The sequence below is a fragment of the Cobetia sp. 1CM21F genome, from assembly GCF_023161745.1.
Lineage (GTDB): Bacteria > Pseudomonadota > Gammaproteobacteria > Pseudomonadales > Halomonadaceae > Cobetia > Cobetia amphilecti.
The window spans coordinates 1-57,671 of sequence record NZ_JALNTQ010000008.1 but is presented as its reverse complement, the minus strand read 5'-3'; the positions used below and the strand labels follow the sequence as shown (position 1 = coordinate 57,671).

Genomic DNA, 57,671 nt, shown 5'->3' with positions numbered 1-57,671 from the left:
GTGCCTGCGGCGCATGACACGCCATCACCACCTGGTCGAAGCGTTCTCGGCGGCCATCGGCATGCTCAAGCGTCACGCCGTCGGCGTCACGCAGGACCCGGGTGATCTTGTTGTTGAGGCGAATGCGCTCGGCGTAGCCCTCGGTCAGCGGTGCGATATAGGCGTGCGAGCCACCGACCAGCGTGAACCACTGTGGGCGATCATTGACCGACAGCAGGCCGTGATGGCGGAAGAAGCGCACGAAGAACAGCAGCGGGAATTGCGCGATGTCCGCGATGCTGGCGGACCAGATCGCCGCGCCCATCGGCAGCAGGTAATGCTCACGGAATACCTGCGAGTAGCCATTGGCATCCAGGTAGCTGCCCAGGGTCGCGCCCTCGGCGAGCTTGCCGTTGTCCAGATCGGCGGCAGCCTGCTTGTTGAAGCGCAGGATGTCGCGCAGCAGGCGATAGAAGCGCGGGCGCAGCAGATTGCGCTTCTGGGCGAACAGCGACAGCAGGGTATGGCCGTTGTACTCGAAGTCCTCGGCGGTGGTGTGCACCGAGAAGCTCATCTCGGTGGGCTGATAGGCCACGTCGAGACGTTCCAGCAGGCGCTGGAAATGCGGGTAGGTGCGGTCATTGAAGACGATGAAGCCGGTGTCGATGGCCCAGTCGCTGCCGTCGGCGCACTGCACATCCATGGTGGCGGTGTGGCCGCCCAGGCGCTCGGCTGACTCGAAGACATGCACTTCATGCTTGCGACTCAGGTAGTAGGCCGCTGACATGCCGCTGATGCCGCTGCCGATGACGGCAATCCGCTGGCGGGGTAGAGGCGCTGTCGCGTAGGTCGTTGTCGTGTTCATGCCACTCCAGAAGAAGAACGCACCATGTCGTCATGAGCAGAAGCGTTGCCGGGTATTCGGCGCGGGCAGGTATTGTCGGGTTTGCCTGCCGCGCACTCAGTCGCGGGTCATGCGTAGACCGATGCTGCGTCGCAAGGGGGCGGGCAGGATGCCCAGCAACTTGACCAGCAGCGTGAAGCGTCGCGGGAAATGGATGTCGAGCCGATGACGCGCGAGCCCCGCCACGATCGCCTCGACCGCCTGATCGACAGTGACCTGCATCGGCATCGGGAAGTCATTGCGCTCGGTCAGCGGTGTCTTGACGAAGCCGGGGTGAATCACGCTGACATCGATGCCCTGATTGTCGAGGTCCAGCCGCAGCGACTCCAGGAAGTAGCTCACCGCGGCCTTGGAGGCGCCATACGCCTCCGCGCGTGGCAACGGCAGGTAGGCCGAGGCACTGGAGACCGCTGCCAGCTGCGGTCGCTCACCGCCGTTTGCCGCTGCCATGCGCAGCAGCGGCAAGGCGCTTTCGATCACATCCACTGCGGCCTGGAAGTTGGTCGCGAACACGCGATGAACCAGATCTGCCTCGAATTCCCGTGCATCCAGATATTCGCAGGTGCCAGCGTTGAGCAGTGCAAGGTCGAGTCCACCAAAGCTGGCCTCTATCTGGCTGGCCGCCGCGCGGATGGCCTCACGGTCGGTGAGGTCGAGCGTCACGACCAGCGCTTCCCCGGGGCCTTGCTCGGCATCGACTGCGATGGCCTCAAGCTTGTCGGCGGAGCGCGCGCTCAGGGCGACCCGGTGGCCATCCGCCAGCAGCCGGCGCGCCAGCCCTTCGCCGATGCCGGAGCTGGCGCCGGTCAGCCAGATGCGTTTGCGAGCCTTTGCGGTCGTCGATGTGGTCGTCGATGTGGTGCTCGAACCATGACTGGCCATTTCCCCTCCTTGGCATGTATGTGTCTGGCGTGCCTGTCTGTCTCTGCGTGCCTGACTGTGTCTGCGTGTCTGCGCCTTGCCAGCCTGGCCTGGCGAATCTGGTTGGCACTGACTCAAGAGAACGCCGGGCGTGTCCGTATGGATGTCGCCAGGGCAAAACCCTCTTGCTGCTCAGCCCATGCGACGTTTCAGCAGGCCGATCACGTTGCGCAGTACGGGCACCTGCTCGTAGAGCAGCTCACCGGCATCGAAGAAGTCACGGTGCTGGATGACCTTCCCGTCTCGGAACTCGAGGCGTGAGGCACCCTGCACGCTGATGTCCTTGCCCCCGTTCAGACGGGGATGGCGATAGGTCATCGTCCAGCTGAGCCAGGCAAGTCCCTGTTCATTGCCTTCATCCGCAGGGCCGGCGGCTTGCGCTTGCATCGGCCCCAGCGGGTGATGAAAGACGAAGTCGATGGCGGCGACATTCATGTACAACCCTGAGAAATAGGCGTTGAGTACCGTCAGGCCGCGGATTTCATGCAGGGGGTCGCGAAAGACGATATCGTCACTGTAGACTGATTTGAGCAGTTCTGTAGAGGTTCTGTCCAGCTTTTCGTAAAGACGACATACCCGAGTCAGGGCCGGGCTCATCTCGTCGGGTAGCGATTGCATGGCAATGCTCCTGAAGGGGGGATACAAGAGCGGCCTGCTGAAGATCAGCAGGCCGCTTGAGGGGTCATTCGCTTTTTGACAGCGCCTTGAAGGTATCCAGCGCCCGCTGGCGGGCGGCCTTGTGGTCGACGATCGGTCGTGGATAGTCCGTCTGTTGGCAGTCATCCGCACTGGGCTGGTGGCGCCGCTTGGCCGGTAGCTCGGCCAGTTCCGGCACCATGCTCGCGATGAACTCGCCGTCCTTGTCGAAACGTTGACCTTGGGTGGTCGGATTGAAGATGCGGAAATAGGGCGCGGCGTCGGTGCCGGTGGAGGCTGCCCATTGCCAGCCACCATTGTTGGCGCCCAGCTCACCATCGACGAGATGGGTCATGAAGAAGGCCTCGCCACGTCGCCAGTCGATCAGCAGATGCTTGGTGAGGAACATCGCCGTCACCATGCGCAGGCGATTGTGCATCCAGCCGGTCTGCACTAGCTGACGCATGGCGGCATCGACGATGGGGTAGCCGGTACGGCCCTCGCACCAGGCGGCAAAGCCTGCGTCGTCATCGCGCCACTGCAGGGCTTCGGTATGACGCTGGAAGGGACGGTGGCGATTGACGCGCGGGAAGCCGACCAGGATGTGCTGGTAGAACTCACGCCAGATCAGCTCGTTGACCCAGCTGGTCAGGCCGACATCGCCATCGGCGAGGCTGCCGTTCTCTGCCAGTACGGCGGCGTAGCATTGGCGGGCCGAGATCATGCCCAGCGCCAGATAGGGCGAGAGCTCGCTGGTGCCTCGGGTGGCGGGGATATCGCGCTGCTCGTGATAGCGGCGCGCGCGGAAGGTCAGGAAGCGCTCCAGACGCTCCTGCGCGGCCTCTTCGCCGGCCGGCCACAGCTCGGCGTCCAGCGCTGTCGCCGGCTCGCCCTTGAGTGTCTCGGGCAGTGGCGGGATGGCGTCGCCGTGGATCTCGCGCCCCTGGGCGTCGCGGGGCGTGGCTTGCACTTCAGGTGCCTCATTCAGCGCCAGACGACGGGAATCGACTTCCTTGTGCCAGCGCTTGGAGAAGGGCGTGAAGACGCCGTAGTAATCGCCCTTGCCGGTCAGCAGCTCGCCGGGCGTGAAGGCCAGCATGTCGGTGTAGCGATGCAGGCGGACGTCGCTCTCGGCAAGGCGCTCGCGCACGCGCCGGTCGCGTTCACGCTCATTGACGGCATATTCGTCGTTGAAGTGCAGGGCCTGGGCACCCAGCTCGTCGCACAGCGCGGCCAGCGCCTTGGGCACCTCAGCGAAGGCGTCGCAGTCGAGCACCTTGAGCGGGATGTGATAGCCGGCGAGTGCCTGTTGCAGGACATGCAGGCCGCGGCGCAGGAAGTCGAGCTTGTTGGCGCCGTGGCCGTGCTCGACCCACTGCGCCAGGCAGGGGGCGACGACGGCCACGACCGGGCCGCGTGCGGCGGCCTGCGAGAGAGCGGTGTTGTCGTGTACGCGCAGGTCACTGCGCAGCCAGACCAGCTGCAGGGGAGCCCCCGCTGGCGCGGAGGCGGGGGAAGAGGCGGATGGTGAGTCAGATGACATCGGGGCTCCTTGGCGATCGGTGAAACCAATGCCGAGCAGGAGCCTGCGATCAACGTGCCATCAAGGACCTCAGGCGAGCGACCGCCTGAATCGGGTCTGCCCCCAGGCCTTCAATGGGCCCGTCTACCAGCTCCTGCTGGCGAATCTGGGCGGCCGGGCCAGCGATGGCCAGCGGCACGCTCAATTGTTCTGCGACCCGTGGCAGCTGACGGCGCATGACATCCGAGCGCTCGGCCTGGGTGCCGACAAGTACCACGGCCTGTGCCTGCAGGCGCTCTGCGGCCAGCGGCAGCTCCGCCAGCGGCAGTGGGCCATCCAGCAGGCTGACGTGATAGCCGGCGTCGCTGGCGACCAGCGCGAACAGCAGCAGCCAGCTCAGGCCCGGCTCTTCCGGCAGGCGCGTCAGCGTGATGTGCGGGGCGTGACGCTCCTGATTGGCAAACACCAGCCGGGCACCGATGCGCGAGCGCAGGAAGCTCTCGAAGAAGCACTGGGCCAGGCGGGTGCCGAAGGTGGCGGTGCCGCGCTCCTCGAGCTGCTCGAGCAGCGGACGCCACAGGCGCTCGACCACGCTGCTGACCGGGTACAGCGCCAGGCTCTGGTTGTACAGCTCGGCCAGGCGCGCCTCGTCCTGGGCGTCGATGGCGGCCAGCGCCAGCTGCTGCTGGCCACTCCAGCTGCCTTCGTCCGGCATCGGCGTGCTTTCCGGCTGCGGCTGGTCGAGCAGCTCGCGTACCTGGCTGACAGGTACTCCGCGGTTGAGCCACTGCAGGATGTGTTCGATCCGCTCGATGTCCTCGCGGGCATACAGGCGATGCCCCTTGGGCGTACGGCGGGGCTCGATCAGTCCGTAGCGGCGTTCCCAGGCTCTCAGCGTGACCGAATTGACGCCGGTCAGGCGAGAGACTTCGCGGATCGGAAACAGCGGCGAACTGGCAGTTTCCGTGGCCTTGTCAGTCATGAATGGTGTTACCTCTGGCGGTGACGAGGCATCCCGGGTGAAGCACAGGTGAGGACGACACACAGGGTAAAGTTGAAGTGTCGTCACTTGGGGCGCTGTGGGATACCGGCAATGCATCTTGTGCACTAGCTGTACATGTGGGCATCAGGATGGCGCAGCCGCCAGAGCCTGACAAGAGGCAAGCTGCGTCGCATCCCCGGTGCGCATGTTTTGAAGGTGCATCACAGCGCCTTTGACGCCGAAGGTCCCGTCATGAAATCGGCCGTCTAGGCGTTGTCCTGTTGCTCCACAATCTGGATCAAGGCCTCGACAAAGGCCGGATGTGCACCCACCGGGTCAAGCAGACTGATGGGGCAGTCGGGGTGCTGGCGCTGCGAGTCTTCCAGCATGGCGGGCACGTCTTCACGCAGATGACGGCCGGCCGCGAAGAACAGCGGCAGGATGTCGATACGTGCGGCACCGTCTGCCGCCAGGGCATCGATGGTGTCGGTCAGCAGCGGATCGCACAGTTCCATATAGGCCAGACGCGTCGGGCGCTTGAGGCGGGAAGCCAGTGTGGCTTCCAGTGCCTCGAAGGGCTCGCGCCAGCGCGGGTCACGTGACCCATGGGCCAATAGAATCAAGGCGTTGTCGTGATCTGTGGACGTAGTCATGCAGCTATCCTGTGGGCGATGAGGGGTCGCGGCAGCGTATCAGCTGTCGGCGAGGGTGTTGAGCAGCTGTTCGGCTACCTCGTGCCCTGACAGCCAGGCGTCCTCGACGCGCGGGCCACGCAGGGCGTCTCCGGCCAGCCATAGCCCGGATCTCCCCTGGCCATAGCCCTTCTGGTCATAGACATTGTGGCCATGGGCATTGTGGCCGGCTGCCGCTGAAGTCTGCGGCAGTGTCTGGGTCGGGTGAGCGTAGCGCCAGCGATGCGCCGTGAGGGTGACCTTGCCCTGGCTCCAGCCCGGCGCCAGCTCGCGGAGCTCCGGCAGTGCCTCGAAGGCCTGCCACAGCAAGGTCGCGACCTCCTGTGGCGACTTCTCCAGATTCGCTCGGCTCCAGCCGGCGGTCGCCAGCAGGCTCAGGGTCTCTTTGCTCAGGGTCTCCATGGCATGTGACGGTGGCTGGCGGCCGGGACGCGAATGCTGGCGCATCACGCAGCGCAGCGGGCCATCATCGCCGCGACTGACCAACAACCCTTGCCAGTCGGCGTCGCCCCCCAGCGCGGGTAGCGGCGTCTCCAGAGTGGCCATCAGTGTCCAGGTCGGTGCCATCTCCACCTGCGCCAGCGCCTCACTCAGGGCCGGGGCCAGCGACTCCTCGCCGAGCGCCACCCCCTGGGCGTCGGTGCCGGCCGTGCTCAGCAGGGCGCGTGCCTGTGGCGCCGGTGCGCTGATCACCACGTGATCGAAGGGGCCGTGCTGATCACCGTCGCCGTCCTCGAGCCGCCAGCGCTTGCCTGGCGCCGTGCCATCGCCCGCGATCAGGCGCGTGATGCGCGTTTCGCTGTGCAGGCTGGCGTGGGCCGGCAGCTGTTCACTGAGGTGGCGGCTCAGGGCGCTCATGCGCGGACTGGCCACGTAGCGGGTGGAATCATCGCGCAGCCGCTGCCATTGGCTCTCGTCAGATGCCGACTTGCCGAGACTCAACAGCCTCTCACCCCAAGTTGCGACGACGCCTGCGGCCCGCCACTGCTCGAGCGCGGACTGGAAGCGTGGATCACGCGCCGTGAAGTATTGCGCGCCGATGTCGATGGGGCCTTCGCTCGTGCGGCGACTGGCCAGGCGTCCGCCGGGGCCGCGTGCCTTCTCGAAAATCGTCACCGCATGGCCCTGTGCGGCCAGTCGGGTGGCGGCGGACAATCCGGCGATACCGGCACCGATGATGGCGATGGACGATACTGGCATCTGGAGGCGACTCCTGCGCGGGCGGTGTTCAGGGGGGACGGGTCGTCATATGACCCGACAGCAGATACGCTAAAGTTAACTTCTTGCGCATTATTGTACAATATAAGTATAGATTTATGGCGGAAGTCGGCACACTCGATGCTTCATCGCCGAGGAGGGCAACATGCGAATATTGATAACAGGTGCAACGGGGTTCGTCGGCCAGGCGCTGTGTCAGTCACTGGCGGCGGCGGGCCACTCGCTGGCGGTCGTATCGCGCCGCCCTGAGCGTGCTGAGCGCCAGTTTGCCGACCTGGGGCTGACGGTGGTCGCGGCGGATTCGTCACTGGCCTTCAAGGATTGGCAGCCTGAGGGCATCGTCAATCTGGCGGGGGAGTCGATAGCCGGACGGCGCTGGAGCGAGGATCACAAGCGTGAGCTGCGCCGTTCGCGGCTGGAGACCACCGAGCATCTGGTGATGCTGTGTCAGCAGCTGGCCGCCGAAGGCCATCCGCCGCAGGTGATGGTGTCCGGCTCGGCGATGGGCTATTACGGCGCACAGCCCAAGGCGGGCGAGCCGGACGATGTCGAGATCGACGAGCAGGCGACGCCCCACGACGATTTCAATCATCGCCTGTGTCGTGACTGGGAGGCGGCCGCCATGCCCGTCACCGAATACGGCGTGCGGCTGGCCATCATCCGCACTGGCCTGGTGATGGAGGCCGATGGCGGCACACTGGCCAAGCTGCTGACGCCCTTCAAGCTCGGGCTCGGGGGGCGGCTGGGTGATGGGCGCCATTACATGCCGTGGATCCACCGCCACGACATGATTCGCATCATCGAGCGTCTGCTGGCGGATGACAGTCTCAGCGGTGCCTTCAATGCCAGCGCGCCGCATCCGGTCACCAACATGGGCTTCACCCACGCTCTGGCGCGCGGTCTGGGGCGTCCGGCGATCCTGCCGCTGCCGGCCAAGGCGCTTGAGCTGGGCCTGGGGGAGATGAGCACCCTGCTGCTGGAAGGCGCCCGCATGGTGCCGGCACGTCTGCTGGCTGCCGGCTTCACCTTCGACTACCCGACCCTCGACGTGGCCTTCGCCGATATCCTGTCACGCAAGTGAGTCTTGGCAGGAAGGCGACGCTAGAAGGGCAGCGGCGCTTCCAGCACCAGTGGCGGTGCATCGCTGTCGTTGGCTGGCGGAATCACCAGGCGCGCCGCATGCAGCAACAGGCGCGGGCTGGCATTGAGTGCCGCTCCGCGCGCATAGAAGCCATCACCGATGATCGGATGGCCGAGCGCCAGCATATGCAGGCGTAGCTGGTGTGAGCGCCCGGTATGCGGCGTCAGCGCTACACGACTGGCGGCGAGGGTCTGAGGCGTACCATCTGGGCGCTGGCCCTCGAGCGTCAGACGCTGCTCGACCCGGTATTGCGTCAGTGACGACTTGCCATGCGTGAAGTCGACGATCTGACGCGGGCGGCGTGGCCAGTCACAGCGCAGCGGCAGGGCGATGCTGCCCTCGGCGGGCGTGAGATGCCCTGCCACCACGGCCAGATAGCGTTTCTCGATGGTGCGCGACTGGAAGAGCCGCGACAGTCGCCGCTGGCCCTCGACATTACGCGCCACCAGCAGCACCCCGGAGGTCGCCACATCCAGACGGTGCACGGCGCGGGTATCGTCGCTCAGCTGGCACAGGCGCGAATGGACACTGTCGAAGCGCGAGGGATCACGCCCCGGCACCGAGGGCAGCTCGGCCGGCTTGTCGATGGCCCACCAGTCATCGCCCGCCGCCAGCAGCGATAGCCCCACCTTCGCGACACGCTCGCCTTCCTCGGCCAGGCGCTCTCCCTGCCAGCTCTGCCCTGACGCTGCCTCGTCGCTCTCTGGATATGATCTCGCCATGAGGGTGCTCTGTAGTAATGAAACGATAGGATGAAACGAAAAGGGTGAAGCGGAAGTGATGAAGCGTAAGTGACGGACCGCGAATCGTGGCACGCAAGCGATGGCATCGTCGCGGCCGCTGGTCGATCTGGCAAGTCCAGCGGGCCATTGTCGCTGGCGCACACGGCAAAACGCCCCACCTGCCGATGGCAGATGGGGCGTTTCAGGTGCATCACTGACGCCTGCGGTCAGCTCAACGCTCGTGGGCATCCACGGTGACGATGACGCGCACGCTGTCCAGACGCAGACGGGTGGTCTCGATGGCGCCATCCAGTGCGGCACGCTCCTGACGCAGCGCTTCGAGCTCTTCCTCGCGCACGGCCGGGTTATGGCTGGCCAATGCTTCCAGGCGCGCCAGTTCGGCACTGAGCTGCTCGCGCATCTGTTGCTGGGCCTGCTCGACGATGGTCGGCAGTTCGCGCTCGGCTTCCTGCTCGGCATCGCTCATCAGCTTGCGCAGCGTGGCGTGGCTCTGCTTGATCAGGTCGCGCGCGACCGCCTTCTTGACCGGCTTGAGGTTCTTGGCCAGTCCGCCGAAGGACACCTTGTCGGACAGGTTGCTGCCGGTTTCATCCAGCAGCACACGGATGGCGGTCGGCGGCAGGAAGCGGCCCAGACGCAGGCCGCGCGGCGCGGTGGACTGGGTGCGGAACACCACTTCCGTCATCAGGCGGCCACCGGGAATCGCCGGGTGCTTGAGCAGCGCCAGCGCGGTGTTGCCCATCGAGCCGTCCAGGATGCGGACCAGCATCTCGCGTACCAGCGGGTGCTCCCACGACAGATGCTGCACGTCTTCGCGTGACAGCGCGGTGGCGCGGTCACTGGTGACGCTGAAGCCTTCCTCGCCCTTCACCAGCCCCGGCAGGCCGTCGAGCATGTGCGGGCCCGGTGCCAGATAGGTGATGCCGTCGCCGAGGTCCCGGCTCTCGATGCCGAAGATGTCGAAGGCGCGCTCCAGATAGCCGGGCAGTGCCTTGTCGTTGTCCAGCGTCTCGATGGCGGCGATGACTTCCTCGGCGCGCTCGTGACGGCAGGCATTGAGTTCCAGCAGGCGGTTGCGGCCGGACTGACGTTCTTCCTGCAGGGCGTCGAAGCGCTCGCGGGTCTGCTCGATGATGCTGTCGATCTCTTCGCTGTCGAGCAGGGCTTCTTCCAGCTCGTCGCCAAACTGGGCGTAGAGCTCGCTGCCGATGCCGTGCGGCGCGCTGAAGGCGTCCATGCCGTCACGGTACCAGCGCAGCAGCTGGGCACCCGGCGAGCCTTCGAAGACCGGCACGTGGATCTCGATCGGGAATTGCTGACCGATGCGATCCAGACGCCCGATGCGCTGTTCGAGCTGGTCCGGGTGTACCGGCAGGTCGAACATCACCAGGTGGTGACAGAACTGGAAGTTGCGACCTTCCGAGCCGATTTCCGAGCACACCAGCAGCTGCACGCCTTCCTCTTCGGAGGCGAAGGCCGCGGCGGCACGGTCGCGTTCGACCAGGCTCATGCCCTCATGGAAGACCGGTGCATGCACGCCGCCCAGCACGCGCAGGCCTTCGGACAGCTCACGCGCGGTATCGGCGGTATGACAGATTACCAGTGCCTTCTCGTTGCCGAGGTCGGTCAGGGTTTCCAGCAGCCACATGACGCGCGGGTCGATCTGCCACCAGGGCTCCGCGTTCATGCGGTCATCGGGCAGGGCGCGATACATCTCGTCGAGGAACAGCACCACCTCGGGGTGATTCATGCCGGTCTCGATCAGCAGATCATCGAGATAGTCCTCGTCACGCTCAAGCTTGCGCACCACGCGACGGTAGGAGGAGGGCAGCTCCAGCTCGTGGACGTGCAGGCGACGCTCGGGGAAGCCGGCGACATGGGTGCGTGAGTTGCGGAACATCACGCGGCCGGTGCCGTGGCGATCGAGCAGCTGGTCGCGCAGCTGGCGACGCGCGCTGTCGCGCTGGGCATCGTCGGCATCGCTGTCCATCAGGGTGTCGAGCAGGGCGCGGCTGTCGCTGTCATCCAGCACGCTGGCGAGGCTGTCGAGACCGGACTGATCGGCGGGCAGCGCTTCCAGGGCGTCGATGGCGCTGGCGACGGCCACATAGCCCTGCTCTTCGGCCTTGAAGCGCTCGATGTCGTGATAGCGCTCCGGGTCGAGCAGGCGCAGGCGCGCGAAGTGGCTCTCTAGCCCCATCTGCTCCGGCGTGGCGGTCAGCAGCAGCACACCGGCGGTCTGGCGAGCGAGGGATTCGACACAGGCGTAGCCCGGGCCGACCTTGTCTTCGCTCCAGTCGAGGTGGTGGGCCTCATCGACGATCAGCATGTCCCAATCGCAGGCGGCAGCCTGGACCTGACGCGACGGGTTGGCGAACAGCCAGTCCTGGCTGGCCAGAATGATCTGGTTGCCTTCGAAGGGGTTGCGCGTGCCGTAGGCCTTGCACTGCTCTTCGTCGAGCAGCGAGACATCCAGCGCAAAGCGGCGCAGCATCTCGACCAGCCACTGGTGAGTCAGGCTCGCCGGTACCAGGATCAGCGCACGGCTGGCGCGGCCGCTGAGCAGCAGGCGATGCAGGATCAGGCCGGCTTCGATGGTCTTGCCGAGGCCGACTTCATCGGCCAGCAGTACGCGCGGCGCGTGACGGCGCGAGACTTCATCGGCGATGTAGAGCTGGTGCGGCACCAGATCGACCTTGGGGCCGGACAGGCCCAGCGCCGGGCTCTGCTCGACACGATGGAAGTGGCGCAGGGTGCGGTAGCGCAGGTCGAACCAGTCATTGCGGTCGACCTGGCCGGTCAGCAGGCGATCACGCGCCTGATTGAACTGCATCTTGTCGTTCAGGCGGGCTTCGGGAAGCTCGATGAGCTCGCCGGCATGCTCGCCGCTGCGTTCACAGATGTAGACGATCTGGCCGCGCACTTCCTTGAAGTCATCGACGATCAGCCATTCGCCATCGTCGGACTGGATGCGGTCGCCATTGCCGAAGGCCACCCGGGTAAGGGGCGCTTCGCGCAGACTGTAGGTGCGGGTTTCTTCGCTGGCGGCAAAGAGCACGGTGACGGTGCGGAAGTCGACATTGAGGATGGTGCCAAGGCCGAGATCAGCCTCGCCGTCACTGATCCAGCGCTGACCGGGAATGAAGTCGCTCATGAAGCCTCGGGGTAGGACAAAGACGGGAATCGGGAATACAGGGGCGCGGTATCTTACCGGATCAGACGCCGTGGCTTAAGCGCCTTTTCTTGGGGCGAGCGTCTTTGTCGCACCGAGCGAGGCCAGCGGCGTGTCGCACTATGGCCGCGACGCCGGTAGCAGGGCGTCCAGCTGAGCGCGGCTCAGCTCGCCGATATGACGCTCGATCAGCTGTCCGTCGCCATCGAAGACGAGAGTCGCGGGCAGTCCCTGCGCCTCGGCCAGCGCCATCAGTTGCATGGCAGGGTCGAGCAGCGCGTACTCGAGCGTCAGCTGTTCGCTTTTCAGAAAGCGGGTAACCGCCATTGCCTGCTCGCCCTGATTGGCGAGTACCACGGTGACGCCGGGGGCCTGATCAGCCTCTGCCAGCAGTGGCATCTCGCGCCGGCAGGGCGGGCACCAGGTGGCCCACAGATTGACGATCACGCGCTCGTCCTGGATGTCATTCAGTGCCACGGGGCGGCGATCCAGATGATTGAGGGTGATGGCAGGCATCGCCTCGATGGCGGAGTCGTTGCCCAGCGGGTCGAGTTGCTTGAGGCCGAGGAAGGCGGTCAGGCCCAGGGTCAGACTGCCCAGCGCGATGACCTGGCGAATCGCGCCATGCCGGCGCAGCAGCCACAGGCTGGCCAGGGTCGCGGCCAGCATGCCGCCGAGCAGGTGGTAGCCCGGTTGCCACAGCTTGAGGATATCCAGCGGTGCCTGCTGATAACTTGCCCAGTGCAGTGCGACATGAGTGAGGCGCGCGCCGATCACCCAGCTGACCAGCATGCGATTGAACCAGCGTGAGGGGCTCAGCGGGGGAGAATCGTCAGCGGGCGTGGTCGTGCCCCTGGCGTGCATGCGCGTAAGCAGACGAATCAGCAGCGAGAACTCGATCAGCATCACCAGGGCTGCCACGAAGGCATAGAGGCGTTCGACGGAAATCAGGGCAGGGCCCAGGGCGATGGCGTCCATGCGGTTATCCTCTGGCGGTGTCCGGGGGAGCGTTCAGGGCAGCAATACCTGTCGGCCTGTATGTGGCAAGCGCTCGGCAGGCGCTGCAGTCGCGAGGCTCGAGTATGCGATAATCGACGGACTTCGACATCCACGCCTCGCGCGCTGAGCATGGCTCTGCCGCCGAGGACGCTGCAAGGATATCCCCATGCTGTCACATCATTATGACCGTAGCCGTGCGATCGCCGTTGCCAGTCAGGCCAGCGGCCTGATCGCCATCGTCGCGCTGGAGACCTGGCTTGGCGATGCCGCCCGCCCTTGGCAGGGGCTGGTATTCGCCCTGATGCTGGCCTTCGGTCTCGGCCTTGCCCTGCGCAGTTACTACCTCAAGCAAAAGGCCCGCCGCGACCGTGAACGTGCTGGTCGCGAGCGGGCCCGCAAGGCGAGTGACAGCTGGATGTCCGACTGACTCGCCGCTCGATATGGTTCAGTGCGCGCTATGAGTCAGTAACTCTGCAGCCGGTAGCCGTCGCGCTCCATGCAGTATTTCAGCAGTGTCTGCTTCTCGTTGGCGGACTTGTCGGTCAGGCCAAGCTCGTACTGGCAGCCCGCATAGGTATTGTGGGCTTGTGTGCTGTTGGCGCCGGGCTTTTCCCATTGCGCACGTGGGGTGGCGCAGGCGGAGAGCAGTGAGGTCAGCAGCAGGGACAGCAAGGCAAGACGCAGTGTGTGCATGGGGCATCCTGAGGGATGTAGCGCGTTGTGGAGTGCGTCGCAGGCGCGAGCAAGCAGAAGGAAGCTTGTGAGGCAGGAAAAACCTTCCAGCATCAAAAAAGCCGCTGATCAGTGATCAGCGGCTTTTTCATATATCTGGTCGGAGTAGCAGGATTCGAACCTACGACCTCTGCCTCCCGAAGGCAGCGCTCTACCAAGCTGAGCTATACTCCGATGCGTCGTGAGCTTGTCTCGACGGAGGTGAATTATACGCAGGCAGCTTTGCTTTGCAAGCCCTTGAGGTCAAAAAGTTTTATCTGAGTCTCAAGGGGCAATTCCTCTGTCGAGAAGCGCGCTTCTCTTCACCTCATCCTGCCGGCGCTTCTCGCCACGTTGGCGGCGCTTTTCTGCTGTCATGATGGACTGGCTGACCCACTGACTGACGACCTGCCAGGCAGGCCATCGTCATGCGGGTATCAGGCCTGGCGGCCGACGCTCAACAGCGCGATGCGCTCGAGGCTGTCGCGGAATTCGCTCTCCGGCAGTGCCTTGAGCTCGTTCAGGGCGTTGTCGGCCATCTCCTGGGCGCGGCTGCGGGTATAGTCGAGGCCGCCCGTGAGGCGCACCACTTCCAGTACCTCGTCGAGCTGCTCCAGCCCACCTTTCTCGATGGCGCCGCGCACCAGACTGGCCTGCGCCGGGCTTCCGACCTGCATGGCGCGAATCAACGGCAGGGTCGGCTTGCCTTCGGCCAGGTCATCACCGACGTTCTTGCCCATGGTCTCGGCATCGCCCTGATAGTCGAGCAGATCATCGATCAGCTGGAAGGCGAGGCCCAGGTAGCGGCCATAGTTCTGCAGCGCGCTGACCTGTGCCGGGGTGACGGTGTCGTCGGTTTCCCTGGCCAGAATCGCGCCGGCATGTGCGGCCGCCTCGAACAGCATGGCGGTCTTGCCGTGGATGGTCTCGAAGTAGGCGGCTTCATCAATGTCGGCATTGCCGATATTGGTCAGCTGCAGGACTTCGCCCTCGGCGATGGTGCAGGTGGCAGCGGAGAGAATCGCCATCACGTCCATCGAGCCGACTTCTACCATCATCTGGAAGGAGCGTGAATAGAGGAAGTCACCGACCAGCACCGAAGGCGCATTGCCCCAGGTGTCATTGGCGGTGGAGCGGCCACGCCGCAGGCTGGATTCATCCACGACATCATCGTGCAGCAGGGTCGAGGTGTGCATGAATTCGATCAGCGCGGCCAGATGAACGTGTTTCTCGCCTTGATAGCCCAGCGCGCGGGCTGCCAGCAGCACCAGCACCGGGCGCAGGCGTTTGCCACCACTCTGGATGATGTACTGACCGATGGTCTGGACCAGCGGCACGCGCGACTCGAGCTGCGCGAGGATGGTGCGGTCGACGGCGGCGAAGTCATCTGCCACTGCCGCGTGAAGGGTCGATGCGTCGGCTTGCATGAGATCGTCGTGCCCGTAGCGAGAGGTGAGGCCGCCGTGGCGTGCCGTTTGGCGGTAATGCTATGGGGCACCCCTATGGCCGTCAAGGCGTGCACCCGCGCAAGGACGCTGGCTGGCGGCCGATTGGTCGCGTAAACCTTGACATTGCTTGTCGGTCGCGGCACGTGGCGCTATAATACGCGGCCGTGACTCATCCCGCTCCCTGTCAGATGGCTCCAGAAGGGGCGCCACTCGCAGCAGGCCACCCAAGAGCACACCCTTGATGAGTCCGATGGAGAGAATCATGTACGCAGTTATCAAGAGCGGTGGCAAGCAGTACCGCGTTCAGGAAGGCCAGACCCTGAAGCTCGAGAAGCTTGAAGTCGCGACTGGCGAAGCTATCCAGTTTGACGAAGTCCTGATGGTCGCTGAAGGCGACGACATCAAGGTCGGCGCTCCGCTGGTTGAAGGTGCCAAGGTTTCTGCCGAAGTCGTGTCTCACGGCCGTGGCGACAAGGTCACCATCATCAAGTTCCGTCGCCGGAAGCACTCCATGCGTCGTGCGGGCCACCGTCAGTGGTTCACCGAAGTCAAGATCACTGGTATCTCTGCTTAATTGCAGCGCTACCCACCATAGGAGAATTATCCAATGGCACATAAGAAGGCGGCGGGCTCTACCCGCAACGGTCGCGATTCTGAATCCAAGCGCCTTGGTGTGAAGCTGTTCGGTGGCCAAGCGGCTATCGCCGGCAACATCATCGTGCGTCAGCGCGGCACCCGTTTCCACGCTGGTACTGGCGTCGGCATCGGCAAGGACCACACTCTCTTCGCGCTGGCCGACGGCCACGTGAAGTTCGAGACCAAGGGTCCGAAGAACCGCAAGTTCGTCAGCATCGTTTCTGCCTGAAACGTCTGACAGCTTACGCAGACTGCTCGATGCCCCGGTGTCGCATGGCAGTCTGCAAGGAAGCCCCGCTCAGGCGGGGCTTTTTTGTCGCATGACGGCCCGGGTCGTCGTCAGGAGAGAGCAGCATGCAGTTCCTTGATGAAGCGTCGATCATTGTAGAGGCCGGACGTGGCGGCAATGGTTGCCTGAGTTTTCGCCGTGAAAAATACGTGCCGCGCGGTGGTCCCGATGGGGGCGACGGCGGGCACGGCGGCAGTGTGTACCTGATCGGGGATGACTCGCTCAATACCCTGATCGACTTCAAGTTCCAGCGCTACTATCAGGCGGAGAGCGGCGATGCCGGTCAAGGCCGCCAGATGGCAGGCAAGGCGGGCGAGGATCTGATCGTCAAGGTGCCGGTCGGCACCACCGTGATCGACGAGGAAACCCTCGAGATCATCGGTGACGTGACGGAAATCGGTCAGCTGTTGCTGGTCGCGCAGGGCGGACGTCGTGGTCTGGGTAACATCCACTTCAAGTCCTCGACCAACCGCGCGCCGCGCCAGACCTCCAAGGGAACCTGGGGCGAGCGTCGCAACCTGCGCTTCGAGATGAAGGTGATGGCAGATGTCGGTCTGCTCGGCATGCCGAATGCCGGCAAGTCGACGCTGATCCGCGCCGTCTCCGCCGCCAAGCCCAAGGTCGCCAACTACCCGTTCACCACCCTGGTGCCGAACCTCGGTGTCGTGAAGATCGGTAGCCACCAGCACTTCGTGATGGCCGATATCCCCGGCCTGATCGAAGGCGCTGCTGACGGCGCTGGCCTGGGTCTGCGCTTCCTCAAGCACCTGACGCGTACGCGCCTGTTGCTGCACGTGGTGGATATTGCGCCTTTTGACGAGAGCGACCCGGCCTATGCGGTCGAGGCGATCCTCAAGGAGCTCAAGAACTTCTCCGCGGCACTGACGGAGCTGCCGCGCTGGCTGGTGATCAACAAGATCGACCTGCTGCCTGAGGATGATCGCGACGCGATGGTCAAGGACCTCGTCGAGCGCCTGGGCTGGGAAGGCGAGCTGTTCGTCGTCTCCGCGGCCAGCGGTATCGGCACTCAGGAGCTGGTGCAGGCCGCTCACCGCTGGCTGGGCGAGCAACGCCTGCAGCTGGCGGAAGATCCGGAAGCTGCCGAGGCACATGCCGCCCTGCTGGCGCGCATGGAGAACGAGTCGCTGGAGCGCGCTGAAGAGCGCCTGACACGTCGCAAGCGCAAGAAGGATGACGAAGAAGAGGACGATGACGACTTCAATGACGACGATTACGACGTCGAAGTCGAATACGCGCCCTGAGGTATCAGTTCGTCCGGTGGCTGTCCTGCGCGGCAGCCACCGAGTGACGAGCGACCCGCTTCGCGATTCACGCCCCGCCCCGAACCTCATGGTCTCGCGGCGGGGCGTTTTCGTTGTCGGGGCCGGCGAGGAGTGATGACAGCGGGCGGGCGGGAGCAGACAATGGCAAGCAGGGAGGCTGAGCCTGCCGGGCGAGGGATTACATGACAGGAGAGAGCACGGTGTCGGAGCAGAAGGTGGCGGAAGTGGCGGAACTGGGCAGTCAGTCGGGGCGCGAGGCCTTGGCCAATGCACGACGCGTGGTGGTCAAGATCGGCAGTGCGCTGCTGACCGATGACGGCCGCGGGCTGGATGATGCCGGCATCGGCCGTTGGGTCGATCAGATCGCGGCGCTGCACGCGCGGGGTGTCGAGGTGATCGTGGTGTCCTCCGGGGCGATCGCCGTTGGCATGTCGCGGCTGGGTTGGTCGGCTCGCCCCAGCGGCGTGCATGAGCTGCAGGCGGCAGCGGCGGTCGGTCAGAACGGCCTGACCCAGTGCTATGAAGAGCATTTCCATCGTCATGGCCTCACCACGGCGCAGATTCTGCTGACCCACGATGACCTCTCCAACCGCAAGCGCTACCTGAATGCACGCTCGGCGCTGCGCACCCTGGTCGACCTGCGGGTGGTGCCGGTGATCAACGAGAACGACACCGTGGTCACCGACGAGATCCGCTTCGGCGACAACGACACCCTCGGTGCGCTGGTCGCCAACCTGCTCGAGGCCGATGCGCTGTTGCTGCTCACCGATCAGGAAGGCCTCTATGATGCCGACCCGCGTCATGACCCGGCGGCCAGCCTGATCGAGGAAGCCCAGGCCGATGACCCGATACTGGTCAAGGTGGCCGGCGGCGGTGGCGTGCTCGGGCGTGGCGGCATGGCGACCAAGGTGCGCGCGGCGCGTCTGGCCGCGCGCAGTGGCGCATTGACCGTGATCGCCTCTGGGCGTCAGCCCGAGGTCATCACCCGGCTGGCTTCCGGTGAGCGCTTCGGCACGCTCCTCTTGCCGGAGCATGCGCCGATCGCGGCGCGCAAGCGCTGGATCGCGGGGCAGCTGCAGGTGCGCGGCACCCTGACGCTGGATGCCGGCGCCGTCAATGTGTTGACCACGCGTGGCTCCAGCCTTTTGCCGGTGGGCGTCAGGAAGATCGAGGGAGCCTTCAAGCGCGGTGATCTGGTGCAGTGCGTCGATGAATCCGGCCAGCGCATCGCCAAGGGGCTGGTGAATTACAGCGCCGAAGATGCCGGGCGGATTCTCGGCCTGCCCAGTCATCAGATCGAGGCGACGCTGGGCTATATCGAGGCGCCGGAACTGATCCACCGCGACAACCTCATCGTGCTGTAGCACCCATGAGGCCTGCTTTCGGGCTCTGTGCCTGGGTCTGGCGCAGGCAAGCTCAGACTGGCGATATGCGCTCGGGTCATGCTAGACTCTGCCGTCCTGTCGGGTGCTGGTCCGCCCCGATGGCGAAGGTTTGACGGGGCTTCCACGTCAAGTCGCTGATTTCTCGAAAGTCTTCACATCAGTGTCGAAAGGCGAGAGATGATCGGACTCGCTGTCGCGGTGCGACAACGTCTTCCAAATTCAAGTTCATGAGTACGCGCCTACGGGTGGACTCATAAGGAGCATCAAAGTGGCAAATTCCAAGCAAGCACGTAAGCGCGCTCGTCAGGCTGAAGTTCGTCGTCAGCACAACTCCGCACAGCGTTCCGCCGTGCGTACCAGCATCAAGAACGTGCTGAAGACCGTCAAGACTGGCGATCACGCTGCTTCCATGGCCGCTTTCAATGTCGCGCAGAAGGTCCTCGACCGTTACGCCGACAAGGACATTCTGTCCAAGAAGAAGGCCGCTCGTCTGAAGAGCCGTCTGAACACTCGCGTCAAGGCACTGGCTGTCTAAGACGTGTGAGTGTGAAAAAACCGGCTTCGGCCGGTTTTTTTGTGTCTGTCTGTCGAGTGGATGACATCGGTGTCAGGTCAGGGAAGCGAGAGGGGTGTCAGGGTGAGCAAGCCGCAGGATGAGTCGCCCGCAGGCGAGAAGGAAGTCAGGGGAGAAGACGGCAAGGCCGAGGCCGCCGCGCAGTCCGCTTCACAGGCGAGTGCCCAGGGCGAGACCCGCTCGGGCGACAGCCTGCCGGTGCGGGGTGGTCTGTTGCGCTCCGGGTTGATCGTCAGCGTGATGACGATGCTGTCGCGCGTGCTGGGTCTGGCGCGCGATGTGACCATCGCATCCCTGCTGGGCGCCGGCAGTGGGGCGGACGCTTTCTTCGTCGCCTTCAAGATCCCCAACTTCATGCGCCGCCTGTTTGCCGAGGGTGCCTTCAATCAGGCCTTCATTCCGGTGCTGTCGGAGTATGCGACTCGCCGGACGCGGGAAGAGGTCCGTGAGTTGCTGGACGCCGTCAGTGGCAGTCTTGGCGTCATACTCGCGTTGATCACCGCGCTTGCGATGCTGTGCGCGCCCTGGCTGGTGTGGGTCTTCGCGCCCGGGTTCGGTGACGATGCCGGCAAGCTGGCGCTGACCGGCGACATGCTGCGCCTGACCTTCCCGTACCTGCTGCTGATCTCGCTGACCGCCTTCGCGGGCAGCGTGCTCAATACCTGGAATCGCTTTGCGGTGCCGGCCATCACGCCGGTGCTGCTCAACCTGAGTCTGATCGGCGCGGCGCTGTTGCTGGCCCCGCGCTTCGAGACACCCGCCATGGCGCTGGCCTGGGGCGTGTTGATCGCAGGTGGCGTGCAGCTGCTGTTCCAGGTGCCGTTCCTGTTGCGGCTTGGCCTGATGCCCAAGCCATGGCCGAATTTCGCCCATGAAGGCGTGCGCCGCATCCTCAAGTTGATGACCCCGGCGCTGTTCGGTGTCTCGGTCTCGCAGATCAATCTGCTGCTGGATACCGTGCTGGCCTCGTTTCTGGTCACCGGCAGCGTGTCGTGGCTCTATTACTCCGACCGTCTGGTCGAGTTGCCGCTGGGCATCATCGGCATCGCCATCGGGACGGTGATTCTGCCGGCGCTCTCCAAGCGCCACGCCGAGCAATCACTGGAGCACTTCCAGAAGATGCTCGACTGGGCGCTGCGCTCGGTGCTGTTGATCGGGGTGCCGGCGGCGCTGGCACTCGGCGTGCTGGCCGAACCCCTGCTGATCACGCTGTTCCACTATGGCGCGATGACCGACAACGATGTGGTGATGTCGGCCCAGAGTCTGCGTGCCTACAGTTTCGGGCTGCTGGCCTTCATGTTGATCAAGGTGCTGGCGCCGGGCTTCTATGCGCGTCAGGACACGAAAACGCCGGTCAAGATCGGTATCATCGCGATGGTCGCCAACATGGCCTTCAACCTGGCGTTGATCGTGCCACTGGCGCACGCGGGGCTCGCGCTGGCCACGGCGCTGTCGGCCTTCCTCAATGCGGGCCTGCTGGCACGTGGCCTGTATCGTGACGGCGTGCTGCGCTTCCAGCCCGGCTGGGGACGCTATTCGCTGACCCTGATCGGCGGTTGTGCCCTGATGGGCGGCGGCCTGATGTGGCTGTCACCGGACTGGACCACCTGGCTTGGTTGGGGCCTGTGGGAGCGCTGTGCGATGATGGGGGCGCTGGTCGTCGGCGGTGTGCTGGCCTATGCGGTGTGGTTGGGGCTGTGCGGTGTCCGCCCGCGCCATTTCCGCATGCAGAGCTGAGTCTGCTGCCCGGGTGCCATGCAGGTTGGTGCCCCCGGTTCCAGCTGTTTTCTCCCTGGCGGGGCAACGGTGGCTGTCAGCGCCGTGCCCCTTCGCTATAATCGACCACTTTCGGCGGCTTGTGTGATGCACGCATGGACTTGATCAGAGGACTCCACAATCTCGCCCGCCTGCGCAAGCAGGATGGCAGTCGCGGCTGTGTGGCCACCATCGGCAATTTCGATGGCGTGCATCTCGGCCACCAGGCGATTCTGGAGCAACTTCGCGAGCGCGCGGCGGCCTATGGCCTGCCCGCTACGGTGGTGGTGTTCGAGCCGCAGCCGCGTGAGTTCTTCGCGGGTGACAAGGCGCCGCCGCGGCTGACGCGTCTGGCGGACAAGGTGCGTCTGCTGGGTAGCCATGGCGCCGAGCGCGTACTGTGTCTGCCCTTCAATGAGACGCTGCGCTCGCTGTCGGCACGCGAGTTCATCGAGCAGGTGCTGATCGATGGCCTCGGCGTGCGTCATCTGGTGGTCGGTGACGACTTCCGCTTCGGCTGCGATCGCGCCGGAGACTTCGCGCTGCTGAAGCGCATCGGCGCCGCCGAAGGCTTTGCGGTGGAGCATACCCGTACCTTCGAGATCGCCGGTGAGCGTGTTTCCAGCACCCGCGTGCGTGAGGTGCTGGCCGCAGGCGACATGGCGCTGGCCGCCCGGCTGCTGGGGCGTGCCCACCACTGGCAGGGACGCGTGGTCGCGGACCGCCAGCTGGGCCGCACGCTGGGCGTGCCGACCGCCAACCTGCCGCTGCCGAATGCGCCGCTGGCGGTCTCCGGCGTCTACGCGGTGATGGCGCACCTTGCCGACGGCCGCGACTGTCCGGCGGTGGCCAACATCGGCTGGCGCCCGACGGTCGGCACGCCGCGGCCGGTGCTCGAGGTCCATCTGCTGGACTTCGCGGAAGACCTCTACGGCCAGCCGATGCGCGTCAGCTTCTGCGCCTTCCTGCGCGGTGAACAGCGCTTCGATGGCCTGGAAGCCCTCAAGGCCGCCATCTACGCCGACATCGCCCTGGCGAAGCGCTTCTTCGCGCTGGCCGCGGGCGAGATGCCTGCCGGTGATGAGCAGGCGTTGCTCGATTGCATGACCTCGATGGCTGACCTGCCGCTGGCCAGCCGTCCGCTGAGCGCACTGATGACGGATGCGCCGACGGCACCCTTACACGGCACTGCTGAGGTGTCTGATTCCACAGCTCGGGAAGCCCAGGCTTCCCGCCCCCACGACGGCTGACCCGAAAGGCTATGAGCGACTACAAGCACACTTTGAATCTGCCCGATACCGACTTCCCGATGCGCGGCAATCTCCCCAAGCGTGAGCCGGACCAACTGGCACGCTGGAACGAGATTGACCTCTACGCGCGTCTGCGTGAAGCAGGCAAGGGCCGTCCGAGCTTCGTGCTCCACGACGGCCCTCCCTATGCCAACGGCAATATTCACATCGGTCATGCCGTCAACAAGATTCTCAAGGACATCATCGTCAAGTCCAAGACGATGGCGGGCTTCGACGCGCCTTACGTGCCGGGTTGGGACTGTCATGGTCTGCCCATCGAGCACAAGGTCGAGACGACCCACGGCAAGCACCTCGAGTCCGAGAAGGCGCGTCATCTCTGCCGTGAATACGCCGGCGTGCAGGTGGAAGGTCAGAAGCACGAGTTCATCCGTCTCGGCATCGTCGGTGACTGGGGCAACCCGTATCGCTCCATGGACTTCGCCAATGAAGCCGGCGAGATCCGTGCGCTGGCCGAGATGGTCAAGGGCGGGTATGTCTTCAAGGGCCTGAAGCCGGTCAACTGGTGCTTCGACTGCGGCTCTGCACTGGCGGAAGCGGAAGTCGAGTACGCCGACAAGACCTCTGACGCCATCGACGTCGCCTTCGCGGCAGACGATAGCGCGGCGCTGGCCAAGGCCTTCGGCCTCGAGTCACTGAGCAAGCCGGCGGCGATCGTTATCTGGACCACCACCCCGTGGACCATCCCGGCCAACCAGGCGCTCAACGTTCACCCGGACTTCGTCTACTCGCTGGTCGACACCGGCGAGCGCCTGCTGGTGCTCGCCGAGGAACTGGTCGAGGACAGCCTGGCGCGCTTCGGCCTGAGCGGCGAGACGCTGGCGACCGTCAATGGCGCGGCGCTGGAGCTGATCAACTTCCGTCACCCGATCTACGATCGTCTGTCGCCGGTCTATCTGGCCGACTATGTCGAGACCGGCGCCGGTACCGGTATCGTCCACTCCGCGCCGGCCTACGGCGAGGATGACTTCCATACCTGCCGTCGTTACGGCATGAGCTTCGACGAGATCGAAAGCCCGGTGCAGGGCAACGGCGTCTACGTGCCGGACCTGCCGGAATTCGGTGGCCAGTTCATCTGGAAGGCCAACCCGAACATCGTCGCGCGTCTGGAAGAGCTCGGCGCGCTGATGGCGCACGAGAAGATCTCCCACAGCTACATGCACTGCTGGCGCCACAAGACCCCGGTCATCTACCGCGCGACGGCCCAGTGGTTCGTCGGCATGGACATTGCCGGCACTGACGGCGTGACCCTGCGTGACAAGGCGCTGTCCGCCATCGAGGACACCGCCTTCATCCCGGCCTGGGGTCAGGCGCGCCTGAAGAGCATGATCGCCAACCGCCCGGACTGGTGCATCTCGCGTCAGCGCAACTGGGGCGTGCCGATCCCGCTGTTCCTGCATCGCGCGACGGGGGAGCTGCACCCCGACAGCGTGGCGCTGATGGAAGCGGTCGCCGATCGCGTCGCCGAGCACGGCATCGATGCCTGGTGGTCACTCGACAGCCAGGAGCTGCTGGGCGATGAGGCCGAGAACTACGAGAAGGTCACCGACACGCTGGACGTGTGGTTCGACTCCGGGACGACCCACTGGCATGTGCTGCGTGGCTCGCACCCGCATGGTCACGAGCAAGGCCCGCGTGCCGACCTGTACCTGGAAGGCTCCGACCAGCACCGTGGCTGGTTCCACTCGTCACTGCTGACCGGCTGTGCCATCGACGGCCACGCGCCCTACAAGGCGCTGCTGACTCATGGTTTCACCGTGGATGCGCAGGGTCGCAAGATGTCCAAGTCCGTCGGTAACGTGGTCGCGCCGCAGCAGGTGATGGACAAGCTGGGCGCCGACATCCTGCGCCTGTGGGTGTCCTCCAACGACTACTCCGGCGAGATGGCCGTCTCGGACGAGATCCTCAAGCGGACCGCCGATGCCTATCGTCGTATCCGCAACACCTCGCGCTTCCTGCTGTCCAATCTGAACGGCTTCGAGCCCGAGCGTGATGCGCTGGCCTTTGACGACATGCTGGCGCTGGACCAGTGGGTGGTCGATCGTGCCGCTCAGCTGCAGGCACGTGTCGAGCTGGCCTACGAGGAATACCGCTTCCTCGACATCTATCAGCAGGTGCTGACCTTCTGCTCGCGTGAGCTGGGCGGCTTCTATCTGGATGTCATCAAGGACCGCCAGTACACCACGCAGCCGAACTCGCGTGCGCGTCGTAGCTGCCAGACGGCGCTGTATCACGTGATCGAGGCACTGGCACGCTGGATGGCGCCGATCCTCTCCTTCACCGGTGAAGAGATCTACGCCAACATCCCGGGCCCGCGCAAGGACACCATCTTCCTCGAGACGGCCTACACCGGCCTGACCACCCTGGCGGATGATGCGGCCATGGGGCGTGAGTTCTGGGAGCAGGTGCTGCACGTCAAGCAGGCGGTCAACAAGACGCTGGAAGGCGCGCGCAACGCCGGTCTGGTCAAGAATGGCCTGGCGGCGGAAGTCACCCTCTACGTCAATGACGAGCTCAATACGCTGCTGGCAAGTCTCGGCGACGAGCTGCGCTTCGTGATGCTGACCAGCGGCGTGACCCTGGCGCCTCTCGAGGCGGCCGGTGAGGCGGAAGAGACCGACGTGTCCGGCCTCAAGGTGGCGGTCAAGGTCAGCGAGAATGCCAAGTGCGAGCGTTGCTGGCACCACCGTCCGGAAGTCGGCACCCTGCCGGAACATCCGACGCTGTGCAGCCGCTGCGTGACCAACCTGCCGGATGGCGAAGGCGAGACGCGTCACTTCGCTTGATCGCTGATGCGACCGCGGCATCGTTCAGCCTCCGCTGAGCGCTGATATCGAACGCCGGGCTCTGGCCCGGCGTTCGTGTCTTGCCGGTCGCAGACTCATTTCACGACAGGAAGGTAACATGACGTCTTCTTCACAAGGCCCAGCGACGGATACCCCCTCGGCCGGCAGTGAGCCGATGCGCTCGCCGCTGCGCTGGCTTTGGCTGTCGCTGGTGATCGTGGTGCTGGACCTGGCCACCAAGTGGCTGGCCAGCAGTTCGCTGGTCTATGGTCAGGCCAACGAAGTGCTGCCGATCTTCAATCTGACGCTGCTCCACAACACCGGCGCGGCGTTCAGTTTTCTGGCCGGCCATGATGGCTGGCAGCGCTGGTTGTTTGCGGGCATCGCGGTGGTGGCAGCCATCGGCCTGAGCATCTGGCTTGCGCGCCTCAAGCGTCACGAGACCTTCACCGCGCTGGGCATCGCGCTGGTGCTGGGGGGCGCGCTTGGCAATCTCTATGATCGTGTCGTGCATGGCTACGTGGTGGACTTCCTGTCCTTCCACTGGGGCAATGCCTTCTTCCCGGCCTTCAACGTGGCGGACGTCGCCATCAGCCTGGGAGCCGTGGCACTGATTCTTGAATCTTTCCGTGGCCGCTCCGAATGAGCGCCACAAGCGAGGTCAGCATGAGCGAGCATCGTATCGCCGATAACATGGAGGTTAGCCTCCATTTCCGTCTGCGTCTGGAAGACGGCACCGAGGTGGACTCCACCTTCGACAAGACACCGGCCACCTTCCAGGTGGGTGACGGCAATCTGCCGCCGGGCTTCGAGCGTTCGATCATGGGCATGGCGGCGGGCGAGACCGGCAGCTTCACGATCACGCCGGAGCATGCCTTCGGTCAACACAATCCGCAGAACGTCCAGACCGTGGCGCGCAAGAGCTTCGATGAAGAGATCGAGGTCGGCATGGTGATGTCCTTCGCCGAGCCGTCGGGTTCGGAGTTGCCGGGCATCATCCGCGAGATTGACGAGCGTGACGTCAAGGTCGACTTCAATCACCCGCTGGCCGGGCGTACCCTGACCTTCGAGGTCGAGGTACTGTCAGTCGCCCCCGCGACCACGCACTGAGTCTTCTTTCCAGAGGTGCGCTCCCCGTGAGCGCACCTCGCCATCAAGCGGAGCCTGTCATGCAGATCAAGCTGGCCAACCCGCGCGGTTTCTGCGCCGGAGTGGATCGCGCCATCGATATCGTCAACGGGGCGCTCGACGTGTTCGGGCCGCCGATCTACGTGCGTCACGAGGTGGTGCACAACCGTTTCGTGGTCGACTCCCTCAAGGAGCGCGGCGCCATCTTCGTCGAGGAACTGCACGAAGTGCCGGATGACGTCATCGTCATCTTCTCGGCGCACGGTGTCTCGCGTGCCGTGCAGGAAGAGGCCGAGCGTCGCAACCTCAAGGTCTTCGATGCCACCTGTCCGCTGGTGACCAAGGTGCACATGGAAGTCCTGCGCTATGCGCGCAAGGGCCAGGATTGCGTGCTGATCGGTCATGAGGGCCACCCGGAGGTCGAGGGCACCATGGGCCGCTATGACACTTCCAAGGGTGGCACCATCCATCTGGTGGAAGACGAGTCCGATGTGGCGCGTCTGGAGGTCAAGGATCCGGAGCAGCTGGCCTTCGTCACCCAGACCACGCTCTCGATGGATGACACGGCGCGGGTGATCGACGCGCTGCGCGAACGCTTCCCGGCGATTCAGGGTCCGCGCAAGGATGACATCTGCTACGCGACCCAGAATCGTCAGGACGCCGTGCGCATGCTGGCGGAAGCCTGCGATGTGGTGCTGGTGGTCGGCAGCCCCAACAGCTCCAACTCCAATCGCCTGCGCGAGCTGGCCGAGCGCATGCAGACCCCCGCCTGGTTGATCGACGATGCGCAGCAGATCGAGGCCAGCTGGCTCGAGGGTATCGGCAGCATCGGCATCACCGCCGGGGCCAGTGCCCCCGAAGTGCTGGTGCAGGGCGTGATCGATCGTCTGATGGCGCTGGGAGCCTCGGCGCCCGAGGAGCTCGAGGGCCAGGAGGAAAACATCGTCTTCTCCATGCCCAAGGAGCTCAAGGAGCGCTTGATCGCCTCGGATCAGATCCGCGAGCTGTAACGCCTTGTAAGTTTCTGCCAGTGAAGAAGCCGCGACCTTGTCGCGGCTTTTTTATGCGCGCCATTCGCATTTTGCCATTCAATTCAGCAGTTTCTTGTATAAGCAACGGCATTCTTGAGCACGATCGTTGATCAATCTGGTGCGTATTGAAAAAAAATGTAATGCGCAGTTACCAAAATGATACATAATAGAGGTATGGTTCGTACTCTGGAGAATCCCCCATGCCACGACTGTTCTCGGTCACCGGTGTCAGCAGTGCAGGTGCACGCCGCAAGCCGAGACCGGGGCGCGGGGCAGCTGGCAGGCGTCGGGCCAAGGGCTTCACCCTGATCGAGATGATGATGGTGGTCGCGATCATCGGCATTCTGGCGGCGGTCGCCATTCCCTCCTATCTCGGTTATGTGGAGCGCAGCTGGCGCTCGCATGCTCAGCAGGCACTGGGGCAGCAGGCCAGACAGTTGCATGGCTTCTACTACCAGAATTTCTCCGAGGCGCCCGTGGGGGATGATGACCAGCCGACGGATGGCGTCAGCCGTATAGAGGACGGCGGTGGAAATCTTCGCTACCTGATCACGTATCGCAGTCTGTCTGCCTCGGCCTTCGTCCTGCAGGCGACGCCTCAAGGGGCACAACTCAATGATGACTGTGGCGTGCTGTGGATGGACCAGGACATGAATACCGGTGCCGAAGGAGGAGGTCGGTGCTGGTGATGGTGGGCCCCAGAAGACAGACTCGAGTCCGGCGCGGCCGGTCGACCCTCAGCGGCAAGGAGAAGTATCTCTCATGCGCCAATCCCGTGGTTTCACCCTGATCGAGCTGGTCGTGACAGTGGCGATCATTGCCATCATCGCGACCTGGGCGGTGCCGGCCTGGCAAGGCCTGGTGCAGCGCTCTCAGGTGGAGTCCGATGTGCGTGCCCTGACCCATGCGCTCGGCATGGCGCGCAGCACCGCCACCACGCGCGGTGTGGATGTGAGTGTCTGTCCCTATGCGCCGAGCGTCGCCACCCCCAATCCCACGACCTGCGACGATGACTGGGCGAATGGCTGGGTCGTCTATGTCGGGAATGCTTCCAACTTCACCCTCGACGACCGCCTGTGGATCCATCAGGACAGCAATGCGGTGGCCCAGTCGGGCGGCGCCTCCAGGATCACCTACAACGATCGCGGCACGCTGACGAGTGGCAACAGTACGCTGGTGTTCTGTGCGGCCTCCGATGCTACCTCTGTGGTAGTGGCGCCTTCAGGCCGTGTACGCCTTGAATCAGGAGGGGACTGCTCATGACAGCATCGTTGATGATCACATCCCTCAAGCAAGCCCTGCAGCCGCGAGCGCTGAGGAAGACATTGCTGTCTCGCCTGCAGCGGCGGCGTTCCGCTCGGCATTCTCAGCGCGGCGTCGGCCTGATCGAGGCGCTGGTCGCGGTCATGCTGCTGGGGGTTTCCCTGCTGGGGCTGGGGTTGTTGCAAGTTCAGACGCTTCAACATCAGCGCGTCAGCTACAGCAATACCGTGGCACAACTGCTGTCGCTGGACATGGCTGAGCGTATCCGCGCCAACCTTGAGGCCATCGATCAATATGATGATGCCGATACCACCAATGCGCCCGCGGATGGATGCAGCTCGGACTGCGTGCCCGCAGAGCTGGCCGACCAGGACATCATTGATTGGCGTGACGCCATCATCGGCTCCACGCTGACCAGCGGCGTCGGCAGCGTGGACGTCGACGAGCGTGTTGTCGGCGGCGCCGGTATCGGCGTTCACGATGTCAGTGTCCAGGTGCAGTGGAGTGACCCCATCAGCGGGGGAGTTGACCAGCAGACCTATCGTTTCGAGGTAGAGCCATGAATCGCTGTTCCCCTGCATCGGTCCGCCGACGCTTCGCCCCCGACACCGCCCGTCCGCATGGTTTGAAACGCCAGGCGGGCGTGGGGCTTGTCGAGCTGATGATCAGCCTGGTGCTGGGGCTGCTGATCACGGCGATGGCCGTGCAGATGTTCTCGACCTCACGCAGTACCGTGAGCACCCAGGAGGCGCTTTCCTATCTGCAGGAATCGGCTCGCTACGTGTCCTTCCGGCTCCAGCCGCTGATGCGCAATGTGGGCTACGCAGGCTGTGCCAATAGCCGCGATATCACCAATGCCAGCTCGGTGGATGCGTCCCATGACCTCACGGCGCCTTTCGGGGGGCAGCAGCGTACCCAGCGGGGCCTCAGCTATTTCAATCTGACGTTCGTCGCTGCCAGCAAGGACGGCGATGAAACCACGCTGACCAGCAGCATGACGTCGCTGGGCGGCCCGCTGTCCGTGCGCAACGGTAGCGAAGATGCCTTCGTGACCAACGAGTATGCGCTGGTCAGTGATTGCAGCAGCACCGATGTCTTCAGGGTGTCGGGCACCACCCAGGGCAATGTGGAAACCAATGACACCCTGTCACGTTCCTACGGCAGCTCTCAGTCCTCGAATGCCTATCTCTACCCGGTGCAGGCCTGGGAGCTGCGGCTGGATGACCAGGCCAACGATTCTTCGGTGCGTGCACTGTATATCGACCGTATCGATGCCGCTTTCGCACGCGAAGAACTGGCCTCCGGCGTACAGGGTTTCGATGTCAGTTTCAGCCTGGATACCACCGGCAATGGCAGTGTCGATCGTGTCAAGGTGCCGGCCGCCACGGTGCGCAGCGAAGGCCGTTGGGATGAGGTGCGCCGTATCGAGATCGCCCTGACGCTCGAGAGCCTGCCGGGAGTGGTGCCGGGTGGGGATAACGATGGGCGTTTGACGCGAACCTTCAATCTCACGTTCACACCGCGCAATCTGCAACTGAGGGGCAGCTGATGAATACATCGTCTTCAACGTCCAGAGTCTGCGCGGTCACCCGGGGGCCAGCACGTCAGCAAGGCATCGCCTTGCTGATCGTGTTGATCATGCTGGTCGTGATCGGCCTGCTGGCCGTGACCGGGGTCGAGGACAGTCAGCTGCAGACACGCATGGCCGTCAACAGCCGCAACTTCGAGCAGTCCTATTACAACGCGGAAACCAGCCTGAGCATCGGTGAGCGTGCGCTGCAGGAAAGCCTGGAGGATGGCACCTGGAGCCTGGACAGCTTCGATGACTCGGCCGGCCTGATGCTGGCACTGCCCGAGGATGCACCGCCGATCAACCCGCTCTCGGAAGCGGATTGGCAAGCCAGCGGTATCCAGACGCTGGACAGTGATACCGGTGCGGTCATCGGAGCCTATGTGATCGAGTATCTGGGCAAGGTCGGCGAGCCGCCGCTGAATGCCAGCAACGAAGTGAATGCGGTGGGCACGCGCCTGGATGCCTTCCGTATCAACGCGATGGGCACGGGGGGCGGCAATGGTGCCTCCTGGACAGTAGTGCAAAGCGAGATGGAACTGGGCCCTTACTTCTGAGAGGAGCATGAATATGCGTTATCTGCTGAGTGGTGCCTTGTGCCTTGTCGCCTTGCCCTGTCTGGCGGCCCCCGGGGAAATCGCCCGCGCCCCGGTCACGGAAGCGACCGGGGTTCAGCCCAATATCCTGTTCATTCTGGATGATTCGGGCAGCATGGCCTGGGAGGACACTCTCAACAAGGGGGTGGAACACTGGGGGTATCAGCCGGCTTCCTCGCTGATGGGTTACACCGGGGTGTATTCCAATAGCAGGACCGGGATAGAGAACAACCACGATGCCGATGATCGTATCGTTTACTCTTCAGACCTTGGCGGGGCGGTCGGGGCCTGCATGGGCTTCAACGTCATGGCCTACAACCCAGCGCTGACCTACACCCCGTGGGCGGGGGCAGACCGACTGGGAATTGCCTATCAAAACATGAGCCTGTCGAATGTTCGAGAGGATCCTTACGAGCCCACCAGCTCGGCCAGGATGAAGGATGATGTCTACTACGTTCGCTGGGACGACAATGGCGACGGGGACTATGACTATGGTGAATGCGGCGTCTATAGCAACAATTCGGGGCGCTTGTATCTAGACGAAGATCATGTCGTTGAAGTGGAAGACCTGTCCGCGGCTCAGCAAGTCAACTTCGCCAACTGGTTTACCTACTATCGCGACCGTATGCTGGTTGCCAAATCCGCCATGGCCGGTGTGATCAACGCCAACGAGTCCCGGGTGGGGCTGCGCACCATCCAGGGCCGCAACAATCGCAACGTTGCGGACATGACGGATGTCGATGAGCGTGAAGACCTGCTGGAGGAGCTGTTTACCGCCTATCCCTCCGGTGGCACCCCTCTGCGTACCGCGCTCAAGAATGCCGGTGAGTATTACTCCAGCACTGGTCGCTCGGCTCCCATCCTGAGTGCGGATGAGGGCGGCATGTGCCAGCAGAACTATTCCATCATGATGACCGATGGCTACTGGAATGGCTCCAGCCCCAGTGTCGGCAACGTCGACGGTGGCAGCGGCGACTTCATCAGTGCCAGTCACCGTGACAGCTATTCCAATACGCTTGGCGATGTCGCGATGAAATATTATCGCGAGGACCTGCGGACTGACTTGATCGACAGCGTGCCTACCATACCGGGAGTGGACGAAAACTCTGCTCAGCACATGGTGACCTACACCGTCGCTTTCGGTGTGGATGGCTCGCTGTCCGAGAACCCTGCTGATCTCGAGTCTGCCTTCACCTGGCCGCAGCCTTCCGCCAATGCCAATACCACCATCGATGATCTGCGTCATGCGGCCTGGAACGGACGTGGTGAATATCTCAGCGCCGCCAATCCGCAGGCATTGATTGATGCGCTGAACAATATCGCGCAGTCCATCGCAGGACGCGCGGCCAGCACCGGTAGTCTGGACATCAGCAGTGGCGGGCAGACCAGCGGCGCTTATGTGATTCAGACCATCTATGATCCCGCCGATTGGTCGGGCGATGTCGTTGCACGCAAGATCGGCACCAATGGCGCCTTGAGCGCCACCTCGGACTGGTCCGTCGCGGAGTGGTTGCGTGACGATGATAGCCGTAGCTCCAGCCGCAAGGTGATCACCTACAACCCGGGGATCTCCGAAGTGGATGAGAAGGCGTTCTTCTTCAATATCGAGGAGGCCGGATCACTGGAGGCCGAACAGGTACTGGACCTCGTGGGCTTCCTCGATGAGACCCTGCTGTCAGAAACGCTGCTGGCAACGCTGCGGAGAACCGTCCGGGATGATGACGACGACGACGACGACGATGATGATGATGATGATGATGATGGCATTCTTGGCGGAGTCGGCTCAGTGGTCGGAGGCGTCACCAGTGGCGTGACTCAGCTGACGGGACGCGTCCTGGACACTACCGGTACCTTCCTGAAGCTGGATGGCGCTGACCTTGGTGTCAGAACGTCGGATCTCGAGAACCTGATCGGTTATCTCAAGGGTGATGATGCCTACGAAGGCACCTTGTTCCGCGATCGTGACGACAACTATCTCGGGGATATCGTGCATGCCTCGCCGGCGATCGTCGGGCCGCCTTCGGCCAGCTATCGCAATGACATGGAAGTGTCTTCGTACCGCTCCTTCAAGACGCTGTATGAGGACCGCCAGAACATGATCTACATCGGTGCCAACGACGGCATGCTGCACGCCATCGACATGGAGACCGGTGAAGAGAAGTTCGCCTACATGCCGTATGCCGCCTTCAGCATCGAGAGCGGGCGCGGTATTCGCCAGCTCGCTGATCAGAACTATGTGCACCAATACTATGTCGATGCCACTCCGGTCGCGCGTGACGTGCATGTCCAGTTGGGGGATGAGGATGCGCCCGGTTGGCACTCGGTCCTGCTGGGTGGGCTGGGCGCTGGCGGCAAGGCGGTCTACATGCTGGATATCACCGATCCTGAAGGCTTCGAGTCATTGGGTGAATCCGACGGCACCTCGCCGGCCGAGATCGTGCAGTGGGAATTCACGCACGAGGACCTCGGCTATACCTTCAGCGATATTCAGGTAGCGCGTCTGGATGACGGCAAGTGGTATGCCATCTTCGGCAATGGCTACAACGCCGACAGCGATGGGCGTGCCAAGTTGTTCATCGTGGACCTGGAAGACCCCGACAACTATGCGCTGCTGGATTCTCAACAGGGCAGCAATGCCGGTGGGTCGTGCACCTCTGGCAGCAGTGACTGCAATGGCATGTCGAGTCCTGAGCTGGCCGACGTCGATGCCGATGGCATCACCGACTGGGTCTATGCCGGCGATCTGCATGGCAATGTCTGGGTGTTCGACATGCGCGAGTTCTCGCTGAGCACCATCGGCAGCAGCGAAATGTCGCGTCTGTTCCAGTCATGTGCCGTTGCCTTGAACAGCACGTCATCGACCTGTCCGGCAGCTTCCCGACAGCCCATCACATCGCGGGTAGCCGTGGCACGCAGCGGTGTCTTCAACAGCACCGTCGATACGCCGTACCTGAATGTGTACTGGGGCACCGGGCAATTGCTGACGCTGCAGGATGCGGTCGATACCTCGACGCAATCCTTCTACAGCGTGCTGCATACCGGGTCCTCGACTCGCCGTCATCATGGCCAGCTGGAAAAGCAGAGCTTCTCCAATATCAGCGGCGTGAGTGACGCGCGGACGGTCACGGGGGTAGGCGTCGATTATTCCAATCAGAACAACAATGGTATGCAGTATGGCTGGTACCTGGAGCTACCGGACTCCGGTGAGCGTCTGGTGACCATCCCGGCTGTCCGTGGTGATCTGATTGTCTTCAATACCACCATCCCGGGCTCCAATGGCCCCTGTACTGGCGGTGCCAGTGGTTGGCTGAATGCGCTCAGCTTGCGCAACGGCCTGCAGCCGGTACGCAGTTACAACAATGTGCAGCAGGTCTTTGATTACAACGATGATGGCGAGGTCAACGCGAGCGACAACGTCAACAATCAGGTCGTACTCTCGATCAAGACAGAAGGCGAGCCCACCTCACCGAAATTCCTGGGTGATACCCAGTATGTCGGTCAGGGTGGCACCAATCAGGTGGTCGAAATGGCCATGGACTTTGGGATCGATGGGCTGGAAGGCCGTAGTGCCTGGTATCAGCTGCGCTAGGAGAGAGACCATGAAGACATCACGACTCAAGCTGACTGGTAGTGGACTGATGCTGGCGGCGGGCTTGCTCTTCACGAGCTGGAGCTCCCAGGCCCTGGCGGAAGATACTCCGATTCCGCTGGTCATGGAGCAGAGCGTCACCGGCGTCATCGACGAGCGAGAGGGGGATCAGCTGCTCGTCGACGACATGGGGTTCGTGCTTCAGCCGGATAGCCGGATACTCAATCGCAATGGGCGCGAGCTGAAGGCCTTCCACCTCACGCCGGGGCAGGAGGTCGAGGTGCGCTTCGACCCACGTGGTGAGCCGAAGCAGGTCATCGACATCACGCTGCTGCGTCGGGGGCGCTGATGATCAGGCGAACAGGGAGGGCTCGGGCACAAGGCGGCTTCGGTCTGCTGGAACTCATGATTGCCGTGGCCATCATCGGCATTCTGGCGGCGATCGCCTATCCCAGCTACCAGGATCAGGTGGAGCGTTCACGTCGCACCGACGCCACCACCGCCTTGCTGGCACTGGCCCAGACCCAGGAGCGCATCATGGCAACCTGCGGTGAATACGCGACGGCCAGCGTGACAGCGGCGACCAGCTGTGGAGATGCGCTTGGAGGCGGTGGCGGTGGTATCGGGCTGGGACAGGCAGATGCCGTCAGCGAGGAAGGCTTCTACAACCTGGCCGTCGCAGGGGATGCAGACAGCTATACCCTGACTGCCACTGCTACCGGCAGTCAGGCCAATGATGAGGACTGCGCCACCTTTACGCTCACGGAGTTGGGAGTGAAGGGAGCGGCAGTCCTTGAGGACTCGGAAGACACCGATAGCAGTGATTGTTGGTAGTCACTGACAACCGACATTGCATGGCAAGCGCCTGAAGCCTCGATCTACGATGATCGGGGCTTTTTTTGTCTGGTGGATGAGGTTCAGTCGAGAAATATGGAATAACGGTGATTATGGGGAGTTTTCGGAATGATGGGTAATCTTGTGTAACATAATGATTCCATCTGTGGTTCATAGACGTTAAATTGCCCAATTTCACGCCCTGCAGGGTGCTTTGGCCTGCGTGGCTTTCAGGGGTAAGACGATGCAGCTTTTTCCTGCACTTCGGCATGGATGTCAGCAGGGCCGCCAGCAAGGCTTCACGTTGATTGAGCTGATGATCACGCTGGCCATTCTCGTGATCACGATCACGATTGCCGTCCCCGCCTGGCAGGGGGTGGTCGCGCGCAACGCCGTCACCGGCACGGCCGAGACGCTCGTGACTTCCATCAACTATGCGCGTAGCGAGGCGGTGGCCAGCGGCAACGACATCACGCTCTGCCCTCTGAATGCGCAGGGTGACGCCTGCATGAATTCCACCAGCTGGAGCAATGGCTGGGCGGTGGTGCAGGGCAGTCAGGCCGAGGCACGGGCGTCGCTGGGCGATGACCTGTTGCGCGTATTTGATGCCGCCATCACCGTGCAGGCGGGTGTTGCCGGCGTGACTTTCGATGATCAGGGCGCGACCTCTGATTCCACCTGGTTGTTGATCTGCGATCAGTCGGGCGGGCAGGGCCATCGCCAGCTTGAATTGACTCCCATCGGACGAGTAGTGACGGAGACTTATGGCAGCGATGACCAGAGTTGCTGAGCTTGGCGCGTCCCGTGCAAGCGGTAGCCAGCAAGGTACCAGCCTGCTGGAGGCGTTGATCGCTCTGCTGTTGATGGGGCTGACATTGCTGGGGTTCGGGCTCATGCAGATGGAAAGTCTGCAGGCCAACAACGAGAGTTACGCGCGTACCGAAGCCCGTATTCTCCTGGTCAGCATGGCTGAGCGCATTCAAGCCAACCCCGATGGCGTGGATGACTACGATGGGCTTTCCACCGCGGGGGCAGGAAATCCGGGCGGTTGTCCCTGCAGTGTTGCCGAGCTGGCGGCCCGTGATGTGGCGGTGTGGGCGGACAGGCTTGAGGACAGCAGTCTGAACGCGCCGGTCGGGTCCATCGCCAGCAGCGGCAGTGACCTTCTCACCCTGACCCTCGGCTGGAGCGGCGCCGCGCAGCTCGGGCAGAACGAAGACAGCATGGACGCCGGTGCTCAGGCGTTGAGCGAGACCCTACAGATACGAGTGGTGCCCTGATGTCGTCGAAAGCCTCCTTCCCACTGCGAGCTTTCGCGTCGCGCTCGCATCGGGCGCCGCGCTCGATTCCCTCACGGCGTGCCCAGCAGGGCGTCGGCCTGGTCGAATTGATGCTGGCGCTGGTGCTGGGACTGTTCATTTCTGCCATGGCGCTGGAATACTTTCTGGCCTCGCGCTCTACCCTCAACACCACGTCGGCCGTGTCCTACCTGCAGGAGTCTGCGCGCCACGTCACGCGTCGCCTGCAGCCATTGGTGCGCAATGCCGGCTTTTCCGGCTGTGCGTCGGTGAGCAGTGTCAGTGATGGTACCGGCAGCCATGCGCTGTCCGATTCTCCTCTGACGGCCGAGTCCGACACGGTGGCGGGGATCACCTATGACCGTCTGGCCTTGCAGGTACCGGCGCTGGGAGCGCAGCGCGGTTGGCAACTCGGGGCGAGCGTCGCCCAGGGCGATACCTCGCTGACCCTGGAGGACTACACCTCCGGCACGCTGGAGACGGATAGCGTCGTGCTGATCAGCGATTGTGAGAGCGGCGACATCGCACGCCTCTCGGGCGATGGCAACAACTCGCTCGATCTGTCGAGCGCCGTCGAGCACGGCTATGGCGGCACCATACAGACCCAGGCATATGTCTATCCGCTGCAGCGTTGGTACCTGTTGCTGTCACAGGCCGATGACGACTCCCCCGTTAGGCTCTGCCTGAACGGCGAGGATGTCGATGGCGATCCGGCGGCAGGCTGTGGCGAAGAAGTGGCGCGATATGTCGAAGCGCTGGACCTGACCTTCGATACGGCCTCCGGCAGCGGTAGCGCGAGTCGCTTTGCCGTGGAGCGCAGCGTGGCGGAAGTGGAAGCCGCGAACGACTGGAGCAGCGTCAGACGGATCCACATCAGCCTGACCCTCAAGACGCCCCCGACGATCAATGTCGAGGGAGAGGGGAACGGTGAGTTGCAACGCACCTTCGATATCACCCTGAGCCCGAGGAATATCGGTCTATGAACCAGGCAAGTTCTCCCAGGCCGCCACGCCAGCAAGGCATGGCATTGCTGGTCGTGCTGATCATGCTGATCGTGGTGGGCGTGATGGCGGTGACGGGCAATGAAGATACCCAGTTGCAGACCCGCATGTTGATGAATACCCAGTTCTACGACAACGCCTACGCGGAGGCCGAGAGCCTTCAGCAACAGGCGGAGAGTCGTCTGCTCGAGGGGGAGCTGACCCTGGATGATTTCGGTGGGGACGGCTTCTACGATGTCACGGCGGGGGAGGACCTGGACTTCGATCCTCTGCAGGCAGACGCCTGGGAGGGGGAAGGTGTCTTGAGTGGTGATGCGGCTGACAACGGCAACTATGTCATCGAGTATCTCGGAGAGACGACGGAAGGCGTTCTGAATGACGATAACCTGAGCAGCAGTCAGTTGTTGAATGCCTTCCGCATCACGGCCGCTGGTTGGAGTCTTGAGAGCGCAGGTGACCCTGATAGCAAGAAGCGTGCACTGGCAGTGGTGCAAAGCGAAATCATGATGGCCGATTGAAGGGAATCTATCGATGAAATCGAAGCATTCACCCCGCCGCAGCGGCTTGCGTCGTATTCACCTGCCGGTCTTGCTGTCAGGCGGACTGCTGGTCTCCTTGCCCGTGCTGGCAGACAGCGACACACTACTTCAGTTGCCCACCACCCAGAGTGTCGGCGTTACGCCCAATGTTCTGCTGGTGCTGGATGACTCGGGCTCGATGACCTGGGAAGACACCTTTGATGGTGGTAGCTCCTATCAGGGCTACAACATGCTTTACAAGAAGCGACAGGTATGTGAGAAGGTCGAGAAAAAATATAGTAATGGATGGAAGTGGTCCTGTGAATATGTCTTCAAGCCGCAAGATCTTTCCAACAAATACTTCTGTGCTGACTCCAATAGCCAAGCCTATGACCCGGATCAGATCTATCAGCCCTGGAAGTCTGGAAATGGGGATGAACGTTATGATGACATGGACCCGGCAGCGGCGTGGATTGATTTCAATGAAGGCGATGATGAAGACAATCTGGTTGACCTGACGGACCCGGATCTCGAGTTTCGTTATTACACTGGCAGCAATTGCAGTGACAGCAGCGAAGTGCAGGTTTCGGATCTCAGTCCGGATGAGCAGGTCAACTATGCCAACTGGTTCACTTATTATCGCAGTCGCTTGAATGTCGGCAAGGCTGCCGGTCTCGAGCTGCTTTCCGATATTGAGTACCGCACTGGGTTCATCACCATCAACCCCGGCTCAGAGACGGCAACCAAGGTAAAGGTCGATGATATTCTGGATTCGATCATAGAATATGTCACCAATGTACTGGGCAATCTGGTATCAGTCGTCACAACAAGTGACAGTGGCAACGATCATCTTGATGAGATCAAGGATGCCATCGTCAAAACGGAAATCAGCTCAAGCAACACCTATGTGTCGACGCCCTTGCGTGAGGCACTCTATCGCGCTGGTGAATATTACAGTGACAATTACTCCAGCCTGGGTTCCACGCCGATTCTTTCCGAAGATGAAGGCGGTATGTGTCAGCAGAACTTCACTGTTTTGATCACCGATGGTTTCTGGAACTCCGAAAACTCTTCCGCCTCCAATAATATTGAAAGCAAGATCGGCGATGCCAATGGTGACGGACGAACCTGGCGGGAAAGTTATAACTACAGTTATGGCGGTGATGCCACGCTGGCGGATGTCGCTTATTATTATGCTCATAATGATCTCTTGCCGAAGCTTGGAAGCGGGACCTATGAAAAGCAGGTGATGACGACCTATACGGTGGCGTTCGGGGTCGAGTCGACCAGTGACGACTGGGATGACAAGGATCGCGTCATCGAGAGCAGCTCCAGCACCATCGATGATCTGGAGCAGGCGGCGATCGATGGCGGGGGCTCCTACTTCAATGCCTCCAGTCCGACGGACCTCGTCTCGGCCCTGGCGGCGATCGCCTCCGAGATCGTCGCGGTGGGCAACAGTGTCAGTGGCCTCTCCACCAACCTGACCACGGCCAGTGTCGAGACGGATAGCCGACTGATCGAGAGCCGCTATTCCGCCTCGACCTGGACGGGCGATGTGGTGGCCTCGTCGGTACAGGAGGGCAAGGACGTCGAGGATGACGACCAGGTCTGGAGTGCTGCCACCCAGTTGAGTGAGGCATTGGAAGAGAAGGATGGTGTTGAGTCGCGGACGGTATTCACCATGTCCGGCGGCAACGGAGTCGAGTTCACGACCGACAACGCGGGCCGCCTGAGCTCCAGCCAGCGCAATGATCTCGCGCGCATGGAGGTCGGTGGCAACTCCACCGATGACCATGTGGAGGCGGCGATCGAGTGGTTGCGGGGCAGCGATGAATACGAAGGCGATGGCCTGCGCAATCGCACTGGCGTTCAGCTGGGCGACATCATCGGCTCGTCGCCTGTCGTCGTGACTCAAGAAGACTCGACGACAGAGGGCAGTGTCTTCGTCGGGGCCAACGACGGCATGCTGCATGCCTTCGACCTCAAGACCGGCAACGAGCAGTTCGCCTATATTCCGGAGCTGCTCTACAGCGAAGAGGACGACGCAGGGTTGGGGTATCTGACGGACCCGGGCTATCAGCATCGCTACTACGTCGACGGTGAACTGCGTCTGGCCAGCCTGAATGGTGAGGAGTGGCTGGTATCCGGTCTCGCCGGCGGTGGGCGCGGCCTGTTCGCGCTCAATGTCACCAAGGCCGTGGCAGGCGAAGACTTCGATGAAGATGATGTGGTGCGCTGGGAATTCGGTGCCAGCGACGATGATGACATGGGGCATGTCTACGGCAGCGCGCATATCGTCACCCTCAACAACGGCGACAGCGCGGTGCTGGTCGGCAACGGGCTGGAAACGGCCGATGAGAACGCCGCGCCGACGTTGTTCGCGCTGGAGCTTGATGGAGTCAATGCCGGCGGCGTGATCGCCAAGCTGTCCCCCAGCGGAGTGACCGGCGGATTGGCAAACCTGCAGGTCGCGGACCTCGACAGCAATGGCACCGTCGATTTCGCCTATGGCGGAGACCTGCAAGGGCGACTGTGGAAGTTTGACCTCAGTGACGACGACAGCAGCAAGTGGAGTGTCACGCGCCTGTTCACGGCCTGTGCTACCAGCCTGACCGGCGGGGAGTGCCAGACGGACGCGCTGCAGCCGATCACCGTCAAGCCGACGCTCAGTCGCTACTCCGGCGAGACACACACCATGACCTCGCCCAATCTGCTGGTGTCCTTCGGGACCGGCCAGGACATGTACGCCGATGCTGAAGATGAAGCCTGGGTCACGCAGAGCCTCTACACCGTGCTGGATACCGGCGGCAGTCATACCAGCCTGACGCGTAGTGACCTTGAGGCACGCAACTTCGTCAGCGGCAGCTACACCAACGGCGAGCTGACAGGCCGGACCCTTGGCGGCGACAGCTTTGCCTACTATCCCAGCCAGCTCGAGGATCAAGACACGGATCGCTTCGGCTGGTATCTGGATCTGGACGCCTCCGAGCAGGAAGAGCTGGTCGAGCCGGCCAACCTGCTCTCCAACCTGGTGGTCTTCTCCACCAGTACGTCCAGCACCGGGACCAACTTCTGTGAAAGTACCGGCGGTGGCTGGCTGGTCGCGCTGGACACCGAGACAGGCCTGCCGACCTATGACGATAGCGAAGGCAGCTACGTGACCATCTTCGATTTCAATCAGGATGAGGCCTTCAGCGCTGATGACCTGGTCGGTACCCTCGTTGATGACACCGTCGCCGTCGGCAATGTCATCGTCAGCGTCAAGTTGAGCGGTACACCGACGTCCAGTGTCAGTGTCGGCGATACGGTCTACGTGGGCACCAGTTCGCTGGGCAGCGAGGAGGGTGGTGTCTCCTCCTATGATCTCAACGTGTCCAGCTCGACGGATACCGGCCGTGTCTCCTGGTATCAGCTGCGCTGAGCCCGCCTCGGACATGAGGCAAGGATGACACGCTGCGCCGCCACGCCTTCCCCGGAGTGGCGGCGCCTTGCCTTTCATCAGGGCTTACTTCCTTCAGGCAGGCTTGCCTTGAGCCTTTTAACCGAGTCTTGCGCCCGAGTCTTTCACTGAAGCCTTTCGCCCAAGTCTTTCACTCAAACCCCTCATTCACGTTCTTCAAGGAAGCACTTCATGGCCAGTCTTCTCTCTTCCCGTTCGCGTCTCTCTCGGCGCCGGTACGCCTCAGGCTTCACGCTGACGGAGATCATGATCGTGATCGTCATCGTCGGCATTCTCGCGGCGATCGCCTACCCGAGCTATCAGGACCAGGTGATCCGCTCGCGTCGTGCCGATGGGCAGGCGGCACTGATGTCATTGGCCCAGGCCCAGGAGCGCTACATGGCGCGTTGCGGCGGCTACGCGACCAGCATCGCCGGCGACAGTGATTGTGATGAGGAAGGACTGGGGCGTGCCACCGAGTCGCCGGAAGGCTATTACACCCTGAGCCTGGAGGATGGCGCCACGACCACCCGCTTCACGCTCATCGCGACCGCGGTGGCACCTCAGAGCGCCGATGCCGACTGCCCCGCGCTGACCCTCACCAATACCGGTGTCCGCGATACGACCGGCGATGGCGATTGCTGGTAGCCGTGAAGCGCTCGCTCTGCACGATGCTGGAGACTCTGCTCAATACTGGAGGCTCTGCGCAATGCTGGATTGCACGCGGCTCGCTTGCACCGCCTTGCGGGCGGCGTATTCTTGATCCCTTTCCCGGGCTGATGGCAGGAGCGAACAGGCGTGAATGACTTTGTGGTGGTAGGCGGTGGCGTGATCGGCATGTTGACCGCGCTGGAGCTGGCGGATGGCGGTGCCGAGGTCACGCTGGTCGAGCGAGGCCAGTGTGGGCGTGAGGCGTCATGGGCGGGCGGCGGTATCGTCTCGCCGTTGTATCCGTGGCGTTATAGCGCGCCGATCTCGCGCCTGTCTGCCTGGTCGGAAGGCTTCTACCCCACGCTGGCCGAGCGCCTGATCGAGACCACCGGCATCGACCCCGAATATCGCCAGCAGGGCCTGCTGTACCTGAATGTCGAGGATGCCGAGCAGGCACTGGCCTGGTCCCGGGAATATGCCAAGCCGCTGACGCGAGTGGACGCCGATTTCGTCTATGACAAGGCACCGGCGGTCGCGCCCGGTTGCGAGTCGGCGTTGTGGATGCCGACGCTGGGCAGCATCCGCAATCCGCGTCTGGGCAAGTCACTGCGCGCCGCGCTCGACGCTCACCCGCGCGTGCGCCTGCTGGAGAATGTCGCGGTGCAGGGCATTCTGCTGCAGGACGACACCGCCATCGGCGTACAGACCGCCAATTCGGTGCTGTCTGCCGGCCAGGTCGTGGTCTGCGGTGGTGCCTGGAGTCGAGAGATTCTGAGTGAGGCAGGACCTGCGCTGCCGGTACGGCCGGTACGCGGCCAGATGGTGCTGTTCAAGGCACCCAAGGGGCTGGTGGAGCGCGTGGTGCTCAAGAATGGTCGCTACGTGATACCGCGGGGCGATGGCCGTATCGTGGCCGGCTCGACGCTGGAGGAGGTCGGCTTCGACAAGGCGACCACCGCCGAGGCGCGCGAGTCACTGATCAAGAGCGCCTGCGAGATCATCCCCGCGTTGGCGGAGTGTGAGGTCGAGCACCACTGGGCGGGACTGCGCCCCGGTTCGCCGACCGGCACGCCGTTCATCGGTGCCGTGCCTGAACGCCGCCACCTGCACGTCAATGCCGGCCATTATCGCAACGGGCTGGTACTGGCGCCGGCCTCGACCCGCCTGCTGGCGGATCAACTGCTCGGGCGCACGCCGATCATCGACCCCGCGCCCTACCAGCCCGAGACTCTGCTGGCCGAGATCGCTGCGCTGGATGCGTCGTCAGATGTCGGTGAGACCCGCTGGGCCTGAGGGATTGGTTGCCGTCTTTCGCCATCGAGCATCTCGTCTCGGTGGCGAATCATTTGCGCGGTCCTTCGTCGAGGAAGTGCTGCTGGTGTTCCTGGCAGCAGAAGTGCAGCGCCTCATGGCGGATGGCGTCATTTTCCGGCAGATGCAGGTCGCAGTAGGCGCAGCGCACCATGTTCTGCGCCTCGCGTTCGGCGGGGCTGTCGTTGCCGTAGTCGTCCTGGCTCAGCTTCCATTGGCGATACATGCGGTAAAGGCGCAGGCCGGCCCAGAACAGGGCGACGAAAACCAGCAGACGGATGATCAACAGGCTCATTCCTATATGACTCCCAGATGAGGCGGCGCGCGTGGCTTTTGCCAGCGGCGCGACCTTGCGGGACAATGGCGGCCAACATGATGACAGGTGGGCCGGTGCACGGCTCAGTGATCTGAGCCAGATGTCTGGCCACAGTGTACTGGCCCCTTATCGAACCGCCAATCGAGAGATCCTTACCGCATGCAAGATCTGACTCTGGTGATGGCCCAGCTCGACCCGCTGGTCGGTGATATTCCCGGCAACACTGCGCGTGCCATCGAATCGGTGCGTGAAGCGAGTCTTGAGCACAAGGCCGATGTCGTAGTGCTGCCCGAGTTGTGTCTGACCGGCTACCCGCCGGAAGACCTGCTGCTGCGCGAGTCCATGGAATCCCGCCTCGAGGAGGCGCGCGCCCAGATGGCGAAGAAGGTCGCGCCGGGCGTGATGGTCATCGTCGGTTACCCCGGCATGCGTGACGGCAAGCGTTACAACCTGGCCGGCGTGCTCAAGGATGGTGAGTGGATCGCCGAGTATGCCAAGCAGGCCTTGCCCAATTATCAGGTCTTTGATGAGCAGCGCTACTTCACGCCGGGCAGCGAGCCGTGTGTGGTCGAGTGCCGCGGCGCCCGCCTGGGCATCGTCATCTGCGAAGACCTGTGGGACGGCGCGCCGATCCGTCAGGCGCGCGATGCCGGTGCCGAGATTCTCGTCAGTCTCAATGCCTCGCCCTATCACCTGGAGAAGCCGGCCGAGCGCAATCAGCTGTTCGCCGAGCGGGCAGCCGAGGTCAATTGCCCGCTGGTCTACGTCAATCAGATCGGCGGTCAGGATGAGCTGGTCTTCGACGGGGGCTCTGCCGCCATCGATGCCGACGGCAAGACCTGCGTGCAGGCGCCGTGGTGGGATGTCGGCCTGATGCCGGTGCAGTTCCTCAAGGCAGAGGGGGGCAACTGGGTGCCGCAGAGTGGCGAGATCGCCGAGCTGCTGTCGCCGGAGGAGTCACTCTACTGTGCGCTGGTCACCGGGCTGCGTGACTACGTCAACAAGAGCGGCTTCAAGGGTGTGGTGCTGGGGCTTTCCGGGGGCATCGATTCCGGCCTGTCGCTGGCCATCGCCGTCGATGCGCTGGGCGCGGACCGCGTGCACGCCGTGATGATGCCGTATCACTACACCGCGGACATCTCCAAGGAAGACGCCGCCGAGCAGGCCAGGCTGCTGGGCGTGAATTACGAGGTGATGCCCATCGCGCCGATGGTCGAGGCCTTCACCGAGACCCTGGCGGAGAGCTTCGCCGGCAGCGAGCGCGACACCACCGAGGAGAACCTGCAGTCGCGGTGCCGTGGCGTGCTGCTGATGGCCATCTCCAACAAGAAGGGCCTGATGGTGCTGACCACCGGCAACAAGAGCGAGATGGCGGTGGGTTACGCCACGCTCTACGGCGACATGGTCGGCGGCTACAACGCGCTCAAGGATGTCTACAAGAGCTGGGTGTTCCGTCTCGCCAACTGGCGCAACACCATGGGCCCGGCGATTCCGGAGCGCGTCATCACGCGCCCGCCGTCCGCCGAGCTCGCCGAAGACCAGCTCGACAGCGATTCGCTGCCGGACTACGACACCCTGGATGCGATTCTCACCCACTATATCGAGGGTGACATGAGCGCCGAGGCGATCATCCGCTCAGGCTTCGAGGAAGAGGATGTCTATCGCGTGGTGCGTCTGGTCGACCGTACCGAGTACAAGCGTCGTCAGGCACCGGTAGGCGTGCGCGTTACGCCGCGCGGCTTCGGGCGGGACCGCCGCTACCCGATTGTCAATGGCTGGGTGGCTGGCGAATGACGGATTGCGGATTCTTTGCGCAAGACGCTGAAAACGCCTGAATCTAACGATTCTGGCCATGCTGGCAGCACGAAAAAGCCCGTGATCGATGATCACGGGCTTTTCGATGGTGACGCCTGCCGGTCGTCAGACCGTCAGGTCGTCAGCCTTCACGTAACGCGGCTCGAAGGTACGGCCATCCAGACGTTCGTTGTCCGGATCATTCTGGATCAGCACCTTGAGCGTCTCGCTGGCACGGTCACGCAGACCGAGGCCCAGATAGCCCTCGACCATCACGGCCAGCGCATCGCGGGTGGCAGGAGTGTTAGGGTAGTGCTCAATGACCCACTCGCCACGCTTCACGGCAGCCAGATAGGCCTGCTTGCGCAGGTAGAAATCGGCTGTCTGCAGCTCGCCGCGCGCCAGTACGTTGCGCAGATAGATGATGCGCTGACGGGAATCTGCCGCGTAGGTGCTGTTGGGGAAGCGACGTACCAGCTCACCGAAGTCGACATAGGCATCGCGTGTCGCGCCCAGGTCACGCTTGGAAATATCGATCAGATCGAGGGATTCCAGGCTGAAACGACCCGCGCTGTACGCTGCCAGTCCACGCATGTAGTAGGCATAATCGACCTGCGGGTGATCGGGGTGCAGGCGAATGAAACGGCTGGCCGCGGCGCGTGCCGCCTCCCAGTTGTCGACCTGATAATAGGCGTAGATCAGCTCCAGCTGCGACTGTTCGGCGTAGCTGCCGAACGGGAAGCGAGTATCCAGGGCTTCAAGTTGTTGCACAGCGGAGTTGAAGCGGCTGGTATCCAGGGAAACCTGGGCCTGACGATACAGGTCCTGCTCCTGAAGATCCGGTGCCGGCTCGTTGGACGCACAGCCAGCCAGCAAGGTGCTGGCCAGGGCGAGGGCAGTCAAGGGAAGGGCGCGCATCGGTTTCCTCATCTCGGGCAATCCATGGCGGGCATGCTAGAATCCGCCGATCCGCACTCACTATAAAGCAAAGGCCCTTTCGTGCGAAACGGCCTCAGAGAGCAATATGGCAGACACCATCAACCGCGAAGAGCGGATCCCGGAGGCGATGATTGGCATGCGCCTTGATCAGGCCTGCGCCGAGATCTTCTCCGACTATTCCCGCGAGCGTCTCAAGCACTGGATCAAGACCGGTGCGCTGACCCTCGACGGTGCCGCCGTCAAACCCCGCGAGAAGGTCTATGGCGGTGAACGTCTGGCCCTGACCGCCGAGCTTGAAGAAGAAGTCAGCCACGAGCCGGAAGATATCGAACTCGAGATCGTCTATGAAGACGACGACGTGCTGGTCATCAACAAGGAGCACGGCATGGTCGTGCACCCGGGCGCGGGTAACCACGATGGCACGCTGCTCAACGCCATCCTGCATCATTGTCCGGGCAATTCCATGATGCCGCGTGCCGGCATCGTGCACCGTCTCGACAAGGACACCAGCGGCCTGATGGTGGTGGCCAAGTCATTGACCGCCCAGGCGGACCTGGTCGAGCAGCTGCAGGCCCGTACCGTGTCGCGCGAGTACGATGCCGTCGTCACGGGCGTGCTGACCTCCGGTGCCACCGTGGATGCGCCCATCGGGCGTCACCCCAAGGACCGCAAGCGTCAGGCCGTCACTCACAGTGGCAAGCCGGCGGTCACCCACTTCCGCGTGGTGGAGCGTTTCCGGGGTCACACCCATATCCGCTGCAAGCTGGAAACCGGGCGTACCCACCAGATTCGCGTGCATATGGCGCACCAGCGCTATCCGCTGGTCGGAGACCCGGTCTACGGCGGGCGTCTGAAGCTGCCGCCGGGGGCCAGTGACCCGCTCAAGGAGCTGCTGCGTCAGTTCCCGCGTCAGGCACTGCATGCCCGTCGTCTCGCCTTCATCCACCCGATCACGGGCAAGGAAGTCGAATTCCGCGCCGAGATGCCGGGCGACATGCTGGTGCTGATCGACTATCTCAAGGAAGACATCGCTCGCTGAGGCGGCAGGCTCGCGCGACACGCCGCACAAGGAGAGGTTATGCACGACGAGAGTCTACGCCCGACCCTGATACTACCGGACTGGCCCGCGCCGAGCCCGGTGCAGGCCTTCGTGACCACGCGTGAGAGCGGCCCCAGCCAGGGGCCGTATGCCGGCTTCAATCCGGCGCTGCATGTCGGCGATGACCCGGCGATGGTGGCGCAGGTGCGTGAGCTGCTCGCCGCGGAGGTCGATGATGGCCGTCCGCTGGCGTGGCTGGATCAGGTGCACGGCACTCAGGTGGTGGATGCCTTCGATGTCTGCCATGGCGAGGACCGGCCGGATGCGCCGCCACGGGCGGATGCCTGCATCAGTACCGGCACCGGGCAGGCCTGTGTGGTGATGACGGCGGACTGCCTGCCGGTGCTGTTCTGTGATCGGCAGGGCACGCGCGTCGGCGTGGCGCATGCGGGTTGGCGCGGGCTGGTCGAAGGCGTGCTGGAAGCCACCATCGAGCGTCTCGGTGATGACCCCGGCGAGCTGATGGCCTGGCTGGGCCCGGCGATCTCCAATGCGCAGTTCGAGGTCGGCCCCGAGGTGCGTGATGCCTTCATCGCGGATCTGCCCGAGGCCGATGATGCCTTCGAGGCCAGCCCCTACCGGCTCGGTCACTACATGGGTGATCTCTACAAGCTGGCACGCCTGCGTCTCGAGCGTGCCGGGGTCGGTCATGTCAGTGGCGGCCACTTCTGTACCGCTTCTGAATCCCGCTTCTATTCCCACCGGCGGGATGATGGCGTGACCGGACGCCTCGCCACGGTGATCTGGCTGCGCTGAGGGGCTGATGAGGAATCTCTGATCGGGACTTGGATCAGCGCATTCCGCCAGCTCGACATGCAGTACCCACAAACGCCCCGCCAACCTGATGTCTCAGGTTGGCGGGGCGTTTCTGTGTCTGGCAAAGATGATGGCCGGCGGGGGCGGCGGGTCGTCGTCGTGGCGGCGGGAATCTGACCTGGATCAGGCAAATGCCACAACATGCTGCAGCGCGGCGAATCCTGCCTTGAAAGCCGTGCGCCAGCCCCCATCTTGAGAGTCAGATACGAAATGTTACAGGCGAAGCTCCTGAGAAAAGGAGTACCGCCATGACTCTCAGGAGAAGGCACCATGCGCATCGACAAACTCACCAGCAAGCTGCAGAACGCTCTGGCGGATGCCCAGTCGCTCGCCGTCGGGCGAGGCCACAATGAAATTTACCCGCAGCATCTGCTGCTGGCTCTGCTGGAAGACCGCGATGGCGGCCTCAAGGCACTGGTCAACAAGGCGGGCGGCGATGCCACCAGCCTGATGAGTGGCTTCAAGCGCCAGCTGGATGACCTGCCCACCGTGTCCCAGTTCGACGGCAATGTCGCGCCCTCGCAGGCCCTCGGCAAGCTTCTGAATCTGGCCGATCGTGAAGCGCAGAAGCGCGGCGATCAATACATCGCCTCCGAGCTCGCGCTGCTGGCCGCGCTGGAGCTGGGCGGTGATCTCGGCAAGCTGTTCACCTCCTCGGGCATCAAGAAGCCCGCTCTGACCTCCGCCATCGATGCCTTGCGCGGTGGTGAAGCCGTGGGTGACGCCGATGCCGAGAACAATCGTGAAGCGCTCAACAAGTACACCCTGGATCTGACCGAGCGCGCGCGGGACGGCAAGCTCGATCCGGTGATCGGGCGCGATGAGGAAATTCGCCGCACGATCCAGGTGCTGCAGCGTCGCACCAAGAACAACCCGGTGCTGATCGGTGAGCCCGGCGTCGGCAAGACCGCCATCGTCGAAGGGCTGGCCAGCCGTATCGTCAATGGCGAGGTGCCGGAAGGTCTCAAGAACAAGCGCGTGCTGTCTCTCGACATGGGCTCGCTGCTGGCGGGGGCCAAGTTCCGCGGCGAATTCGAGGAGCGCCTCAAGTCGGTGCTGAAGGAGCTGGCGCAGGAAGAAGGCCAGGTCATCCTGTTCATCGACGAGCTGCACACCATGGTCGGCGCGGGCAAGGCCGAAGGCGCGATGGATGCCGGCAACATGCTCAAGCCGGCGCTGGCGCGTGGCGAGCTGCACTGTGTCGGTGCCACCACGCTTGACGAGTATCGTCAGTACATCGAAAAGGACGCCGCGCTGGAGCGCCGCTTCCAGAAGGTGCAGGTCGACCAGCCCAGCGAGGAAGACACCATCGCCATCCTGCGTGGCCTGAAGGAACGCTATGAGGTGCATCACGGGGTCGACATCACCGACAGTGCCATCATCGCCGCCGCGCGGTTGTCATCGCGCTACATCACGGACCGCCAGCTGCCGGACAAGGCGATCGACCTGATCGATGAGGCCGCGTCACGCATCCGCATGGAGCTGGATTCCAAGCCGGAGGAGATGGACCGTCTCGACCGCCGCCTGATCCAGCTCAAGATGGAGCGTGAAGCGCTGAAGAAGGAAACCGACGAGGCGGCGCTCAAGCGCCTCGGGGCGCTTGAGGACCAGATCTCGGAGCTGGAGCGGGAATACGCCGACCTCGATGAAGTCTGGAAGGCCGAAAAGTCCAGCATCCAGGGCGCGGCCCAGTTCAAGGCCGAGCTGGAGCAGGCGCGTATCGATCTGGAGCAGGCGCGCCGCGCCGGCGACCTCAGCCGCATGTCGGAACTGCAGTACGGCGTGATTCCGGGACTCGAGAAGCAGATCAGCGAAGCCGGCGAAGGCGAGGCGGATACCTCCGCCCACGTGCTGCTGCGCTCCAATGTCACCGAGGAGGAGATTGCCGAGGTCGTCTCGCGCTGGACCGGCATTCCGGTCGCCAAGATGCTCGAAGGCGAGCGTGACAAGCTGCTGCGCATGGAAGAGGCGCTGCACGAGAAGGTGATCGGCCAGGACGAGGCGGTGATCGCGGTGTCCAATGCGGTGCGTCGCTCACGCGCTGGGCTGTCGGACCCGAATCGTCCCAACGGCTCCTTCCTGTTCCTCGGCCCGACCGGTGTCGGCAAGACGGAGCTCTGCAAGTCACTGGCCAACTTCCTGTTCGACACCGAAGAGGCGATGGTGCGCATCGACATGTCCGAGTTCATGGAGAAGCACTCCGTGGCCCGCTTGATCGGCGCGCCTCCCGGCTATGTCGGCTATGAAGAGGGCGGCTATCTGACCGAGGCCGTGCGCCGCAAGCCGTACTCCGTGCTGCTGCTCGACGAGGTCGAGAAGGCCCATCCGGATGTCTTCAACATCCTGCTGCAGGTGCTGGAAGATGGCCGCCTGACCGATGGTCAGGGGCGCACCGTCGACTTCCGCAACACCGTGATCGTGATGACCTCCAATCTGGGCTCGGAAATGATCCAGCGCATGAGCGGCCTCAATGGCGAGCTGGCGGAAGGCGAGGGCAGTACGGAAAGCGCCGATGAGCGTGCCGAGCGCAAGGCGGCCTTCCAGTACGACGACATGAAGACGGCGGTGATGGAAGTCGTCGGCAATCACTTCCGCCCGGAGCTGATCAACCGCATCGATGAAGTGGTCGTGTTCCATGCGCTGGGACAGGCGCAGATCGCCTCCATCGCGGGCATCCAGCTTGAGCGTCTCAAGGCGCGTCTGGCCGAGCGCGATCTCGGTTTCGAGATTACCGACCCGGCGATGGCATTGCTGGCCAAGGCCGGCTTCGATCCGGTCTATGGCGCTCGCCCGCTCAAGCGCGCCATCCAGAGCCGCATCGAGAACCCGCTGGCCCAGGCTCTGCTGGGCGGTGACTTCATGCCCGGTGACGTCATCCATGTCGGCGAAGAGGGCGGGGAGCTGACCTTCACGCGCTGATTCGTGCGCCCGTGAGTGACGCCCCACCGTGACGGAAGCACGCCCTTCCGCTTGCGGTGGGGCGTTTTGGTGTCTGCCGCCCGGGCGCAAAAAGACAACCCGGTGTGAGGCAGGCTGAAATTCACGAAGCAGAAAATTGCGAATTTATCGCCATTGGTGAGGTTTTACGCACGCTTATGGCCGGATTCGTTGTTATCGGTGTGGCATTTGGCGCAGGCGGCGCACACTGGCGTAAGGTTGAGTTGACAGCCCCTTGCGGCTGTTGGACTCTTGACCATTCCTGATTGCGGGCGCGGCCATTCGGGCGACCCTCGAAGCGCCGCGTGAAGGACAGACGCTGAGTCGCTGTCCGCCTGTCAAAGGATACGCCGGTCCGGGTACGCCAACCGTACCGACCGGCCATCAGCCCCGACCGCATCCAACCGATGTGATAAGAGTGCAGGCCCTAACCGGGCCGCAGACGCCAGGGTTTGGCATCAGGTGCCGCAATTTCTGCGGTAGCGACATTCAGGTCGCACTCGATCCGGCTTGCGCATTGCCGCCGGACGCACTCGAGACCTCCAGGGGAGAATAACCAAGTGGAATTGCTTTCCGGCGCTGACATGATCGCCCGCGCCCTGCATGACGAGGGCGTGGAATATATTTACGGCTATCCCGGTGGGGCGGCGCTGCATATCTATGACGCCCTGTTCCGCCAGGACAAGGTCCAGCACATTCTGGTCCGTCACGAGCAGGCCGCGACCCACGCCGCCGATGGTTACGCGCGCGCCTCCGGCAAGCCGGGTGTGGTGCTGGTCACCTCAGGCCCGGGCGCGACCAATGCCGTCACCGGTATCGCCACGGCCTACATGGACTCGATCCCCATGGTCGTGCTGTGTGGTCAGGTCGCCAGCCACCTGATCGGTGAAGACGCCTTCCAGGAAACCGACATCGTCGGTGTGACTCGCCCGATCGTGAAGCACAGCTTCTCGATCAAGCACCCGAGCGAGATTCCCGAGGTGATCAAGAAGGCCTTCTATCTGGCCTCCAGTGGTCGCCCGGGGCCGGTCGTCATCGATATCCCGAAGGACATGACCGCCCCGACCGAACGCTATGAGTACAGCTACCCCAAGAAGGTACGCATGCGCTCCTATAGCCCGGTCACCCGTGGCCACAGTGGCCAGATCAAGAAAGCCGTCGAGCTGATGCTCAAGGCACGTCGCCCGCTGTTCTTCACCGGCGGTGGTGTGGTGTCCGGGCGTGCCAGCGAAGCGCTGACTGACCTGGTGCGCCGCCTCAACTTCCCGATCACCACCTCGCTGATGGGCATCGGTGCCTACCCGCAGGGCGATCGGCAGTGTCTGGGCTGGCCCGGCATGCACGGCTCCTACGAGTCGAACAATGCCATGCACCACACCGATCTGATCATCTGCATCGGTGCGCGCTTCGATGACCGCGTGACCAACAACACCTCGAAGTTCTGCCCGACGGCCAAGATCATCCACGTCGACATCGATCCGAGCTCGGTCTCCAAGACCGTGCGCGCCGATGTGCCGATCGTCGGTCCGGCCGATGCCGTGATCAACGAGATGATCAGCCTCGTGCAGGGTCGCGAGCTGGCCAATCCTGATGCACTGGAGGCCTGGTGGTCCCAGATCGATGGCTGGCGTGCCGAGCGTGAAGGCAAGCTGTATGAGCCGTCCGCCCCGGGTGAGCCGCTCAAGCCGCAACAGGTGGTGGAAGCCGTGCACCGTGCGACGCGTGGTGAAGCCTTCGTTGCCACCGATGTCGGTCAGCACCAGATGTTCGCCGCCCAGTACTACAAGTTCCAGCGTCCCAACCGCTGGATCACCTCCGGTGGTCTGGGCACCATGGGCTTCGGTTTCCCGGCGGCCATGGGCATCAAGATGTCCTACCCGGAAGACGATGTGGTGCTGTTCACCGGTGAAGGCAGCTTCCAGATGATGATGCAGGAGTTCTCGACCTGTAAGCAGTACGGGATCGGGGTCAAGATCATCAACCTCAACAACCAGTCGCTGGGCATGGTGCGTCAGTGGCAGGACCTGAACTACAAGTCCCGTCACTCGCATTCCTATATGGAGTCGCTGCCTGACTTCGTGCAGCTGGCGGGCGCCTATGGCTTCCGTGCCATCAAGGTGCACACGGTGGAGGAGCTCGAGCCTGCGCTGGAAGAAGCCTTCCGCAACAAGGACGAGCTGGTGTTCCTCGACATCTATGTCGACCCGCGTGAACACGTCTACCCGATGCAGGTGCCTCTCGGCTCCATGCGTGACATGCTGCTTACGAAGACGGAGCGGACCTGATGCGCCATATCATCTCCATTCTGATGGAAAACGAACCGGGCGCGCTGTCACGGGTCGTCGGCCTGTTTTCACAGCGCAACTTCAACATCGAGACCCTCAACGTGGCCCCGACTGAAGACGCGACCCTGTCCCGTCTGACCGTCACCACGGTCGGTGAAGATCGCGTCATCGAGCAGATCACCAAACACCTCAACAAGCTGGTGGATGTGGTCAAGCTGGTGGATCTCACCGAGGGCAGCCACATCGAGCGCGAGCTGATGCTGGTCAAGGTCAAGGCGTTGGGCGCCCAGCGTGACGAGATCAAGCGCACGGCGGACATCTTCCGTGCCCAGATCGTCGACATCACGCCGAGCCTCTACACCATCCAGATCACCGGCGACGGTGGCAAGCTGGATGCCTTCCTGGCGGCAATGCAGCCGGTGGGCGTGCTGGAAGTGGCACGTACCGGTGTCTCCGGCATCGCTCGCGGTGAGAAGGTGTTGAGCCTGTAAGACGGTGGTGGTGGAATCGCAAGACAAGAACGGCGCCCCTCGGGGCGCCGTTTTCGTTGCTGCGCCATTTTCGTTGGCTCGCTATCAGGTATCAGTCAGCGGGGCGCTGCGGCGAGCCGGGCAGTTGCTCCCACAACGCGCGCACCAGCGGATGTCGCAGGCGTTTTTCCTGTACGCACAGGCCGACCTTGTAGGGGGTCAGCGGCGGATCGACATCAAGGATGCGCACCTGATCGGCCAGCGGCGAATTGTCGAGCACGATCTGCGGCACCACGCCGATCCCGAAGCCCAGTCCGACCATGCTGACGATGGCCTCGTTGCCGGCGACCTGGGCATACAGGCGAGGCTTGATGCCGCGTGTGTGGCACCAGGCATCGAAGCGCTCGCGCGCCAGGCCGGTCTCCGACAGGATCATCGGCACGCGCGTCCAGTCGATGTGGTCGTCGCCCGCCGCCGAATCGTCCGCCTCGCCGATGCCTTCCAGTTGCTGGCCGGGGCCATCACGACGCGGGGCAATGAAGCGCAGTGGCGACTCGGCGAAGTCGGTGAAGGCGAGACGGGAAGGCAGCACGTCGGGGCGCGCGGCGATCGCCAGGTCCTCGTGCCCCATCAGGACACGCTCCAATGCCACGGCGGGGTCGCCGGTATGCAGCTTGAGCTCCACATGCGGATGGCGGGCACGGAAGGTGGCCAGAATCTCGTAGAGAAAGCTGTAGCTGGCGGTCACCGAGCAATACAGGGAGAGCTCGCCGCGCAGCTCATCGCTGTCTTCCAGCAGTGACTGGCGAATGTCATCCCACTGACTCAGGAGTTCGCGAGCATGACGACGGAAGCGTTCCCCCGCCGGTGTCAGCGCGACGCTGCGGTTGTCGCGCTCGAACAGGCTGACGCCCAGCTCTTCCTCCATGGCCCGGATGGCGCGTGACAGGGCAGAGGCGCTCAGGTGGCAGGCAGTGCTGGCGCGCCCGAAATGCAGCGTTTCGGCGAGGGTCAGGAATTGCTTGAGTTGACGATTGTCCATGCCGGAGTCCGCTGTCGGTGAGTGCTGTAGAGGGAAATGCCTTGTGTTGCGCAATATGGCATATGATGGTGCAAATATAGCATTTTACGCAATGTCGAGGTGCAGGTAAGGTGGACTCATCGCCGCGCAGGAGGAGGACGGCAGACCTTGATCCAAGGCGCACGACCTCCCCAGGACGCAGAGCGGCCGAGACAGATGGCCGTCGGCGCTGGACACTGTCATACGCCTTTCCCTTGCGGGAAGGGTCGCAAGAACAACAGACACTCTTTCAAGATCTCACGCCATCCCGCTGACGGGGTGAGCCGCCAGGAGCAATGACGATGAAACTCTATTACGACAAGGATTGTGACCTCTCCCTCATCCAGGGCAAGAAAGTGGTCATCCTCGGTTACGGTTCCCAGGGCCACGCCCACGCGAACAACCTGAAGGAATCCGGCGTCGACGTCACCGTAGCCCTGCGTCGCTCTTCCTCCAGCTGGGCCAAGGCCGAAGCGGCTGGCCTGAAGGTTGCTGAAGTCGAGGAAGCGGTCAAGGCTGCCGACCTGGTCATGATCCTGGCGCCGGACGAGAACCAGAAGGCCATCTACGAGAACCAGGTGGAACCGAACCTGAAGCAGGGCGCGACCCTGGCCTTCGCTCACGGCTTCAACGTCCACTACAACCAGGTCGTTCCGCGTGCTGACCTCGACGTCATCATGATCGCGCCGAAGGCACCGGGTCACACCGTGCGTTCCGAGTTCGTGAAGGGCGGCGGTATCCCGGACCTGATCGCCATCCACCAGGATGCGACTGGTCAGGCCAAGGACATCGCACTGTCCTACGCGGCAGGCGTCGGCGGCGGTCGTACCGGCATCATCGAGACCACCTTCAAGGACGAGACCGAAACCGATCTGTTCGGCGAGCAGGCTGTCCTGTGTGGTGGCGCTGTCGAGCTGGTCAAGATGGGCTTCGAGACCCTGACCGAAGCGGGCTACGCGCCGGAAATGGCCTACTTCGAGTGTCTGCACGAGCTCAAGCTGATCGTCGACCTGATGTACGAAGGCGGTATCGCCAACATGAACTACTCCATCTCCAACAATGCGGAGTATGGCGAGTACGTGACCGGCACCGAAGTCATCAACGAGCAGTCCCGTGTCGCCATGCGCAATGCACTCAAGCGCATCCAGAGCGGTGAATACGCCAAGATGTTCATCCAGGAAGGCAACACCAACTACCCGTCCATGACGGCCCGTCGTCGCCAGAACGCCGAGCATCCGATCGAGCAGACTGGTGAGAAGCTGCGCGGCATGATGCCGTGGATCACTGCCAACCAGCTGGTCGACAAGTCACGCAACTGATCCTGGCTATTGGATCCGGCGTGAAATGAGCGGGGCGCTCTCCATCAGGAGGGCGCCCCGCTTGCGTTGTTGCTCTATAAGCGCTATCGAATGGGAGAGGGAAGTGACAGTCGACGGTGAGGCCGCTAGGGTGTCACCACTATTCGCGCTCATTGGCAGGTGTAGAATGTGGTTACCCTGCCACGACGAGGCATGATGCAAGGAATCCCATGACTGACGAAAATCGACATCCCGGCGCAGAAGAAGCCCCCGAAGCACAGACACGCCGCAGCAGTTCAGTGCTGGACAAGGTAGTGGAGGAGTTCACCGACGACAGCGAGGTCGTGGAAGAAGCCATCGAGGACGGCAAGCCCGTTCGTCGGCGTGGCATCTATCTGCTGCCCAACCTGTTCACCACCTCCGCTCTGTTTTCCGGCTTCTTCGCTGTGGTGTGTGCGCTGAACGGGGAGTTTGCCAACGCCTCCATCGCCATCTTCGTCTCGATGGTGCTCGACGGCCTGGATGGTCGTGTGGCACGCCTGACCAACACCCAGAGCGCCTTCGGTGCCGAGTACGACAGCCTCGCGGACATGCTGTCCTTCGGCGTGGCGCCGGCGTTGGTCACCTTCAGCTGGATTCTGCAGGATGTCGGCAAGATCGGCTGGATCGCCGCCTTCGTCTACGTGGCAGGCGCTGCGCTGCGTCTGGCGCGCTTCAACGTCCAGATCGGCTCCACCGACAAGAAGTGGTTCATCGGTCTGCCGAGTCCGGCAGCGGCGGCACTCGTGGCCGGCTGCGTATGGACCATGCACAACTTCGACGCCGAGACCTTCGCCTTCAAGTCGCTGATGGTCTTCGTGGTCGCGGCTGCCGGTATCCTGATGGTGTCGAACATTCGCTACTACAGCTTCAAGGAGATCGACCTCAAGGGGCCGGTGCCCTTCGTGGCGCTACTCGCCATCGTGCTGGCCTTCGTGGTCATCTCGCTGGAGCCGTCCGTGATGCTGCTGGGCCTGTTCGGTTGCTATGTCGCCAGTGGCCCGATCATGGCGCTGGGGCGCAAGCTGCGCGGCAACAAGTAAGCGTCAGCTGCCAGCAGTGTGATGATCGATATTCGGCCCCGCCATTCCTGGCGGGGCCGAATGCGTTTCTGGCCAGGAGAAGATGTCAGCAAGCAACGGCGCGACGAGGACAAGAAGAAAAGAGAAGCAGTATGAGGAGGGGGGAGTAAGGCAGAGCCGAGGTGTCACCCGTATGTCCCGAGAATGACAATCTCTTGAAAAAGCCCTTGCCCTCACGGCGGTTCGTGCGTAAAGTACGCATCCGCTGCCGGGGACGCATG

51 protein-coding genes and 1 tRNA gene (1 of these 52 running past the window's edge) are annotated in these 57,671 nt (G+C 63.2%); 36 read left to right on the top strand and 16 right to left on the bottom strand.

From position 1 onward, the window contains the following. The 7 genes from MSG32_RS17250 to MSG32_RS17220 all read right to left on the bottom strand — a co-directional run. A protein-coding gene (locus tag MSG32_RS17250) for an FAD-dependent oxidoreductase (RefSeq protein ID WP_248381011.1) crosses the window boundary here: on the bottom strand, positions 1-844 show its 5' portion. It extends 503 nt beyond the left edge of the window; the window shows 844 of its 1,347 coding nt (coding positions 1-844); its start codon is at positions 842-844; the stop codon falls past the left edge of the window. Between the two features lie 96 nt (positions 845-940). Further along, positions 941-1,765, bottom strand: a complete 825-nt coding sequence (locus tag MSG32_RS17245; protein WP_248381008.1) for an SDR family NAD(P)-dependent oxidoreductase — start codon at positions 1,763-1,765, stop codon at positions 941-943. 171 nt (positions 1,766-1,936) lie between these two features. Continuing rightward, on the bottom strand, positions 1,937-2,422 hold the full coding sequence (locus MSG32_RS17240; RefSeq protein WP_248381005.1) for a nuclear transport factor 2 family protein: 486 nt from the start codon (positions 2,420-2,422) through the stop codon (positions 1,937-1,939). Between the two features lie 64 nt (positions 2,423-2,486). After that, positions 2,487-3,983, bottom strand: a complete 1,497-nt coding sequence (gene phrB, locus MSG32_RS17235) for a deoxyribodipyrimidine photo-lyase (protein ID WP_248381002.1) — start codon at positions 3,981-3,983, stop codon at positions 2,487-2,489. 49 nt (positions 3,984-4,032) lie between these two features. Beyond that, entirely contained in the window at positions 4,033-4,944 is a 912-nt protein-coding gene (locus MSG32_RS17230) for a MerR family transcriptional regulator (RefSeq protein WP_043335996.1), read from the bottom strand. A 266-nt stretch (positions 4,945-5,210) separates the two neighbouring features. Further along, positions 5,211-5,597 (bottom strand): CbiX/SirB N-terminal domain-containing protein, encoded by a 387-nt coding sequence (locus MSG32_RS17225; RefSeq protein WP_043335994.1) that lies wholly within the window; start codon positions 5,595-5,597, stop codon positions 5,211-5,213. Positions 5,598-5,636: 39 nt separating this feature from the next. After that, a complete protein-coding gene (locus MSG32_RS17220) occupies positions 5,637-6,836 on the bottom strand; it encodes an FAD-dependent oxidoreductase (protein WP_248381000.1) in 1,200 nt (399 codons plus the stop codon). Positions 6,837-6,999: 163 nt separating this feature from the next. On the opposite strand from MSG32_RS17220, the gene MSG32_RS17215 reads away from it, so the two are divergent. After that, positions 7,000-7,935 carry a TIGR01777 family oxidoreductase gene (locus MSG32_RS17215; RefSeq protein WP_054556918.1) on the top strand — a complete coding sequence of 312 codons (936 nt, stop codon included), beginning with the start codon at positions 7,000-7,002 and terminating at the stop codon, positions 7,933-7,935. Positions 7,936-7,955: 20 nt separating this feature from the next. Here the strand turns inward: MSG32_RS17215 and MSG32_RS17210 are convergent, their stop codons facing one another. The 3 genes from MSG32_RS17210 to MSG32_RS17200 all read right to left on the bottom strand — a co-directional run bounded on the left by MSG32_RS17210 (position 7,956) and on the right by MSG32_RS17200 (position 12,888). After that, complete coding sequence (locus tag MSG32_RS17210; protein ID WP_248380998.1) at positions 7,956-8,717, bottom strand: RluA family pseudouridine synthase; 762 nt, start codon at positions 8,715-8,717, stop codon at positions 7,956-7,958. A gap of 232 nt (positions 8,718-8,949) precedes the next feature. Further along, entirely contained in the window at positions 8,950-11,892 is a 2,943-nt protein-coding gene (gene rapA, locus MSG32_RS17205) for an RNA polymerase-associated protein RapA (protein WP_107335838.1), read from the bottom strand. Between the two features lie 138 nt (positions 11,893-12,030). Next, a complete protein-coding gene (locus tag MSG32_RS17200; protein ID WP_248380996.1) occupies positions 12,031-12,888 on the bottom strand; it encodes a TlpA disulfide reductase family protein in 858 nt (285 codons plus the stop codon). Positions 12,889-13,075: 187 nt separating this feature from the next. Between MSG32_RS17200 and MSG32_RS17195 the strand changes: the two genes are divergently transcribed. Continuing rightward, positions 13,076-13,336: a hypothetical protein gene (locus MSG32_RS17195; protein ID WP_043335981.1), complete on the top strand. Its 261-nt coding sequence runs from the start codon at positions 13,076-13,078 to the stop codon at positions 13,334-13,336. A gap of 35 nt (positions 13,337-13,371) precedes the next feature. Here the strand turns inward: MSG32_RS17195 and MSG32_RS17190 are convergent, their stop codons facing one another. The 3 genes from MSG32_RS17190 to ispB all read right to left on the bottom strand — a co-directional run bounded on the left by MSG32_RS17190 (position 13,372) and on the right by ispB (position 15,047). Further along, entirely contained in the window at positions 13,372-13,602 is a 231-nt protein-coding gene (locus MSG32_RS17190) for a hypothetical protein (protein WP_213114272.1), read from the bottom strand. A 136-nt stretch (positions 13,603-13,738) separates the two neighbouring features. After that, positions 13,739-13,815: transfer RNA gene (locus MSG32_RS17185), tRNA-Pro, on the bottom strand. Between the two features lie 242 nt (positions 13,816-14,057). Beyond that, a complete protein-coding gene (ispB, locus tag MSG32_RS17180) occupies positions 14,058-15,047 on the bottom strand; it encodes an octaprenyl diphosphate synthase (RefSeq protein WP_107335841.1) in 990 nt (329 codons plus the stop codon). A gap of 283 nt (positions 15,048-15,330) precedes the next feature. On the opposite strand from ispB, the gene rplU reads away from it, so the two are divergent. The 26 genes from rplU (at position 15,331) to thiO (ending at position 43,297) form a co-directional block, all read left to right on the top strand. Further along, entirely contained in the window at positions 15,331-15,642 is a 312-nt protein-coding gene (gene rplU, locus MSG32_RS17175; protein ID WP_043335971.1) for a 50S ribosomal protein L21, read from the top strand. 33 nt (positions 15,643-15,675) lie between these two features. Next, positions 15,676-15,933 carry a 50S ribosomal protein L27 gene (gene rpmA / locus MSG32_RS17170; protein WP_043335969.1) on the top strand — a complete coding sequence of 86 codons (258 nt, stop codon included), beginning with the start codon at positions 15,676-15,678 and terminating at the stop codon, positions 15,931-15,933. A gap of 125 nt (positions 15,934-16,058) precedes the next feature. Continuing rightward, positions 16,059-17,255, top strand: coding sequence for an Obg family GTPase CgtA (gene cgtA, locus MSG32_RS17165; protein WP_043335967.1), 1,197 nt, complete (start codon positions 16,059-16,061; stop codon positions 17,253-17,255). Positions 17,256-17,500: 245 nt separating this feature from the next. Beyond that, on the top strand, positions 17,501-18,640 hold the full coding sequence (gene proB / locus MSG32_RS17160) for a glutamate 5-kinase (protein ID WP_043336022.1): 1,140 nt from the start codon (positions 17,501-17,503) through the stop codon (positions 18,638-18,640). A gap of 289 nt (positions 18,641-18,929) precedes the next feature. Further along, positions 18,930-19,196, top strand: coding sequence for a 30S ribosomal protein S20 (rpsT, locus tag MSG32_RS17155; RefSeq protein ID WP_043335965.1), 267 nt, complete (start codon positions 18,930-18,932; stop codon positions 19,194-19,196). Between the two features lie 279 nt (positions 19,197-19,475). Continuing rightward, complete coding sequence (gene murJ / locus MSG32_RS17150) at positions 19,476-20,972, top strand: murein biosynthesis integral membrane protein MurJ (protein WP_234368289.1); 1,497 nt, start codon at positions 19,476-19,478, stop codon at positions 20,970-20,972. A gap of 134 nt (positions 20,973-21,106) precedes the next feature. Further along, on the top strand, positions 21,107-22,240 hold the full coding sequence (gene ribF / locus MSG32_RS17145; protein ID WP_248380994.1) for a bifunctional riboflavin kinase/FAD synthetase: 1,134 nt from the start codon (positions 21,107-21,109) through the stop codon (positions 22,238-22,240). Positions 22,241-22,251: 11 nt separating this feature from the next. Further along, the gene (ileS, locus tag MSG32_RS17140; protein WP_248380991.1) at positions 22,252-25,083 is read left to right on the top strand and encodes an isoleucine--tRNA ligase; all 2,832 of its coding nucleotides are present in this window, start codon (positions 22,252-22,254) and stop codon (positions 25,081-25,083) included. 118 nt (positions 25,084-25,201) lie between these two features. Next, entirely contained in the window at positions 25,202-25,729 is a 528-nt protein-coding gene (gene lspA / locus MSG32_RS17135) for a signal peptidase II (protein ID WP_054556926.1), read from the top strand. 20 nt (positions 25,730-25,749) lie between these two features. Further along, entirely contained in the window at positions 25,750-26,193 is a 444-nt protein-coding gene (gene fkpB / locus MSG32_RS17130; protein ID WP_043335961.1) for an FKBP-type peptidyl-prolyl cis-trans isomerase, read from the top strand. Positions 26,194-26,252: 59 nt separating this feature from the next. Next, positions 26,253-27,221: a 4-hydroxy-3-methylbut-2-enyl diphosphate reductase gene (gene ispH / locus MSG32_RS17125; protein ID WP_052384823.1), complete on the top strand. Its 969-nt coding sequence runs from the start codon at positions 26,253-26,255 to the stop codon at positions 27,219-27,221. A 221-nt stretch (positions 27,222-27,442) separates the two neighbouring features. Then, on the top strand, positions 27,443-27,931 hold the full coding sequence (locus MSG32_RS18040; RefSeq protein ID WP_107335846.1) for a type IV pilin protein: 489 nt from the start codon (positions 27,443-27,445) through the stop codon (positions 27,929-27,931). 73 nt (positions 27,932-28,004) lie between these two features. Continuing rightward, positions 28,005-28,505 carry a GspH/FimT family protein gene (locus MSG32_RS17110; protein WP_052384821.1) on the top strand — a complete coding sequence of 167 codons (501 nt, stop codon included), beginning with the start codon at positions 28,005-28,007 and terminating at the stop codon, positions 28,503-28,505. Continuing rightward, complete coding sequence (pilV, locus tag MSG32_RS17105; RefSeq protein WP_107335848.1) at positions 28,502-29,068, top strand: type IV pilus modification protein PilV; 567 nt, start codon at positions 28,502-28,504, stop codon at positions 29,066-29,068. The genes MSG32_RS17110 and pilV overlap by 4 nt, the downstream gene beginning before the upstream one ends. Next, positions 29,065-30,054: a hypothetical protein gene (locus MSG32_RS17100; RefSeq protein WP_225347388.1), complete on the top strand. Its 990-nt coding sequence runs from the start codon at positions 29,065-29,067 to the stop codon at positions 30,052-30,054. Before pilV ends, MSG32_RS17100 begins: the two co-directional genes overlap by 4 nt. Next, positions 30,054-30,632 carry a hypothetical protein gene (locus tag MSG32_RS17095; protein ID WP_131432819.1) on the top strand — a complete coding sequence of 193 codons (579 nt, stop codon included), beginning with the start codon at positions 30,054-30,056 and terminating at the stop codon, positions 30,630-30,632. The genes MSG32_RS17100 and MSG32_RS17095 overlap by 1 nt, the downstream gene beginning before the upstream one ends. Before the next feature lie 13 nt (positions 30,633-30,645). After that, positions 30,646-34,260, top strand: a complete 3,615-nt coding sequence (locus MSG32_RS17090; RefSeq protein ID WP_248380989.1) for a PilC/PilY family type IV pilus protein — start codon at positions 30,646-30,648, stop codon at positions 34,258-34,260. 10 nt (positions 34,261-34,270) lie between these two features. Then, positions 34,271-34,609 (top strand): hypothetical protein, encoded by a 339-nt coding sequence (locus MSG32_RS17085; RefSeq protein ID WP_216060011.1) that lies wholly within the window; start codon positions 34,271-34,273, stop codon positions 34,607-34,609. Next, positions 34,609-35,094, top strand: a complete 486-nt coding sequence (locus MSG32_RS17075; RefSeq protein WP_282460400.1) for a type IV pilin protein — start codon at positions 34,609-34,611, stop codon at positions 35,092-35,094. The genes MSG32_RS17085 and MSG32_RS17075 overlap by 1 nt, the downstream gene beginning before the upstream one ends. 244 nt (positions 35,095-35,338) lie before the next feature. Then, positions 35,339-35,884 (top strand): GspH/FimT family pseudopilin, encoded by a 546-nt coding sequence (locus MSG32_RS17070; protein WP_107335855.1) that lies wholly within the window; start codon positions 35,339-35,341, stop codon positions 35,882-35,884. Next, a complete protein-coding gene (locus MSG32_RS17065) occupies positions 35,868-36,374 on the top strand; it encodes a hypothetical protein (RefSeq protein WP_248380987.1) in 507 nt (168 codons plus the stop codon). Before MSG32_RS17070 ends, MSG32_RS17065 begins: the two co-directional genes overlap by 17 nt. Further along, positions 36,374-37,375: a hypothetical protein gene (locus MSG32_RS17060; protein ID WP_248380985.1), complete on the top strand. Its 1,002-nt coding sequence runs from the start codon at positions 36,374-36,376 to the stop codon at positions 37,373-37,375. Before MSG32_RS17065 ends, MSG32_RS17060 begins: the two co-directional genes overlap by 1 nt. Beyond that, positions 37,372-37,911, top strand: coding sequence for a hypothetical protein (locus tag MSG32_RS17055; protein WP_248380983.1), 540 nt, complete (start codon positions 37,372-37,374; stop codon positions 37,909-37,911). The genes MSG32_RS17060 and MSG32_RS17055 overlap by 4 nt, the downstream gene beginning before the upstream one ends. A gap of 13 nt (positions 37,912-37,924) precedes the next feature. After that, a complete protein-coding gene (locus MSG32_RS17050; RefSeq protein WP_248380981.1) occupies positions 37,925-41,335 on the top strand; it encodes a PilC/PilY family type IV pilus protein in 3,411 nt (1,136 codons plus the stop codon). A gap of 210 nt (positions 41,336-41,545) precedes the next feature. Beyond that, a complete protein-coding gene (locus tag MSG32_RS18035; RefSeq protein WP_153636655.1) occupies positions 41,546-42,001 on the top strand; it encodes a type IV pilin protein in 456 nt (151 codons plus the stop codon). Positions 42,002-42,151: 150 nt separating this feature from the next. Then, positions 42,152-43,297, top strand: coding sequence for a glycine oxidase ThiO (gene thiO, locus MSG32_RS17035; protein WP_248380979.1), 1,146 nt, complete (start codon positions 42,152-42,154; stop codon positions 43,295-43,297). 49 nt (positions 43,298-43,346) lie between these two features. Here the strand turns inward: thiO and MSG32_RS17030 are convergent, their stop codons facing one another. After that, a complete protein-coding gene (locus MSG32_RS17030) occupies positions 43,347-43,610 on the bottom strand; it encodes a PP0621 family protein (protein WP_043337174.1) in 264 nt (87 codons plus the stop codon). A gap of 180 nt (positions 43,611-43,790) precedes the next feature. Here MSG32_RS17030 and MSG32_RS17025 point away from each other — a divergent pair, with 180 nt between their 5' ends. After that, positions 43,791-45,425 carry an NAD+ synthase gene (locus MSG32_RS17025; protein WP_043337176.1) on the top strand — a complete coding sequence of 545 codons (1,635 nt, stop codon included), beginning with the start codon at positions 43,791-43,793 and terminating at the stop codon, positions 45,423-45,425. Between the two features lie 126 nt (positions 45,426-45,551). Here MSG32_RS17025 and MSG32_RS17020 read toward each other — a convergent pair whose 3' ends face one another. Further along, positions 45,552-46,343 (bottom strand): outer membrane protein assembly factor BamD, encoded by a 792-nt coding sequence (locus MSG32_RS17020; RefSeq protein WP_107335861.1) that lies wholly within the window; start codon positions 46,341-46,343, stop codon positions 45,552-45,554. Positions 46,344-46,449: 106 nt separating this feature from the next. Between MSG32_RS17020 and rluD the strand changes: the two genes are divergently transcribed. The 5 genes from rluD (at position 46,450) to ilvN (ending at position 53,992) form a co-directional block, all read left to right on the top strand. Beyond that, positions 46,450-47,403, top strand: a complete 954-nt coding sequence (rluD, locus tag MSG32_RS17015; protein ID WP_054556942.1) for a 23S rRNA pseudouridine(1911/1915/1917) synthase RluD — start codon at positions 46,450-46,452, stop codon at positions 47,401-47,403. A gap of 39 nt (positions 47,404-47,442) precedes the next feature. Then, a complete protein-coding gene (pgeF, locus tag MSG32_RS17010; protein ID WP_153636652.1) occupies positions 47,443-48,219 on the top strand; it encodes a peptidoglycan editing factor PgeF in 777 nt (258 codons plus the stop codon). Positions 48,220-48,549: 330 nt separating this feature from the next. Then, positions 48,550-51,198, top strand: coding sequence for an ATP-dependent chaperone ClpB (gene clpB / locus MSG32_RS17005; RefSeq protein WP_248380976.1), 2,649 nt, complete (start codon positions 48,550-48,552; stop codon positions 51,196-51,198). A gap of 578 nt (positions 51,199-51,776) precedes the next feature. Then, positions 51,777-53,501 carry an acetolactate synthase 3 large subunit gene (locus MSG32_RS17000; RefSeq protein WP_043337225.1) on the top strand — a complete coding sequence of 575 codons (1,725 nt, stop codon included), beginning with the start codon at positions 51,777-51,779 and terminating at the stop codon, positions 53,499-53,501. Continuing rightward, positions 53,501-53,992: an acetolactate synthase small subunit gene (ilvN, locus tag MSG32_RS16995; protein WP_043337227.1), complete on the top strand. Its 492-nt coding sequence runs from the start codon at positions 53,501-53,503 to the stop codon at positions 53,990-53,992. The genes MSG32_RS17000 and ilvN overlap by 1 nt, the downstream gene beginning before the upstream one ends. A gap of 91 nt (positions 53,993-54,083) precedes the next feature. Here the strand turns inward: ilvN and ilvY are convergent, their stop codons facing one another. After that, the gene (gene ilvY, locus MSG32_RS16990) at positions 54,084-55,013 is read right to left on the bottom strand and encodes an HTH-type transcriptional activator IlvY (protein WP_043337230.1); all 930 of its coding nucleotides are present in this window, start codon (positions 55,011-55,013) and stop codon (positions 54,084-54,086) included. A gap of 320 nt (positions 55,014-55,333) precedes the next feature. Between ilvY and ilvC the strand changes: the two genes are divergently transcribed. Continuing rightward, positions 55,334-56,350: a ketol-acid reductoisomerase gene (gene ilvC / locus MSG32_RS16985; RefSeq protein WP_043337232.1), complete on the top strand. Its 1,017-nt coding sequence runs from the start codon at positions 55,334-55,336 to the stop codon at positions 56,348-56,350. A 209-nt stretch (positions 56,351-56,559) separates the two neighbouring features. After that, complete coding sequence (pssA, locus tag MSG32_RS16980; RefSeq protein WP_043337235.1) at positions 56,560-57,411, top strand: CDP-diacylglycerol--serine O-phosphatidyltransferase; 852 nt, start codon at positions 56,560-56,562, stop codon at positions 57,409-57,411. Positions 57,412-57,671 lie beyond the last annotated feature (260 nt).

Coding starts and splice junctions, on each gene's coding strand:
- MSG32_RS17060 (WP_248380985.1), top strand. CDS start 36,374: ATGTCGTCGAAAGCCTCCTTCCCACTGCGAGCTTTCGCGTCGCGCTCG.
- ispH (WP_052384823.1), top strand. CDS start 26,253: ATGCAGATCAAGCTGGCCAACCCGCGCGGTTTCTGCGCCGGAGTGGAT.
- MSG32_RS17210 (WP_248380998.1), bottom strand. CDS start 8,717: ATGGCGAGATCATATCCAGAGAGCGACGAGGCAGCGTCAGGGCAGAGC.
- murJ (WP_234368289.1), top strand. CDS start 19,476: ATGACGATGCTGTCGCGCGTGCTGGGTCTGGCGCGCGATGTGACCATC.
- MSG32_RS17075 (WP_282460400.1), top strand. CDS start 34,609: ATGATCAGGCGAACAGGGAGGGCTCGGGCACAAGGCGGCTTCGGTCTG.
- MSG32_RS17245 (WP_248381008.1), bottom strand. CDS start 1,765: ATGGCCAGTCATGGTTCGAGCACCACATCGACGACCACATCGACGACC.
- MSG32_RS17225 (WP_043335994.1), bottom strand. CDS start 5,597: ATGACTACGTCCACAGATCACGACAACGCCTTGATTCTATTGGCCCAT.
- MSG32_RS17050 (WP_248380981.1), top strand. CDS start 37,925: ATGAAATCGAAGCATTCACCCCGCCGCAGCGGCTTGCGTCGTATTCAC.
- MSG32_RS17090 (WP_248380989.1), top strand. CDS start 30,646: ATGCGTTATCTGCTGAGTGGTGCCTTGTGCCTTGTCGCCTTGCCCTGT.
- rplU (WP_043335971.1), top strand. CDS start 15,331: ATGTACGCAGTTATCAAGAGCGGTGGCAAGCAGTACCGCGTTCAGGAA.
- ilvY (WP_043337230.1), bottom strand. CDS start 55,013: ATGGACAATCGTCAACTCAAGCAATTCCTGACCCTCGCCGAAACGCTG.
- lspA (WP_054556926.1), top strand. CDS start 25,202: ATGACGTCTTCTTCACAAGGCCCAGCGACGGATACCCCCTCGGCCGGC.
- MSG32_RS17230 (WP_043335996.1), bottom strand. CDS start 4,944: ATGACTGACAAGGCCACGGAAACTGCCAGTTCGCCGCTGTTTCCGATC.
- MSG32_RS17110 (WP_052384821.1), top strand. CDS start 28,005: ATGCGCCAATCCCGTGGTTTCACCCTGATCGAGCTGGTCGTGACAGTG.
- MSG32_RS17100 (WP_225347388.1), top strand. CDS start 29,065: ATGAATCGCTGTTCCCCTGCATCGGTCCGCCGACGCTTCGCCCCCGAC.
- MSG32_RS17190 (WP_213114272.1), bottom strand. CDS start 13,602: ATGCACACACTGCGTCTTGCCTTGCTGTCCCTGCTGCTGACCTCACTG.
- MSG32_RS18035 (WP_153636655.1), top strand. CDS start 41,546: ATGGCCAGTCTTCTCTCTTCCCGTTCGCGTCTCTCTCGGCGCCGGTAC.
- clpB (WP_248380976.1), top strand. CDS start 48,550: ATGCGCATCGACAAACTCACCAGCAAGCTGCAGAACGCTCTGGCGGAT.
- pgeF (WP_153636652.1), top strand. CDS start 47,443: ATGCACGACGAGAGTCTACGCCCGACCCTGATACTACCGGACTGGCCC.
- MSG32_RS17030 (WP_043337174.1), bottom strand. CDS start 43,610: ATGAGCCTGTTGATCATCCGTCTGCTGGTTTTCGTCGCCCTGTTCTGG.
- ilvN (WP_043337227.1), top strand. CDS start 53,501: ATGCGCCATATCATCTCCATTCTGATGGAAAACGAACCGGGCGCGCTG.
- MSG32_RS17195 (WP_043335981.1), top strand. CDS start 13,076: ATGCTGTCACATCATTATGACCGTAGCCGTGCGATCGCCGTTGCCAGT.
- ileS (WP_248380991.1), top strand. CDS start 22,252: ATGAGCGACTACAAGCACACTTTGAATCTGCCCGATACCGACTTCCCG.
- rluD (WP_054556942.1), top strand. CDS start 46,450: ATGGCAGACACCATCAACCGCGAAGAGCGGATCCCGGAGGCGATGATT.
- MSG32_RS17085 (WP_216060011.1), top strand. CDS start 34,271: ATGAAGACATCACGACTCAAGCTGACTGGTAGTGGACTGATGCTGGCG.
- MSG32_RS17020 (WP_107335861.1), bottom strand. CDS start 46,343: ATGCGCGCCCTTCCCTTGACTGCCCTCGCCCTGGCCAGCACCTTGCTG.
- cgtA (WP_043335967.1), top strand. CDS start 16,059: ATGCAGTTCCTTGATGAAGCGTCGATCATTGTAGAGGCCGGACGTGGC.
- MSG32_RS17220 (WP_248381000.1), bottom strand. CDS start 6,836: ATGCCAGTATCGTCCATCGCCATCATCGGTGCCGGTATCGCCGGATTG.
- ispB (WP_107335841.1), bottom strand. CDS start 15,047: ATGCAAGCCGACGCATCGACCCTTCACGCGGCAGTGGCAGATGACTTC.
- ilvC (WP_043337232.1), top strand. CDS start 55,334: ATGAAACTCTATTACGACAAGGATTGTGACCTCTCCCTCATCCAGGGC.
- MSG32_RS17240 (WP_248381005.1), bottom strand. CDS start 2,422: ATGCAATCGCTACCCGACGAGATGAGCCCGGCCCTGACTCGGGTATGT.
- rpmA (WP_043335969.1), top strand. CDS start 15,676: ATGGCACATAAGAAGGCGGCGGGCTCTACCCGCAACGGTCGCGATTCT.
- MSG32_RS17200 (WP_248380996.1), bottom strand. CDS start 12,888: ATGGACGCCATCGCCCTGGGCCCTGCCCTGATTTCCGTCGAACGCCTC.
- pssA (WP_043337235.1), top strand. CDS start 56,560: ATGACTGACGAAAATCGACATCCCGGCGCAGAAGAAGCCCCCGAAGCA.
- MSG32_RS17055 (WP_248380983.1), top strand. CDS start 37,372: ATGAACCAGGCAAGTTCTCCCAGGCCGCCACGCCAGCAAGGCATGGCA.
- rapA (WP_107335838.1), bottom strand. CDS start 11,892: ATGAGCGACTTCATTCCCGGTCAGCGCTGGATCAGTGACGGCGAGGCT.
- MSG32_RS17025 (WP_043337176.1), top strand. CDS start 43,791: ATGCAAGATCTGACTCTGGTGATGGCCCAGCTCGACCCGCTGGTCGGT.
- MSG32_RS17070 (WP_107335855.1), top strand. CDS start 35,339: ATGCAGCTTTTTCCTGCACTTCGGCATGGATGTCAGCAGGGCCGCCAG.
- MSG32_RS17215 (WP_054556918.1), top strand. CDS start 7,000: ATGCGAATATTGATAACAGGTGCAACGGGGTTCGTCGGCCAGGCGCTG.
- MSG32_RS18040 (WP_107335846.1), top strand. CDS start 27,443: ATGCCACGACTGTTCTCGGTCACCGGTGTCAGCAGTGCAGGTGCACGC.
- MSG32_RS17065 (WP_248380987.1), top strand. CDS start 35,868: ATGACCAGAGTTGCTGAGCTTGGCGCGTCCCGTGCAAGCGGTAGCCAG.
- MSG32_RS17095 (WP_131432819.1), top strand. CDS start 30,054: ATGAATACATCGTCTTCAACGTCCAGAGTCTGCGCGGTCACCCGGGGG.
- ribF (WP_248380994.1), top strand. CDS start 21,107: ATGGACTTGATCAGAGGACTCCACAATCTCGCCCGCCTGCGCAAGCAG.
- fkpB (WP_043335961.1), top strand. CDS start 25,750: ATGAGCGAGCATCGTATCGCCGATAACATGGAGGTTAGCCTCCATTTC.
- phrB (WP_248381002.1), bottom strand. CDS start 3,983: ATGTCATCTGACTCACCATCCGCCTCTTCCCCCGCCTCCGCGCCAGCG.
- pilV (WP_107335848.1), top strand. CDS start 28,502: ATGACAGCATCGTTGATGATCACATCCCTCAAGCAAGCCCTGCAGCCG.